Genomic DNA, 42,335 nt, shown 5'->3' on the forward strand with positions numbered 1-42,335 from the left:
AGGACGGGTCGGTCGAAAATCGCGTGCTCGACCTGCCCGAAGGCGTCAGCGCGGTCGCGCTCAACGAAGCCGCCAATTTCATGTCCGTCCGCTTCGGCGGCCTGACCCTGCGCCAGGCGGGGGAACTGCTCGCGCGCGAGATGGAGGCGGAGCGTAGCGCGCTCGATCACACCGCCCGGGATCTGGTGGAGCGCGGCCTTGCCGTCTGGTCGCACGATGCGGATGACCGGCCCGTCCTCATCGTGCGGGGCCAGTCCCATCTGCTGGACGACTCGGCCGCCGCCGACCTTGAACGCGCCCGGCAATTGCTGGAACAGCTGGAGGGCAAGCAGGAAATACTGGACCTGCTGCGCGGCGCATTGGCGGGCAGCGCGACCAAAATCTTCATCGGATCGGAAAACAAGCTCTTTTCCCTGTCCGGTTCTTCGGTCATAGCCGCGCCCTACCGTGGCGCGGACGGCCGGGTCGTCGGCGTGGTCGGCGTGATCGGCCCCACGCGCTTGAACTATGCGCGGGTGATCCCCATGGTGGATTTCACTGCACAGACGCTGTCGAGATTGATGAGATGAGCGAAGACAAGAATCTGGAAAATACCGAAACCGTGGACGTCCTGCCCGAAGATGCTGCGCCTGCCGGAGAGGCGGGCACGGATCGGGTTGCCGCGCTGGAGGCCGAACTCGCCGCTGCGAAGCAGGACATCCTCTACGCCCATGCCGACACGCAGAATGTGCGCCGCCGGCTGGAAAAGGAACTGGCCGACGCCCGCGCCTATGCCGCGACCGCCTTCGCGCGCGACATGCTGTCGGTCGCCGATAATCTTGGGCGGGCGCTCGCAGCCATCCCGGCCGACCTGCGCGAGGACGAAAAGTTCAAGGGCCTGGTCGTCGGTCTGGAAGCCACCGGCCGCGAACTGGAGAATGTGTTCGGCCGCAACGGCATCACGAAGCTGGAATCGGTCGGCCAGCCGCTGGACCCCAACAAGCATCAGGCAATGATGGAAGTCCCCTCGGACGAGGCGGAGCCCGGCACGATCCTGCTGGAAATGCAGGCCGGCTATATGATCAAGGACCGTTTGCTCCGCCCCGCCATGGTCAGCGTGGCGAAGAAGCCGGAATAGCCTTTTCAACCCGTTCGGGCGGAGCCTGTCGAAGCCCATTTCTTCTTCGAGAAGTGAAGCCCTTCGACAGGCTCGGGGCGAACGGGGATATTTTGTGCGCCACGACCTCAACCTCATTACGGACCGGCCGACCTTCGTCACCCATCTCGAATGTTCGCTGACGGGCGAGCGCTACGAGGCGGACCGGCTGCATGGCCTGTCGGCGGCGGGCAAGCCGTTGCTGGTGCGCTACGATCTGGAGGGCGTGCGTGCCGCGCTGACGAAAGGCGCGCTCGCCGCCCGGCCGATGGACCTGTGGCGCTGGCGCGAACTGCTCCCCGTCCGCCAAACCGCCAGCATCGTCAGTCTGGGCGAAAATGCGACGCCGCTGATCCCGTTGCCGCGCACTGCCGCGCGGCTGGGAGCCAGGCATTTGCTCGCCAAGGATGAAGGTCGCCTGCCGACCGCCTCCTTCAAGGCGCGCGGGCTCGTCATGGCTGTGTCGATGGCGAAGGAACTCGGCGTAACCCAGGTTGCCATGCCGACCAACGGCAATGCCGGCGCGGCGCTCGCCGCCTATGCCGCTGTCGCCGGGATGGAAGCCGTCATCTTCTGCCCCGCCGATACGCCCGAAGTGAATGTGCGGGAAATTGCGGCGCAGGGTGCGCGCGTCTATCGCGTCGATGGCCTCATCGACGACTGCGGCGCCATTGTGGGGCAGGGCGCGAAGGAACGCGGCTGGTTCGACTTTTCGACCCTCAAGGAACCCTATCGGATCGAGGGCAAGAAGACGATGGGCCTCGAACTGGCCGAACAGCTCGGCTGGGACTTGCCCGACGCGATCTTCTACCCGACCGGCGGCGGCACTGGCCTTATCGGCATGTGGAAGGCGTTCGACGAGCTGGAAAAGATCGGCTTCATCGGCTCCCGGCGCCCGAAGATGTTTGCCGTCCAGGCCGAAGGCTGCGCGCCGATGGTCCGCGCGTTCGAACAGGGCGTCGAATTCGCGGAGCGCTGGGAGGATGCGCATACCATCGCCATGGGCATTCGCGTGCCCCGCGCGGTTGGCGATTTCCTGATCCTGCGCGCCGTGCGGGAAAGCGGCGGCGCGGCGCTGGCCGTGTCCGACGACGCGATCGCGGCGGCCGTGCGGGATGTGGCGCGCGACGATGGGCTGCTGCTGTGCCCGGAGGGTGGGGCGACGCTCGCCGCCTACCAGCGCGCGCTGGAAGAAGGACTGATCGGGCGCGACGAGCGCGCGCTATTGTTCAACTGTGCGAGCGGCCTCAAATATCCGCTGGAGGACCAGAGCCGAACGTTGGACCGCCACGCCCCGATCGATTTCGGGGCACTCTAGATTCTTTCAAGATCTAATTAAGATACATCTTATCTCTTGACGCCGAACATTTTTAAGATATATCGCAAAGCATCAAGATCGATATGAAAGAAATGATATGAGATTCCCCCATTTTTCCCACGGCCGGTTCGGCGGGGCACGCCACGGCTTTCATGGCCACCGCCACGCCCATGCCGGCGGCTTTGGCGGACGTCCGTTCGGCGACGACCCTCTACAGGATGACGGCTTTCGCGGCGGCGGCCGGGGCGGCCGGGGCGGTCGCCGCCGTCTGTTCGACAACGACATGCTACGCCTGATCCTGCTCAAGCTGATCGCGGACGAGCCGCGTCACGGCTATGAACTGATCCGCGCCATCGAGGCGCTGTCGGGCGAGGCCTATGCCCCAAGCCCAGGCGTCGTCTATCCAACGCTCACCTTGCTGGCGGAGATGGACCTGATCGTCGAGCAGAGTCCAACCGAGTCCGGCTCAGGCAGCCGAAAGCGCTTTGCCATCACCGATGCTGGGCGCGTCCAGCTTGAGGAGCGCAAGGCTGCGCTCGACATCGCGCTGGCCCGCCTGTCCCACCTCGCGCAAAAGGCGCAGCGCATGGACGGTGGTCCAATCCGCCGCGCGATGCACAATCTGCGCTTCGCTCTGCAAAACCGGCTGGAAAAGGAAGGCGCGGACGAGCAGACCCTGCTCGATGTCGCCGCCCTGATCGATGAAGCCGCCCACAAGATCGAAAGGCTCTGATCCGATGACCGTTACAGCTACCGTACCCACCGAACATGCCAGCCGCTATCTGCAGCAACTGTCCAAGCATTGGAGCCACAAGTTCGACGTCAATTTCGACGCGCACAAGAGCGCGATCGCCTTCCCGATGGGCGCGCTCCGCATGGAGGCGCAGGCGGACGCGCTGGTCGTGACGCTGGAGCCGAATGCCGACGTGGATGTGGACCGTTTCAAGCAGGTTGTGGCGGACCATCTCGACCGCTTCGCCTTCAAGGAAGCGCCTCTGCCCTTCGATTGGAAGTAAATCTTCGCAGGCGCCACACGGGTCAGGTTCAGACCTCCGCGATCATCTCCGCCAGCACCGCCAGGCAATCCTTGGCGAGCTGGATGGAGCGGGCGGGGGACCAGCCATAATCCGCGTCGGGCAGGTCGTCATTGTCCTTGAATGGCATTTCCAGCGTCATTGCGACCGCGCCGAACCGTTCCGCCACCTGATTGGTCGACATGGACAAGTTGGCCTTGCCCGCACCCGCCACGGCATAGCCCAGCCGCGTCTGGAAGTCGGGCGTGCGCTTTGCCAGCGTGTCGCGATAATGGGTGTATAGTCGGCTCTGCTTCTCGGTCAGGGACGGAATGCCCTCGAACCCCGCCAGGAATACGGCGGGGATCGCTTCGTCGCCATGCACGTCCATGGCGAAATCGACGCCGCTCGCGTCCATGGCGTCGCGCACCAGCTTTACTTCCGGGCTGCGCTCCATCGTCGGCTCGTGCCATTCGCGGTTGAGGTTCACGCCCGCCGCGTTGGTGCGCAGGTGGCCGCGCCGGCTGCCATCCGGATTCATGTTGGGCACCACGTAAATGGTCGCTTCCCGGCGCAGCAACCGGGCGACGGCGTCCTCTTCGTCGCACAGCCGTTCCAGCGCGCCTTCCATCCACCATTCCGCCATCGTCTCGCCCGGATGCTGGCGGGCATAGAGCCAAATCTTCTTCGGACCATCGCCAATGGTCAGGAGGTCCAGCGGCTGCCCGTCCAGCGTCAGGCCCAGTTCGCGGTGCTCGACGCCGGGTTGGCTCGCCGCCCAGGCGATCAGGTCATGATGCCGCTCCATCGAATAGGGCGCGAAATAGGCGATCCACACCGCATTGCTGTCCGGCATCAGGCGGATGGTGAGCACGCCATCGGCATAGTCGGTGTCGGCCAGGAACCAGTTTTCCCGATCCTCGCTGACGCGCGCCGAATATCCCTTCCACCCGTCCGGATAGGCGGAACTCCCGCAATTGACGATGCGCAATTCGACCTCGCGGCCTGCCGCATTGGCCAGCCGGAAATGGAACCACTGATAGAAGTCGCTCTGGTGATCGGTCACGATCTCCAGGTCGGCGCGGACGCCGTGTGCGCTGTCGGTGACGGAAAGAACGCGAATATTGCCGCTGTCGAAGCCGCTGGAAATGCTGATGGTCATTTGACCGTTATAGTGCGCCCCGATTCGCCCGGATAGCCCCCGATCAGCGCGGTGGCCAGTTTCTGCGCGGCGGCGACCGGCTGCGCAGCCGGACTGCCCTGCTTCGCTTGCGTCGAAGCGCGTCCTTCCCACACCGCTGCCGAATCGGACCGGCGGCGCAACTGCACATGCATCTGCGTCGTCACGATGTCCTTCGGCTTGCCCGACAGGTTGATGCCGACACCGACGCCAAGCCCGCCGAAGCTGCCGCCGCGGCGTCCTCCGCCGCTGCCGAAGCCGCCGCCCACGCCCACGCTGACCGGTCGGTCGCTACCATTGTCGATGCCGCTTGGGCGGAAGCTGCGGTCCAGGCTGACCAGCGCCACATAGTCGCTCGACGCGCCCGCCGGGGCGGGGGTGAAGCCGACCCGTTGCAGCTCCTGCGACACGATCCCCGCATAGGTGCGAAACTCCAGGCTGACATCCGGATTGCCCGGCATTTCCTCGATCGCGACCGTGCCGGTCCGCGCCGGATCGGCGACGTGGAAGCGCGTGACCTCGACCGGAGCGGTCGTCGTGCAGGCGGCGAGCGGCAGGGCGAGCAGGGCGGAGAGCAGGACAGGCTTGGTCATGGCGACAACTCCAACGGGCATGTACCGCATACACGGCGCGGCAACGGATATTCCATCCAACGCGTGAAGCCACGAACTTGCTGCACACGCGATGAACGGCGGGAAAAGACCGGCGGTCACCCTTGACTTTGGCCGGTCGCGCCCATAGGGGCAGCGCTTCCAGTTTTCAGTCACATCAGAATCATCGAAGGCCGATAGCCATGAAGATCCGCAACTCGCTCAAGTCGCTCAAGGGCCGCCACCGGGACAACCGCGTGATCCGTCGCCGCGGCCGCACCTACGTCATCAACAAGACCAACCGCCGCTTCAAGGCCCGCCAGGGCTGATAAGCGCCGCCGCCGCCAGGCGGCGGCCCGGTCTGCAAGCAAGAAGCGCCCGGTCGATGATCGGGCGCTTTTCGCGTTGCGGTTCATCGGTGCAAAGAGGCATCCCGTTCGTCCTGATTAGCCGCCGAGCCGGTCGAAGGGCGGTATCGAAGGGCTTTGCGGAGATAGCCCTTCGATACCGCCCTTCGACTTCGCTCAGTCCCCAGGCAGGGCGAACGGACGGGAATTCCCAGCGATTGTCAAAAGGTCGGCTTCTCGTCCCGGCCCTTCAGTTCGTCGCCGCGAATCGCCGCGACGTGAAGCACGTTGGTCGAACCCGGCGTCCCGAACGGCACGCCCGCCAGCACGACGATCTTTCCGCCCTTGTCCGCCATATGGTGGCGAAGCGCCATGCGCCGCGCCTTGCCGATCATTTCCTCGAAATTGCCGATGTCCTTGGTCTGCACCGCATGGACGCCCCAGGTCAGACCCAGCTTGCGCGCCGTGTCGGCCCGCGGCGTCAGCGCCAATATGGGTGCGGATGGCCGCTCGCGCGCAACGCGGCGCACCGTGCTGCCCGAAGAGGTGAAGCAGGTGATCGCGCTGGCGCCCACGACCGACACGATGCTGCCCGCTGCTTCGGCCAAGGCATCGGCCGTGGTCGGGTCGGGCAGCGTCTCGGTATAATGAAGCCGGCCGAAATAGCCCGGATCGCGCTCCACTCCATCATCGCGACCGCCTCGACCGGCCAGTCGCCCGCCGCCGTCTCGGCCGACAGCATGATCGCGTCCGCGCCATCATAAACGGCCGTCGCCACGTCCGAAACCTCGGCCCGCGTCGGGGAGGGCGACTTGATCATCGATTCGAGCATCTGCGTTGCGACCACGACCGGGCGGCCCAGCTTGCGCGCGGTCGCCACGATCTGCTTCTGAAGCGGCGGCACCGCCTGGGGCGGCAATTCCACGCCCAGGTCGCCGCGCGCCACCATGACGCCGTCCGCCAGCTCCACGATCTCTTCCAGCCGCTGCACGGCTGACGGCTTCTCGATCTTGGCCATCAGCGCCCCATATCCACCCATCAGCTTGCGCGCCTCGGCCAAATCCTCCGGTCGCTGCACGAAGCTCAGGGCGATCCAATCGCAGCCCTGCTGCATGGCGAAGCTCAAGTCGCGCCGGTCCTTGTCGGTCAGTGCCGGGACGGGGACCACCACGTCCGGAACGTTGACGCCCTTGCGGTTGGACAGCGCGCCGCCGACCTCGACGATGGTGTCGATCCGGTCGTCCGCGACCGCCTTCACCCGCAACACCAGCTTGCCATCGTCCAGCAGCAGGCGAGTCTCGGGCACCAAGGCGGCGTAGATTTCGGGGTGGGGCAGGTTCACGCGTCGCGCGTCGCCGGGCGTCTCGTCCCGGTCCAGCACGAAGGCCGCGCCCGTTTCCAGGATCGCCAGCCCTTTCTCGAATGTGCCCACGCGCAGCTTGGGGCCTTGCAGGTCGCCCAATATGGTGGTCGGCCGCGCGAATTCCTTTTCCAGCGCGCGGATGGTGGCGATGCGCTTGGCATGGTCCTCATGCGCGCCGTGGCTCATATTGATGCGGAAGGCATCGGCACCGGCCACGAACAGCGCCCGGATCATCTCCGCGCTGTCGCTCGCAGGGCCAAGGGTCGCAAGGATGCGGACCTTGCGCGTGCGGGGCGGTAACTTCGTCATGGTTTCTCCTGACCGTCTTGATCGTCCCTGGCTGGCCTCACGGCCTTGCCAGTGCGTCGTTATGGGTTATCCGTACTGCACGACAGGATGATGTAGATCAGCGAAAAGGATCGCCGATGGCCGACACCATACTCACAGATGCGGTCGCTGCAACCGCCTTCCGCCGTCTGGTGGCGCATTTGCAGCACCGGACCGACGTCCAGAATATCGATCTCATGGGAACAGCCGGCTTTTGCCGCAATTGCCTGGCCGATTGGATCGCGGAGGCGGACAGCCATCTGACACGGGACGAAGCGCGCGAGATCGTCCACGGCATGCCCTTCGCCGACTGGAAGGCGCGGCATCAGGGCGAAGCGACGCCCGAACAGATCGCCCGGATGAAGGAGAGTGTGGCGAAGAACGCCGACAATCATTAGAGGCGTCCGCCAACCCGATTCACACTGACACGGAGATTCACGAATGAGCGAGGGCAACGTCGCCGCCGACCAGCTACGACTTTTCATCGAGCGCATCGAGCGCCTGGAGGAAGAGAAGAAGGGCATCGGCGACGACATCAAGGATGTCTATCTGGAGGCGAAAGCCAACGGATATGATGGTAAGATCATGCGCCAGATCGTCCGTTTGCGGAAGATGCAGCCCCACGACCGGCAGGAGATGGAGGCCATCCTCCAGACCTACCTTGCCGCACTGGGCATGGAATAAGGCCGCACACCAACCGTTTGAAGGGAGAACGCCCATGTCCGAGATTATCGTGAGCACCACCAGCCGCCTGGAAGGGCGGCCTGCGAAGGAATATCTCGGCATCGTCACCGGAGAGGTGATCGTGGGCGCAAACCTGTTCCGTGACCTGTTCGCCAGCGTGCGGGACATTGTGGGCGGCCGTTCGGGCGCTTATGAGGACGTGCTTCAGCGCGCCCGCGAACAGGCGATCGGCGAAATGCGCATGCGCGCCGCCACCATGGGCGCGAACGCCGTCGTCGGCGTCGATCTCGATTATGAGGTGATCGGGTCCAACGGTTCGATGCTGATGGTGTCGGCATCGGGCACCGCGATCCTTTATTGATGCTGACCGTCCGCCGGGCGGACGCGGCGGATGCCGCGGCCTGCGCGGCGATCTACGCGCCCTTCGTCACCGACAGTTGGGTCAGTTTCGAAACCGATCCGCCCGATCCGGCGGAAATGGCGCGGCGGATCGCCGACCATGGCGCATCGCATGGCTGGCTGGTGGCGCTGGAGCCGGACGGCGCCATTGTCGGCTATGCCTATGGCAGCCCGCATCGCGCCCGCGCTGCCTATGCGACCTCGGCCGATGTCGCCATCTATGTCGATCCCGCCTTTGCCCGGCGCGGCGTGGGGGTGGCGCTCTACGCCGCCTTGCTGCCGATGCTGAAGGCGCGCGGCTGCCATGCCGCCTTCGCAGGGATCGCCCTGCCTAATGCCGCCAGCATCGCGCTGCACGAAGCCATGGGTTTCACGCCGGTCGGCATCTATCGCGAAGTGGGCTGGAAACTGGACGGCTGGCGCGACGTAGGCTGGTGGCAACGACTGCTGTGAGCGCCCTCGCTCTGGCGGTTGCCCTTGGGGCGGCCGCTGGTGTAAGGGCGCCCATCCCTTTCAACCGGCAGACAAGATTTCAGGACCATGGCAGGCCATTCCAAATTCAAGAACATCATGCATCGCAAGGGCGCGCAGGACAAAAAGCGCTCCTCGATGTTCTCCAAGCTCAGCCGCGAAATCACCGTGGCGGCCAAGATGGGCATGCCCGACCCGGACATGAACCCGCGCCTGCGCCTTGCGGTCAACGCCGCCAAGGCCCAGTCCATGCCCAAGGACAACATCCAGCGCGCGATCGACAAGGCGTCGGGCGGCGACATGGAGAATTACGAGGAAGTCCGCTATGAGGGCTATGGCCCCGGCGGCGTCGCCATCATTGTCGAAGCGCTCACCGACAACCGCAACCGCACCGCGACCAACGTCCGCACCGCTTTCTCCAAGAATGGCGGCAATCTGGGTGCCTCGGGCGCGGTGAGCCATGGTTTCGAGCGCCTGGGCCTCATCACCTATCCGGCGAGCGCGGGCGAGGCCGATGCGGTGTTCGAAGCGGCGCTGGAAGCGGGCGCGGACGATGTGTCCTCGAATGAGGATGAGCATGAGATCTGGACCGCGATGGACGCGCTCCACGAAGTCGCCAAGGCGCTGGAAGCCAAGCTCGGCGCAGCTGACAGCGCAAAGCTGGCGTGGAAGCCCACCACCACGGTCGAAGTCGATGAAAGCAATGCAGCGACGCTCCTGAAGCTGGTCGACGTGCTGGAGGATGATGACGACGTCCAGACCGTCTGGGGCAATTATGAAGTCTCCGACGCGGTCATGGAGAAGCTGGGTTGATCTAATACATCCCCCCTTACTGGGGAGGGACAAATTATTGGAAGATCATGATCCTCCTCGGTCTCGATCCTGGCCTTGGCACCACTGGCTGGGGCATCATTGCCGCGGACGGCAACCGGCTGACGCATATCGGCAATGGTCAGATCAAGACCGATGCGGACATGGCGCTGGCCACGCGGCTGCTGGCCATTGATTTGGCGCTCACCGACCTGATCCTGGAACATCGGCCCGATGGCGCGGCGGTCGAAGAGGTGTTCGTCAACGTGAACCCGCAATCCACGCTCAAGCTGGGGCAGGCGCGCGGCGTGGTGCTGCTCGCTGCGTCACGCTCGGGCATGGAGGTGGGCGAATATGCCGCCCGGCTCGTCAAGAAATCGGTGGTGGGCGTCGGCAACGCGTCGAAGGAGCAGGTTCACGCCATGGTGCAGCGCCTGTTGCCGGGCGCGAAGATCGCCGGGCCTGACGCGGCGGATGCGCTCGCGGTCGCCATCACGCACGCCCACCATCTGGCGAGCGCGCGCCGCATCCCGACGCGCTGAGCCTCAGCCGAACAGTTCTTCGAGGAAATTCGTCATCGCGCGGAAGCTGCGCCGGTCTGCGTCTTCATTGTAGGCCAAGCCCTTGTCCGGCATGTTGATCGCGTGATCGGTGAAGGCATGGCCGGCATGGCCATAGGCGTGAATCTGCCAGTCGCATCCTGCGTCCGTCAACTCCCTCGCCAGCGCGACCGTCGCGTCGGGCGGCGCGATCGGATCGTCCCAGCCGTGGCAGATCAGCAGCTTCGCCGCGATCCGGGCATTGGGGAAGGGCGGCGCGTCATAGACGCCGTGGAAGCTCACGCCGCCCGCAATGTCCGCGCCGCTGCGTGCGAGGTCCAGTACGCACTTGCCGCCGAAGCAAAAGCCGATCGCCGCCGTTTGTCCGGCATCGACCTGCGGCAGCGCTTTCAGCGTCGCATGCGCCGCATGGACCCTGTCCCGCATCATTGCCCGATCGGCGTTGAGTTCGCCCATATATCGGCCCATGTCGGGATCGCTCCGGCTGGTGCGCTTGCCCTGCCCGAAGACATCGGCGACCAGCACGGCATGGCCAAGCGCCGCCACCCGTTCGGCATAGGCGAAATCGGCTTCCTTCGTCCCCAGCACATTGGGGAAGAGCAGGATGCCGGGCCTTTCGCCGCCGGCCTCTTCCGCGACGATCATGCTCTCGAACGGCGCGCCATCCTGCGTGTGGACGATCACCTGCCTGACGATGGCCATCACCTGTCTCCTTCGCTGTCTCTATATGCTGCCAAATCCCGGCGCTTCGCCGCGTGCGGCAGGATTGACGCGGCGCGGGCGCTTCCACCCGATGCTCGGCCGCTTGCGCAGGCGCAGCGTCGGCCAGTCGCCCCGGTCGGCGCGCTCGGCCAGCCGCATGCCCTGTGCGCGATACGCGGCGATCACCGCATCGGCCTGCGTATCGAGCAGGCCCGCCAGCACGATCGTTCCGCCATCCTCGATCAAGGCACAGAGCGAGGGCGCCAATTCGATCAGCGGCCCGGCTAGGATGTTGGCGATCAGCAGGTCGTAAGGCGCGCGCCCCGCCAGCGCGGGGTGGTTGCCGCCTGCGGCCGCGACGAGCGCCAGCCGCCCAAGCCCGTCGCCCAGCATGATACCGTTGGCACGCGCATTGTCGGCGCTGATCTCCACCGCCACCGGATCGATGTCCGACGCGATGGCGCGCGCGCGCGGCCACAGGTTGAGCGCGGCGAAAGCGAGCAGTCCGGTGCCGGTGCCGATGTCCGCGATGTTGCGGAAATGCATGCCCACGCGCCGCATCCGGTCCAGCATGGCCAGGCATCCCGCCGTCGTCTCATGCTGCCCTGTGCCGAACGCGCGCCCTGCTTCGATCAACAGGTTCACATGGCCCGGCAGTTCGGGATCGGTGGCGATGTTGCGGACGTGGAAGCGACCGGCAGTCACCGGTGCCAGTCCTTGCTGGCTCATCGTCACCCAATCCTCGTCGGGCAACGCCTCGACCAGCGGCTTGGTCCCGGCGGCGCTTGGAACCAGCGTCTTGAGCAGCTTGATCGCGGCCGGGCTGGGTCGCCCCTCGAAATAGGCGTCCAGCCGCCAGAGCCCCTGATCCTCATCCGCCTCGCTGGTCATCAGCACGGGCGGGCTGTCCATGACCGCGAAGGCGGCGATGTCCCCGTCGATCGCCTCGGCTTCGGCGCGGGTGCAGGGCAGGGTGACTTTCCAGCTCTGTGCAGCTGGCGCGGTGGCGTCCGTCATCCCGCCGCCTTTAGAGCAGGACGACGGCAAGGGGAAGCGGGCGACAGCCCTATGCCGCTCGCTTAAGCGACCTGCCGGCCGAAGTCCGACGATGCGTTGCGCAGGCTGGTGAGCTTGCCTTCGACGCTGACGAAGCCGCGTTCGAGCTGGTCGATCTCGGACGCGACGACTTCGGTATCCTGCCGGATGGCGGAGATGGTGGTCGACATCGAATCGGCCGCCAGCGCGGTTTCGTCAACCGCGGCGGTGATCATGGTCACGGTCTGCGCCTGCGCGTCCATGGCGTGGCGGATGCGCTCGGCGCTGGCCTTCACTTCGCCCACCGTGTCGCGGATGCGTTCGTTATTCTCCACCGACAGACGCGTCGACGCCTGGATGTCGGCGATCTTGCCCGCGATCTCGTCGGTTGCCCGCGCGGTCTGGTTGGCGAGGCTCTTCACCTCCTGCGCGACGACGGCGAAGCCGCGGCCGGCATCGCCCGCGCGCGCCGCCTCGATCGTGGCGTTGAGCGCCAGCAAATTGGTCTGCCCTGCAATGTCGCGGATCAGGCCCAGGATCGATTCGATCGACTTGGCATGTTCCGACAGGGTGGCCGACATGGTCACCGCCTCGCCCGACTGGGTGGAGGCGCGCTGCGCCACTTCGGCGGCGCTTTCGACTTCGCCCCGCGCGTCCTCGATCGCGCGGATCAGGCCGGCGGAGGTGCGCGCCGCCTCGCGCATGGCGATGGCGGACTGCTCGGCGGCGGCAGCGACTTCCGACGCCTTGCCCAGCATGCCGCGCGTCGCGGCCGACGCGTCCTTCGCCTGTTCGCGCAGCGATTCGCCCAGCTTCGACGCGCCGTCGATCTCGCCCACGATCCGCTGTTCGAACAGCGTGCCATAACGCTGGCGCTCCAGCCGGTCGGCTTCGGCCTGGTCGTTGGCCATCACATTGCTCATCAGGCCCGAATCGATCATCGCGATCTGCAGCATCGCGCGCGAAAGCGTCCTGCGTTGCGTTTCGTCGGCGCACCGTTCCCAGATCAGGTCGGCGATATGTTCGTTCGCGGCGGCGACAGCGGTCAACACCGATCCGGCCGCCACGCCATGCTTGCGCGCGTGCCGCACGCAATCCGCCGCCGAGGCGGCCCAACGTGCGGTCTCGAAGCGCAACAGCTTGTCATGCGCATAATTGCGCGCTTCCGATTCGATGCGGGCCAGGACAGCGGCGCCCATCCGATCCTTCAGACCGGTTTCGCGCATATACATGTCGAAGAAGGTCGTCCCGACGCTGTCCAGATCGTCGCCGATCATCTCGCCGATCTCGCGCGCGGCGCGTGCCAGCGCACCATCCGGGTCGACACCGGCCAGCAGGCTGGATGCAGTGGCGGCAGAAAGGATATTGGACGGCATGGAAAACGGTCCCCGTTGACGAGATGATCTGTTTGCACCCGACTCTTAACGCCCCTTGGTTAATCACTTCTTATGCCTGCAACCTTTTCGCGCTTGGGCGGATGTGCTGCCGAGTCGGCTTTTCGACAGCTTGCCCTCCAGCCGCTTCGCTCCTAAGGGGACGGGACTCGAGGAAAAAGCATCAGGGACAAGGGTAGATATGGCGCGTTCCACCAGCCGGCCGCTCTCGCCGCATTTGACCATCTGGAAATGGGGCCCGCACATGGCGGTGTCCATCATGCACCGCGTTACCGGCAACGGGCTGGCGACGGTCGGGGCGCTGGGCCTCGTGTGGTGGCTGATGGCGGCGGCGATGGGGCCGGAAGCCTATGCGACCTTCGTCAAATGCGCGACCTCGCCCATCGGCTATCTGGTGATGATCGGCCTCAGTTGGTTCTTCTTCCAGCATATGGTGTCGGGTCTGCGTCACTTCGTCCTGGATATGGGCGCGGGCTATGAACTGCGCACCAACAAGACATGGGCGCTGGCGACCTTCGTCATATCGGCGCTGCTGACGATCCTCTTCTGGCTCTTCATCTTCGGAAAGGCGCTCTGATGGGCACGGGTACTGGTATCGGCCGCGTTCGCGGCCTCGGCTCCGCCAGGCATGGCGCGCATCACTGGCTGGCGCAGCGCTATACGGCCGTCGGCAACCTGTTGCTTGTCCTGTGGCTGCTCATCAGCCTCGCGACCCTGCCGGGCCTGGACTATGAAAGCGTCGTCAGCTGGATTTCCAACCCGCTGGTCGCGGTGCCGCTGATGCTGATGCTGGTCAGCATCTTCTATCACCTGCGCCTGGGGATGCAGGTGATGCTGGAGGACTATGTCCACGACAAGGGCCTCAATTTCTTCTGCATCCTGCTGCTGAATTTCTACGCCATTGGCGGCGCCGCCGCCGGCATCTTCGCGATCGCCAAGATCGCCTTCACGGGGATCGTCAAATAATGAGCGACGCCTACAAGATCATCGACCACACATATGACACCGTGGTCGTGGGCGCGGGCGGATCGGGCCTGCGCGCCACCATGGGTAGCGCCGAAGCGGGCCTCAAGACCGCCTGCATTACCAAGCTGTTCCCGACGCGCAGCCATACCGTCGCGGCGCAGGGCGGCATCGCCGCTTCGCTCGGCAACAATTCGCCCGATCACTGGACCTGGCACATGTACGACACCGTCAAGGGGTCGGACTGGCTGGGCGATCAGGACGCGATTGAATATATGGTGCGCGAAGCGCCCGCCGCCGTCATCGAGCTGGAACATGCCGGCGTGCCGTTCAGCCGTAACGAGAATGGGACGATCTACCAGCGTCCCTTCGGCGGCCATATGCAGAATATGGGCGCCGGTCCGCCGGTGCAGCGCACCTGCGCCGCTGCCGACCGCACCGGCCACGCGATGCTCCACGCGCTCTATCAGCAGTCGCTGAAATATGACGCGGACTTCTACATCGAATATTTCGCCATCGACCTCATCATGGAAAATGGCGAGTGCCGCGGCGTCATCGCCATCTGCATGGAGGATGGCTCGATCCACCGCTTCCGCAGCCATGCGGTCGTGCTGGCGACGGGCGGCTATGGCCGCGCCTATTTCTCCGCCACCTCGGCCCATAGCTGCACCGGCGACGGCGGCGGCATGGTGCTGCGCGCGGGGCTACCGCTCCAGGATCTGGAATTCGTGCAGTTCCACCCCACCGGCATCTACGGCGCGGGCGTGCTCATTACCGAAGGCGCGCGCGGCGAGGGCGGCTACCTCACCAATTCCGAAGGCGAACGCTTCATGGAGCGCTATGCCCCGTCCGCCAAGGATCTGGCCTCGCGCGACGTGGTGTCGCGGTCGATGGCGATGGAAATGCGCGAAGGACGCGGCGTTGGTCCCAACAAGGACCATATCTTCCTGCACCTCGACCATATCGATCCCAAGGTGCTGGCCGAACGCCTGCCCGGCATCACCGAAAGCGGCAAGATTTTCGCGGGCGTCGATTTGACCCGCCAGCCGCTGCCGGTGACGCCCACCGTCCACTATAATATGGGCGGCATCCCCTGTAACTATCACGGGCAGGTGGTGACGAAGGTCGGCGACGATCCGGAAGTCGTGGTGCCCGGTCTCTATGCCGTGGGCGAAGCGGCGTGCGTGTCGGTCCATGGCGCGAACCGCCTGGGTTCCAACAGCCTCATCGACCTCGTCGTGTTCGGCCGCGCGACCGGCCTTCACCTCAAGGAGACGTTGAAGCCCAACGCCGCGCACAAGCCGCTGCCTCAGGATTCGGCCGATCTGGCGCTCAGCCGCCTCGATAAATATCGCAACGCTAAGGGCGGTTCGCCCACGGCGGCGATTCGCCTCGAAATGCAGCACACCATGCAGAAGCATGCCGCTGTGTTCCGCGACAGCGCATTGCTGGCCGAGGGCGTCACCAAGATGGAGCAGGTCAACAAGCGGCTGGAGGACGTTGCCGTTACCGACCGCTCGCTGATCTGGAACACCGATCTCATCGAAACGCTGGAACTGGACAACCTCATGTCCCAGGCGGTCTGCACCATGGTCAGCGCGGAAAACCGCAAGGAAAGCCGCGGCGCCCATGCGCACGAGGACTTCCCGAACCGCGACGACGAAAACTGGATGAAGCACACCGTCAGCTGGTTCGACGGCTGGGGCGGTTCGGGCGGCAAGGTGAGCCTCGATTACCGCCCGGTCCACGACTACACGCTCACGGACGAGGCGGAATATATCAAGCCCAAGGCGCGCGTTTACTAAGCCGCTTGGCGTCACCAAAAATGAAGGGGCGGGCCGAAAGGCCGGCCCCTTCTTGCGTTGGGCCGAAACCATGTCCTACCCTGGGGGCGATCGATACAATGGCCGTGTCCCATCGGATAGGAACAGGCCGACGCAACTTTATGTCAATTTCTGCGGGAAATATGCGAAGTTAAGCGGGCGAAATCCTATTTCGCCGCCGGCGTCGATGATGTCGCATTGGCGGCCGGGGCGGGTGCCGCGCCTGCCTCCGCCTCGCCCTTCGGAGCCAGGACGCGCAAGCTCGACAACACCGTTTCCGCCATGCCCTGATATTGCTCGCTCAGCATTTCGGGATAGACGAAGGTCGCGCTGACGACCGATCCGTCCGCACGGCGGACCAGCCGAACCGCGACATTATTGCCTTCGCCGTCATTGGCGGTGCCGCGATATTCATTCTCGCCGACAAAGTCGCCGTCCACGCCTTCCGCCCCGTTGCTGATCGTTTCGACGATCTGCCGCAGCGTCTGATCCTTGTCGTTCCTGTCCCAGAAGACGCGCACGTCCGCGCCCGCCCCGGGATCTTCATACACCACGCCGTCCGGCGTGCTCGCGCCCTTGTCGATCGTCCAGCCTTCCGGGAAGGTGATGGAAAATCCGCGCTCGACATTCACATAGTTGCGGTTCTCGGCCTCGCTCATTGCTTGCTGGCTTTCCAGCGCGTTGGCAGCCGCGGCGTTGGCGGCGGCGGCCAGTTGCTCCTGGCTGGGCGCGTCGCCCACCGGTTCGGTGCGGCCACAGGCAGCAAGCAGCAGGATGGAAAGGCAGGCGGCGGCGGAGGCGGCAGTCTTCATGACCGTTCCAAAGCATAGCCGGCGCATGAATTCAACGCCCCTGCGGAGCGAAGAGCCGGATCGTGCGGCTACCGGTTCAGGCGGCGCTGTCGATGCCGAGTTCGGCCAGCTTGCGGTAGAGCGTCGAGCGGCCGATCCCCAATCGCCGCGCAACCTCCGTCATGCGGCCGCGATAATGGCCTATGGCCAGGCGGATGACGTCGGCTTCGATGTCGGCCAGTTGCCGCACATGCCCGTCGCCTTCGAACAGGGTGATGCCAGCCCCGTCGCGATGCGGCAGCGGCGTGGTGCGCGGACGCAGCATATGGACGTCGCCCGTCGATTGCGTGCGGATTTGCTGGGCGATCTGCGGAAAATCCTGCGGCGTGAGCGCGTCGCCCTCGCACAATACGGCGGCGCGGAAGAGGGCATTCTGCAACTGGCGCACATTGCCGGGCCAGCCATGCTGCATCAGCAGTGCGAGCGCGTCGTCGGTCAGGCCCAGGCCGCGCATGCCCGGCTGGGCGGCGATGCGGGTGAGCAGGTGTCGGCAGAGGGCGGGTATGTCGCCCATTCGCTCGCGCAGCGGCGGCACGGTCAGCTGCACGACGTTCAGCCGGTAATAAAGATCCTCGCGGAACCGTCCGGCTTCAATCTCTTCCAGCAGCCGCTTGTTGGTCGCGGCGATCACGCGCACATCGACATGGATCGGCCGCCGAGCGCCGATGGGCTGCACTTCTCCGTCCTGCAGCACCCGCAACAGCTTGACCTGCGCGTCGAGCGGCATCTCGCTCACTTCATCCAGGAATATGGTGCCCAGGTCCGCGCTGGCGAACTTGCCCACATGCCGGTCGAACGCGCCGGTGAAGGCGCCGCGTTCATGGCCGAACAGCTCCGATTCCACCAGGTTGGCGGGGATCGCGCCGCAATTGACCGTCACCATCGCATGGCGATGACGGGGCGAGGCGGCATGGATGGCGCGTGCGATGACATCCTTGCCAACGCCGCTCTCCCCCTCGATCAGCACCGGCACCCGCGCCCGCGCGGCCTTGGCAGCGATGGCGAGTGCCGCGCGGAATTGCGGGGCTGAGCCGACCACGTCCTCGAAGGAAAGGGGGGCAGTGATCTTTTCCGTCAGCGGGCGCAGCTCGCCGGCATGCGCGCCCTCGGCTCGCGTGGCGTTGAGCGCGGCCAGCAACCGCTCCGGCGCGATCGGCTTCGACAGATAGTCCGTCGCTCCCGCGCGCATGGCTTCGACCGCGACGGCGACGTTGTTGTGCGCGGTCAGCACCAGGATAGGCAGCGCAGGCCGCCGCGCGCGGATGTCGCGGATCAATCCTGCAGGTTCGTAATCGGGGCTATACTGGTCCAGCAGGACCGCATCGAGCTGCATCCCGTCCTGGGTGCCGAGCGTTGCGATCGCGCTTTCGCCATCGCCTGCGAAAATGGTGCGCCACCCCGCGCGTGAGGCCAGCGCCGACACTAGCCTGCGCTGCGCCGGCTCGTCGTCGATCAGCATCAGCATCGGTACGCCGTCGCGCGTCATTGCCACCCCTTCAAAATACCAGGCGGCCGACCGTAGCGTTGGCAGGTAAAAGCCGGCTTAACCGCGAAAGATTTTCTTGTGCCGCGGCGGGTTGAGAGGCGTGCCCGTTGACTATAAGGGGAGTGGGCAAAAGCAACGTCAGGGGAAGGGATATGGCTTCTAACGACATGAAAAGCGCCAACGAGACTTACACTGGCTTCGTCGGATTGGTGAAATGGGGCACGATCGCCAGCGTTATCGTGGCCGCCATTGTGGTGCTGTTGATCTCAAGCTGACCCGCTTGCAAAAATGGGGAGGGGATAAACGAACATGAAAATAGCGGTGGTGAAAGAGCAGGCGTCAGGCGAAAAGCGAGTCGCTGCCACGCCGGAAACGGTAAAGAAATTCAAGGCACTCGGCGCTGAAATGGCGGTCGAGGCCGGGGCCGGGCTGACGGCGTCGATCGCTGATGCCGATTATGCCAATGCTGGCGCGACGGTGGCGGACCGGGCGGCAACGATTGCCGGAGCCGACATCATATTGGGCGTTCAGGGGCCTTCGCCAGACAGCCTTGCCGGTGCGAAACCGGGCGTTTGGATCGTGGCAGGGCTCAATCCGTTCGGGGACCGCGCGCGCGTCGATGCCTACGCGGCTGCGGGCCATGAAGCGCTGGCGATGGAATTCATGCCGCGTATCACCCGCGCGCAGTCGATGGACATCCTTTCCTCGCAATCGAATCTCTCGGGCTACAAGGCGGTGCTGGACGCGGCTGCCGAATATGGTCGGGCCTTTCCGATGATGATGACGGCGGCGGGCACGGTTTCGGCCGCAAAGGCGTTCATCATGGGCGTGGGCGTTGCTGGGCTTCAGGCGATCGCCACCGCGCGTCGCCTTGGCGCGCAGGTCAGCGCGACCGACGTCCGCTCGGCCACGAAGGAACAGATCGAATCGCTTGGCGCCAAGGCGATCTTCGTTGAGAAGGTCGCAGGGATCGAAGGTGAGGGGTCGGGCGGCTACGCCACGGAGATGTCGGACGAATATAAGGCCGCGCAGGCCGAACTCGTCTCGGCCCACATCGCCAAGCAGGACATCGTCATCACCACGGCGCTCATTCCGGGGCGGCCCGCGCCGCGCCTCATCACCGACGCGCAGATCGCGACGATGAAGCCTGGCAGCGTCATTGTCGACCTGGCGGTCGAGCAGGGCGGCAACGTCGAGGGCGCGGTGGCGGGCGAAGTCGTCGAGCGCCACGGCGTCAAGATCGTGGGCCACCGGGTCAACGAACGGCTGCTGGGTTGAGCCAGCCTTAATGAAGGGGCGCGCGCCTGCCAAGGGGGCGGGGGCGCGCGGAACCGTCCCGTGCGGACACGCCGGGACGAACAGGGAGTAGGAACGATGGACTTCATCTCCATCCTGTCGATTTTCGTGCTGGCATGTTTCGTCGGCTATTATGTGGTGTGGTCGGTGACCCCGGCGCTCCACACGCCGCTGATGGCGGTCACCAACGCCATTTCGTCCGTCATCATCGTCGGCGCGCTGGTCGCGTCGGCCGAAGCCGGTAGCGCGGCGGCGAAATATCTCGGCCTGCTGGCCGTGGTGTTCGCCAGTGTCAACATTTTCGGCGGCTTCGCCGTCACCGAACGCATGCTCGCCATGTACAAGAAGAAGGAGCGCAAGTGATGCACGAACTCGCGCCCGTCTCGCCCTTCATCGCGCTCGCCTATCTGGTAGCGGGCGTCCTCTTCATCCTCGCCCTGCGCGGCCTGTCCAGTCCGGCGACCAGCCGACGGGGCAACCGCATGGGCATGGTCGGCATGGCCATCGCCGTCGTCACCACGCTCTACACCCATGACGTGGTCAGCCTGCCCGAAATCATCGGCGCGATCGTCGTTGGCGGTGGTATCGGCTTCATCATCGCCCGCCGCATCGCCATGACGGCCATGCCGCAACTGGTGGCGGCCTTCCACAGCCTCGTCGGTCTCGCCGCCGTGCTGGTGGGCGCCGCCGCCTATCTCAATCCCGGCGCGTTCGGCATTCTCGATCCGCTGACGGACGAGATCCACAATGCGAGCCGGATCGAGATGGGGCTGGGCGTCGCCATCGGCGCGATCACCTTTTCGGGATCGGTCATCGCCTTCCTTAAGTTGAACGGCAACATGTCGGGCAAGCCCATCATGCTGCCCGGTCGCCACCTCATCAATCTGGGTACGCTCGCCGCGATCCTGGGCCTCATCGCCTATTTCGTGACCGACCAGAGCCCGTGGATCTTCTGGACCGTCACGGCGCTCAGCTTCGTGATCGGCTTCCTGCTCATCATCCCGATCGGCGGCGCGGACATGCCGGTCGTCGTATCGATGCTGAACAGCTATTCGGGCTGGGCCGCCGCCGCCATGGGCTTCACGCTGGGCAACAGCGCGATGATCATCACCGGCGCGCTCGTGGGCTCGTCCGGCGCGATCCTGAGCTACATCATGTGCAAGGCGATGAACCGCAGCTTCATCAGCGTCATCGCCGGCGGCTTCGGCGCGGAGACCGGCGGCGGCGCGTCCGGCGCAGCGGCGGTCGACCGTCCCTACAAGCGCGGCAGCGCGGAGGACGCGGCGTTCCTGATGAAACAGGCCGACAGCGTCATCATCGTGCCGGGCTATGGCATGGCGGTGAGCCAGGCGCAGCATGCACTGCGCGAAATGGGCGACCTGCTCAAGAAGGAAGGCGTCAGCGTCAAATATGCGATCCACCCGGTCGCTGGGCGTATGCCTGGCCATATGAACGTGCTGCTGGCCGAAGCCAACGTCCCCTATGACGAGGTGTTCGAGCTGGAGGACATCAACGGCGAGTTCGGCCAAGCGGACGTCGCCTTCGTCATCGGCGCGAACGACGTCACCAACCCGGCGGCCAAGACCGACAAGACGTCACCCATCTACGGCATGCCGATCCTGGACGTCGCCAACGCGAAATCGGTGCTCTTCGTGAAGCGCTCCATGGGCGGCGCTGGCTATGCCGGCGTCGACAACGAAGTCTTCTACATGGACAACACCATGATGTTGCTGGCCGACGCCAAGAAGATGGTCGAGGAAATCGTCAAGGGGCTTGCCCACTAGAGCATTTTCGAAGCGGACGGCATCGTCCGCTGCCTGGGAAAATGCGGAAAACAAAAGATAACTGGAGCATGATGCGATTCAGTATGAACGGATCATGCTCTAGCACTTGCCTCATCGGCTGCTGATACCCTACGCCGTTCGGGTCGGGGGAAGTCGAGATACGCCGCGCCGCGTGCCGGTTCTCGACTTCGCTCGACCCGAACGGATTATTCATCAGGGAACATCATGCGCAAACTTGGCCTCATCGGCGGTCTCAGCTGGACGTCCACCGCCCGCTATTATGAGATCATCAATCAGGCCGTGCATCGGGCGCTGGGCGGCCAGCACAGCGCGCCGCTTCTGATCGAGAGCCTGGACTTCGCCGAGGTTGCGCGCTGCGCCACGCAGGAGGATTGGGATTGTGCCGCCGGCCAGCTGATCGCATCTGCCGGGCGGCTGCAACAGGCTGGCGCGCAAAGCCTGCTGATCTGCGCCAACAGCATGCACCGCGTCTATGATCAGGTGCAGGCGCAGGTCGATATCCCCATCATCCATATCGCAGATGTCGTGGGCGGCAGGCTGAAGGCGGATGGCGTCGAGAAAGCGGCGCTGATCGGCACCCGCAACGTCATGACGGAAAAATTCTACCGCCAGCGCCTGGTGAGCCACGGTGTGTCGCTATTGCCCGCCGACATGGAACTGGCGGAGCGGATCGACCGGATCGTCTATGACGAACTGACCGTGGGCAAGGTCACCAAGCAGTCCGAACGCTTCATGAAGTCGGAACTGACCGACATCGCCAAGCAGGATGTGCAGGCGGCGGTGCTGGCCTGCACCGAGCTGGAACTGATCGTGGACGTGAAGGCCAACGTCCTGCCGATCTACGATTGCACCCATATCCATGCCAGGGCGGGCGTCGATTTCATCCTGGGTTAGGATGACTCGTCATTGCCGGGGCGGTGCGTCACCGGCGGCGATCACCCCGGCTCGGTGATCGCGGGGTCCATGTCCCCAAGCGCCAGCCGCAGAAGCTCAACCATGGCGTTGCGTGCCGCTGCCGTGTCCCGCGCCGCGATCGCCTGGAACACGGCGCGATGGTCCGGCAGGGGATCGCGCGGCATCATCTGCTTGCGATGCTTGAAGGTGGTGGTCCAGCTCACCGCCGCCCCCACCGAACTCGCCAGCGCGGCGAGCGCGTCGTTGCGGGTGGCCGCCAATATGGCGTGGTGAAAGCGTTGATCCGCCGCGCGACCTTCTGGCGTGGACAGGCCATGGCGCGCCATGTCGGCCAGCGCTGTCTCCATGATCGCCACCTGATCGTCGCTGCGCCGCCGGGCCGCGAATTCGGCAGCCGCCGGTTCGATCACGCCGCGCAGTTCGAACAGGTCGCGGATGAAAGCTGCGTCGGGTTCACCGGCGAACATCCAGGCCAGCATTTCGGGGTCCAGCACATTCCATCGATTGCGCGGCAGCACCCTTGTCCCGGCCTTGGGCCGGCTTTCCAGCATCCCCTTGGCGATCAGGATGCGGACCGCCTCGCGGTATGCGGTGCGAGATACGTGCAACCGCTCCGATGCCTCGATCTCGCCTTCGAACAGGTCGCCGGGTTTGTGCCGTCCGGTCAAAATGGCGGTGCCCAGATCGCGCGCGATCGCCTGGTGGATGCGGAGCGCGCTTTCGTCCGATCCGAACGGTCCGTCCCTGTGCGCGCTCCCCATGCCTTTTCCCCTTCTGATTAGTCCTCAAACAATGCGGTAGGACAATGACGGCCGCAAAGAAAGGCATCCGCCACTAACCGCAAGGGCGCCAGATCGACATCGGTCGCCCCGTTGGCCACCAGATCGACGAAACGGCGATACATGGCGGGATATTCCTCGTCCGGCGCCTTCATCTGCATGTCGCCATCCAGCCGCAGCGTATTGCCGCCCTCCGACAGGAGCAGGCTGCCCCGATCCGTCTCCACCGCGATATCCCATGTCTGCGGACCGGTCTGCCGCCAGTCGAACACAGCGTCGATGGCCGCGCCCGACGCCGTCGCCATGCGGAGCGCCGCGCCGATTGGTGCCTGCTTGTTTTCCGGCACCTCCAACTCGGCGGAGAGCAGGGTGACGGGTTCGGGCACGATCTCGGTCAGGATCGACAGGGCGTTGATGCCAGGGTCGAACACGCCGAAACCGCCCGGTTCCCAGATCCAGGGTTGGCCGGGGTGCCAATGGCGCACATCCTCCCGCCACTGGATATCGATGTTTCGGATGGTGCGCTCGGCGATCCAGGCCTTTGCCTGGGCGACGGCGGCGGCGTAACGGCTGTGCCAGCTGGCGTAGAGCGTCACGCCCTGCGTCCCCGCCAGCGTCACCAGCGCATCCACTTCCGATACGGTCGCGCCGGGCGGCTTTTCAAGAAAGACGTGCTTTCCCGCCAGCAATGCCTGCCGTGCCGCCGCATAACGGACTTGCGGCGGCTGGCAGAGGATGATGGCATCGAGATCGCCTTCGCCAGCGAGCATCGCGTCGAGGTCGGGATAGTTATTCACCCCTTCTCCTTGCGCGTTGCGGCTGGCGACGGCGACCAGTTCGATGCCAGCGGTCTTTTCGATCGCGGGCAGATGCTGGTCGCGCGCGATCTTGCCGAGGCCGACGAGACCTGCCCGGATCGTCATGCCGCGATGCTCAGCTTGCCTTCGATCCGGCGCGTCAGGCCCCACGGGTTCGCTTCCTGCAGCGCCGGCGGCAGCAACGCGTCGGGCACGTCCTGATAGCAGACGGGGCGCAGGAAGCGCATCATCGCCAGTGTGCCGACCGAGGTCGATCGGCCATCGGCGGTGGAGGGGAAGGGGCCGCCATGCACCATCGCGTGGGTGACTTCCACGCCGGTCGGCCAGCCGTTGGTCAGGATGCGGCCAACCTTGCGCGACAGGGTCGGCAGCAGCTTTGCGGCATTCTCCTCGTCACCGGTGCCAAGCTGGAGCGTGGCGGTCAGCTGGCCTTCCAGACCTGCAATGGTCGCGATCACTTCCTCGATGCTGGAGCAGCGGATAAGCACGGACGACGAACCGAACACTTCCTCTGCCAGCACCGGGTTCGACTGGAAGGTCGCGCTGTCGGTCGCGAAGAAGGCAGGCTGTCCGCGGTTCACGCCTTCCGGCTCCGTGCCGCGCGCGACGGTGGTGACGCCGTCCGCGCCCACCAGGGCGGCGACACCCTTTTCATAGGCTTCGTGGATGCCCGGCGTCAGCATGACCTGCGGCGCCGCGCCGGAAAGCGCCTGTGCCGCCGACGCGACGAACCTGTCGAGGTCCGGGCCGTCCAGCGCGATGACCAGGCCGGGATTGGTGCAGAACTGGCCCGAACCCATTGTCAGCGATCCGACGAAAGCGGTGCCAAGGGCTTCGGCGCGATCTGCGAGCGCGCCCGGCAACAGAACCACCGGGTTGATCGAGGACATTTCGGCATAGACGGGGATCGGTTCGGGGCGCGACGCCGCGATCTGCATCAGCGCCGTGCCGCCGCCGCGCGACCCGGTGAAACCCACCGCCTTGACGCGCGGATCCGCGACCAGCGCGCCGCCCAGCGCACGGTTCGCGCCCGGCAGGTACGAAAATACGCCTTCATGCAGGCCGCTGCTCTTCACCGCTGCCTGGATGGCGCGGGCGACCAGTTCGCCGGTACCGGGATGCGCGCCATGGCCCTTGACGATCACCGGCGAACCGGCGGCAAAGGCAGCGGCGGTGTCGCCACCCGCAACCGAGAAGGCCAGCGGGAAGTTGGACGCGCCGAACACGGCCACGGGCCCTACCGAATGGTTGACGCGGCGCAGGTCCGCCCGTGGCAGGGGTGCACGATCGGGAATCGCACGATCGATGGTCGCGTCGAGCCAGTCACCGAGCCGCACATAGGAGGCGAACAGGCGTAGCTGCCCCACGGTACGGCCACGCTCGCCTTCCAGACGGGCGCGGGGAAGACCGGTTTCCGCCATCGCTGTTTCGATCAGCAGATCGCCGATACCCATGATGTTGTCGGCGACCGTTTCCAGGAACGTCGCGCGCGCGTCAGGCGACAGGGTGGAGAAGCTCTCGAACGCGGCTTCGGCCAGCGCTGCAGCTTCATCGACCTCGGACTCCATGGCGCTGGAGAAGGCAACCGTGCCCTTCTCGCCCGTCGCGGGGTTGATGGCGTAAAATGGTTCGCCGCCGGTGCGCTCGCTCGCGCCGATCAGCATGGCTCCGTTGAACATGGCTATCTCCTTGGGGGACAGAGGGCTTGTCATGTGCCGGCAGAACGCTGAGCGGCCGGCCGGCTTGAAGAGGGTGGAAGGAGGGGGCTACCGTCAGATGGTCCGTCGCCCCGTCGCTTTCAACGTTATAATGGGAGCGCTATCAATGATTGTCGCGGGGCAGGCCCTTGGTCTGCGCGATACGCTGATATTTCTCCGCACCCTCCAGAATCGCGCCGGTGTTGAGCTGGCCCACGACCGAGCGCTGGATTTCCTGCCACGGGGTCTGCGAAGCAGGATATTTGAACCCGCCCTCAGCCACCAGAGCTGCACGGCGTGCTTCCAGTTCCTCGTTCGAAATAAGGACGTTCACTGTTCCGGCCTTCAGGTCCATGCGTACCCGGTCGCCATCCTTCAGCAGGGCGAGGCCGCCCATCGCCGCAGCTTCGGGCGACGCGTTGAGGATGGACGGGCTGCCGCTCGTGCCCGACTGGCGGCCGTCGCCGATGCAGGGCAGGGCGGACACGCCTTCGGTGATCAGATAGGCGGGCGGCCGCATGTTCACGACCTCGGCCGCGCCGGGATAGCCGACAGGGCCGGCGCCGCGCATGAACAGCAACGTGTCGGGCGTGATGCCGGTCGCCGGATCATCGATGCGGTGATGATAATCCTCCGGCCCGTCGAACACGATCGCGGGGCCTTCGAACGCATCCGGGTCGTTCGGGTTGGACAGGTAACGGTCGCGAAATTCCTCGCTGATGACGCTGGTCTTCATGACCGCCGCGTCGAACAGGTTGCCCGACAGTACCAGGAAGCCGGCTTCCTCCTTCAGCGGCTGGACGAACGGACGGATGACCTTCTCGTCCTCGATCGCGACGCCGCGGCAATTCTCGCCCATGGTCTTGCCGTTGACGGTCATCGCGCCTTCGCGGATCAGGCCCTGTTCGATCAGTTGGCTGACAACCGCAGGCACGCCGCCGGCGCGATAATAATCCTCCGCCAGATACTCGCCCGCAGGTTGCAGATTGACGAGCAGCGGAATCTTGTGACCCACAGTCTCCCAGTCCTTGAGCGGCACATCGACGCCCATATGGCGGGCGATCGCGGTCAGGTGGATGGGAGCGTTGGTCGATCCGCCGATGGCGCTGTTGACCGCGATGGCGTTGTGAAACGCGTCCACGGTCATGATGTCGGAAGGCTTCAAATCCTCATGCACCATCTCCACGATCCGCTTGCCGGTCAGGTAGGCCGCTTCCTGCCGGTCGCGATAGGGCGCGGGGATCGCGGCGGAGCCCGGCAGCATCATGCCCAGCGCTTCGGCCAGGCTGTTCATGGTGCTGGCCGTGCCCATGGTGTTGCAATATCCTGTCGACGGCGCGGAGGAGGCGACGAGCTTGATGAAGCCTTCATCGTCGATCTTGCCGGCGGCCAGCAACTGGCGGGCATGCCAGACGATGGTGCCCGAGCCAGTGCGCTCGCCCTTGAACCAGCCGTTCAGCATCGGGCCGACCGACAGGGCGATGGCCGGAATATTGACGGTGGCGGCGGCCATCAGCAGCGCCGGCGTGGTCTTGTCACAGCCGGTTGTCAGGATCACGCCGTCGAGGGGATAGCCGTATATCGCTTCCACCAGGCCGAGATAGGCGAGGTTGCGGTCAAGGCCGGCGGTTGGGCGCTTGCCGGTTTCCTGGATCGGATGGACCGGGAATTCCAGGGCGATGCCGCCCATTTCGCGGATACCGTCGCGCATCCGCTCGGCCAGCACCAGATGATGGCGGTTGCAAGGCGACAGGTCGCTGCCGGTCTGGGCGATGCCGATGATGGGCTTGCCGCTGCGCAATTCGTCGAGGCTGAGGCCGAAGTTCAGATAACGCTCCAGATAGAGCGCGGTCATGTCGATATTTTCGGGATTATCGAACCAGGCGCGGCTGCGCAGTTTCGAGGTAGAACTGGACGAATCGCTCATAGGGCATCCTGACGCAAAGGGAGGCGGCGCGCGTTGACGCGCTTGTGATGCTGATATACTCATACATATTCTATTTCAAGCTGGCGAAGAGGATTGTTGTGAACGCTATCGCGTTACCGGTCGCGAGGGTGGCCCTTTGACCTACCGCATAGTCGGCGATTGGGGCACCACCCGCCTGCGACTGTTCAAATTGGAAGGCGAAGCGATCGTCGCTCGCGCTCACGGACCGGGCATCGGCGGCATCGGCGATGGCGCGGAGGCAGCGTTCGTCGCCACGGTCGGGACCTGGCTGGCGGATGGCTTGCCGCAGTCGGTTACGCTGTGCGGCATGGCGGGCGCGCGGGACGGATGGATGGAAGCGCCTTATGCCGAATGCCCGTCGGACGGGCAGGCTTGGCGCAGCGTCGCGCGTTGCTTCGACTGGGAAAAGACGTCGGTCGCGATCCTTGCAGGACTGGCGTGTCAGCACGACGACGGCATGCCGGACGTGATGCGCGGAGAGGAGACGCAGATTTTCGGCGCATGCCAGCTCGACCCCGCTCTGGCTCAGGGGCGGCATCTGATCGCGTTGCCCGGCACGCATAATAAATGGGCGCTGTTGGAGGAGGGCCGGGTCATCACGTTCCGGACTGTTCCGACCGGCGAACTATTCGCGCTACTCAAGGACCGGTCCACCTTGGGAGGCGGAGGGCGTATCGGAGACCCGGCGGAGGAGGCTGCAGGCTTTGCCGAAGGGCTGGATCAGGCCGATGGAGGGCGGTTGCTGACATCTCTTTTCGCCACGCGCACGATGCGTCTGCGTTCGGGGCGTTCGGTCAGTTGGACCATGGGTTATCTGTCCGGCCTGCTGATCGGCTGCGAGATCGGCGAAGTGCGGGCGAGCCTGGGTGACGGGCAGGACATCGTCCTGATCGGCGACCCACAGCTTTGCGCGCGCTATGCGCAGGGACTTGGCCTGCAAGGGCTGCAAAGCCGGACGATGGACGGAGAGGCATGCGTGGTTGCAGGCCTCACGATGGCGGAAGGAAGGGTGGTATGACGGTTGACGAACTGCTGGCTGATGGCGCGCCTCCCGTATGTGCGATCCTGCGTGGCGTGCGGCCCGATGAAGCGGTCGATATCAGTGCGGCGCTGATCGAGGCGGGCATCCGCATTTTGGAAGTGCCGTTCAATTCGCCGGAACCGCTGCGCAGCATTGCCGCCATGCACAATGCATTCGGGTCAGAAGCGCTGATCGGTGGGGGTACGGTGCTGAGCGTCGGGGCTGTGGAGGATCTGCACGGAGCGGGCGGGCGCATCATGGTGACCCCCAACACCAACGTGGAGGTGATCGCCAGGGGTGCGGAACTGGGGCTGGAAATGCTGCCCGGCTTTATGACGCCTAGCGAAGCCTTCGCGGCGATCGGTGCCGGTGCCAGCCGGATCAAGCTGTTTCCCGCCGGACGGCTGGGGCCGGCCTATGTGAAGGCGGTGAAGGACGTGCTGCCACGCAATGTGGGAGTGTGGGCCGTTGGCGGCACCGACGCTGATACGATCGGGGAATGGCTTGCGGCCGGGTGCGAGGGCGTGGGCGTGGGCGGCGCACTCTATCGACCTGGCGATGGAGCCGCTGTCGTGGGTGAACGCGGCCGCGCGCTGGTCGCGGCCTGGGGAAGGGCGCGCGGTTGACGCGGTGCGTTGCGGCTGAGACATCACGCCGCTTGAAAAGCCCAACGCCTGGGCGCATGCACCGGCCATGACTGTATATCGCTCTGACGGCACCATGCGGCCTGCCGCATTGGCCCGGTGGCTCCTCTTGGTCGCTTGCCTGGTCTTCTGCATGGTGGTGGTGGGGGGCATTACCCGCCTCACCGAATCCGGCCTGTCCATCACCCAATGGAAGCCGATTACGGGAGCCATCCCGCCGCTGTCGCACGATCAGTGGGTGGAAGCCTTCCGCCTTTATCAGCAGATTCCGGAATATCGTCAGATCAACCGGGGGATGAGCCTTTCGGATTTCCAGTTCATCTTCTTCTGGGAATGGCTGCACCGGTTGCTTGGTCGGCTGATCGGCCTTGCCTTCGCACTGCCGTTTGCCTGGTTCGCGGTGAAGCGGGCGATCCCGCGCGGCTATGGACTGCGTCTGGTGGCGTTGTTGGCGCTTGGCGGACTTCAGGGTGCGATCGGATGGTGGATGGTGAAGTCGGGCCTGTCCGTTCGCACCGACGTCAGCCATTATCGCCTGGCTGTGCATCTGCTCACTGCCCTCTTCATCATGGGTGGGCTTATCTGGACGGCGCTCGATCTGCGGGCGTTGGCGCGTGACCCGCGGTCGCGTCCTGCGACGCTGCGTCCGTTCGCGCTCGTGGTGCTGCTCCTTCTTGCCGTGCAACTGATGCTGGGCGCGTTCACGGCGGGGCTCGATGCGGGCTATGTTTCCAGCACATGGCCGCTGATGAACGATCATCTGGTGCCGGAAGGGATCAGCTGGATGGGATCGGCCTGGGCGACGGTGTCGAGCGACCCCTATCTCGTCCACTTTCTCCATCGCTGGTGGGCATGGATCGCGGCCGCAGCCTTGTTCGTGCTGGCGGCTCGGGCGAAACGAGCGGGTTGTCGCCCCGCAGCCATTGCCATCCATGCGGCGGTCGGCGCGCAGATCGTTCTGGGCATCGCAACCGTCATGAGCGGGATTGCCCTGCCGCTGGCCGTGCTTCATCAGGCGGTGGGCGCTCTGGTGGTGGCTGCGGCGGCATGGGGGGCGCATGCGGTGGGAGCGTATCGACGGTGAGGCCCGCGTCCTTCCTGCCCGCGTCCTTCCTGCTCGCGGCGGCGATCTCTCAGCCCGCGGCAGCCGAAGCCATCGCCATTCCCTTCGCGCCGCCGACCGGGATGGCGCTGACGTACCGGATCGACCAGCATCGTCCCGTTGCCGGGCAGGACAGCCTCTTTCGCGCAGTGCGCCGGTTGCGGTTCGAACGGGCAGGCAGCGGATATATGCTCTATGCCACCTTGCAATCGATCGACACGGATGCACCCGCATCCGGGGCCGAGCCCTATCGCGCGGCGCTTGGACCGCTGGTGGGCGTCGAGATGCGCTTCCGGTTGGACGGCAAGGGTCGTATCGTGGCGCTCGAAGACATGGACGCCGTCTGGACCAGTGTGCAGACGGGTCTTGCCGCGATGCTCACCACTTTTCCGTCTGACAGCAGCCGTTACAAGGCCGCCGCGCGCGTGCAGGCGTTGTTCGCTGGGCTTTTGGCCGAGGGGAGGCTGGCATTGCTGGCCGGGGAATTACAGCCCTTGTTCCTCTTCTCCGGCAGCGATGTCGCCGACGGTCCGGGCCGAGGGCTCCGCACCATGGCAGGCTCTCCGCTGGGCAAGCCGGTCGAGGTGGAGGGAACCCTGAAGATAACCGCGCAGACGCCGGCCAGGCTCGCCCTGGAGGAGAAGCTGGCGGGAGAGGGGGTTCAGGTGGCGGTTCGCTACGGCCTTTCCCGCCAGACCGGCATCGTTGAAGAACAGGAGCGTACCCTGGTCGCCGGCGCGCTGGCGATGAAGGAGAACAGGAGCCTGACGGCGGCCAAATAGTGCAAGGTATTATTTTACCCGTCAGCAAAGCCGCCGAATCTCTTGACTTCACCGTGGGCAATCGTCATTAGCGCCCCACTTCCGGGTGTCGGCAACGGCGCCCGGTTCCTTTTTTCATTCGGAGCATAAGCACCATGAAGGCGCTGATGAAGACCACCAAGCCGGCGACCCCGGCAACGGTCGAAAAGAAGTGGATCCTGATCGACGCGGAAGGTCTCGTCGTCGGCCGCCTCGCTTCGACCGTGGCGAATATCCTGCGCGGCAAGCACAAGCCGAGCTTCACCCCCCATGTCGATTGTGGTGACAATGTCATCATCATCAACGCGGCGAAGGTGAAGTTCACCGGCCGTAAGCTGACCGACAAGGTTTACTACAAGCACACCGGCTACGCCGGCGGCATCAAGGAAACCACGCCCGCCAAGATCCTGGAAGGCCGTTTCCCCGAACGCGTCCTGGAAAAGGCCGTGGAGCGCATGATTCCCCGTGGCCCGCTGGGTCGTCAGCAGATGCGCAATCTGCGCATCTTCGCCGGTGCCGAGCATGCTCATGAAGCCCAGAACCCCGAAGTGCTCGACTTCGCGTCGCGCAACCGCAAGAACAAGGTGGGTGCATAATGTCCGATAACCGCCAGTCCCTGTCCGACCTCGCGTCGCTGACCGCCAATGCCCCTGCTGTTCCGGCCGCTGTCGAAGGCGGCGAAGCGCCTGCCGCTCCGGTCCAGCCCTCCGCTCCGCTGCGCGCGCAGGAAATCGACGGCCTCGGCCGCGCCTATGCCACCGGCCGCCGCAAGGACGCCGTCGCCCGCGTGTGGGTGAAGCCCGGCACCGGCAAGATCACGGTCAACGGCCGCGATCAGGAAATCTATTTCGCCCGTCCGACCCTGCGCCTCGTCATCAACCAGCCCTTCGGCGTGACCGATCGCGTGGGTCAGTATGACGTCGTGTGCACCGTCAAGGGGGGTGGCCTTTCGGGCCAGGCCGGCGCGGTCAAGCATGGCATCGCTCAGGCACTCAGCAAGTATGAGCCCGCGCTGCGCAGCGCGGTCAAGGCCGAAGGCTTCCTGACCCGCGATCCCCGCGTCGTTGAACGTAAGAAGTACGGCAAGGCGAAGGCTCGCCGCAGCTTCCAGTTCTCGAAGCGCTGATCGTTTCCAGAGACAAGGGAAAGGGGCCGGTTTTCCGGCCCCTTTTTTCATGCCCGGCTGGCGTCAATTGTCGCGAGGCACGGCCACATCGATCGCCCCGGCGGCGATCTTCACCATTGCCGGAGTCTTTGCCAGCACCTCCCCGTCGATCGAGATGCGCTGTCGTGGCCGCGTGTCGATGCGGAAGGACGCGCCATGAAATTCCTGCGTCAACGCGTTGCGGTCCCGCAGCTTGACGAATTTGGCGTACCAGTCCCAGGCCAGATGCGGTTTCGACCGGCCCACAACGGCCTGGATCACGATCTCGCCGGTATCGACGGCGGCCGTGTCGGACAGTTCCACGCCACCATGATAAGGGCCGTTGAGGATGCGCACCTCCGTCGACCAGAGACGATGTTCCTTGACGCCATCGTCGATGATCAGGCGGAAAGGACGGAAGCCGACCGAACATTTGACCGCCCAGATCAGATAGCCGATGCGGCCCAGATAGCGCTTGAGCTTGTGCGGCACCGTTTGCCCGATCATGGGCGACAGGCCTATCGACGCCGCATTCACGAAATAATCCCGGTCGATCATGCCGAGATCGACGCGACGCCGGCGTCCGGTGGCAATCGCCTGCACCGCGCCGTCAAGGTCGAGCGGCAGCCCCAATGTCCGCGCGAAGCTGTTGGCCGTGCCGAGCGGCAATACGCCGAACACGCAGTCCCGGCCCACCAGTTCGTCGACCGTGCCCGACATGGAGCCGTCGCCTCCGCCGACGATCACCATCGGCGCTCCTCCCTCGACCGCCTGCCGCACGGTGGGCGCGAGTTGATCCGGGTCTTCCACGCCATGCGCCGCGATCAGGCGGATGCCGGCCGCTTCCAGCTTCTGCCGGGCCTGCATGAACAGATCCTGGCCCCGGCGACTATGCGCATTGACGAGAAGGGCGGCTTCCTTGGGGAGCGGTTTCGTTTCCATGCTGCAACCAATTCCCGGCGAGGCATTTGGGTCCGCAGGAAACAGGAGCGGCATATATTCGTTAGCCTGCCATGGCCCGCATCGCCCATCTTTCCGACATCCATTTCGGCGCGAACGATCAGAAGATCGTCGATGCCGCAACCGCCTGGCTGCAGGAGCGCCGCCCGGACCTGACGATCATCAGCGGCGATTTCACGCAACGGGCGCGGGTCGAGCAGTTCCGGGCCGCGTCGGCATGGCTCAACCGGCTGCATGCCGCGGGCCTGAAGACACTGGTCGTGCCGGGCAATCACGACATCCCCTTCTACGACCTATTCCGCCGTTTCGTCCGGCCGCTGCACCGCTATGAACGCTATATCAGCAATGTGCTGTGCCCCTGGTATGAGGATCGCGAGGTGGCAATCCTCGGCCTCAACACCGCCCGTTCGTTGACGATCAAGGACGGTCGCATCAACCATGCCCAGATAGACCTGTTGCGCGACCACTTCGCCGCCGTCCCGCCTGACAAGACCCGTATCCTCGTCACCCATCATCCGCTCTTCGCCATGCCCATAGGCAAGGGCGGCGAGTTGAGCGAAGCCGTCGGGCGGCACGACGACGCGGTAAAGGCCGTGTGCGAGGCCGGGGTCCACCTGACGCTGGCCGGCCATTTCCACCGCACCTATGCGGAGGCCGCGCAAAAGATGGCCGAGCATAGCGGCGGCGCACTGGTGATCCAGGCGGGCACCGCGACGTCCACCCGGTTGCGCAACGATGAGCCGCAGAGTTTCAACTGGCTGCATGTTCGCCGCAACAATGAGATGGAATTGCAGGTCATCGTCTGGGATGGCGCGGCGTTCCGCAGGGCCAGTCATGTCGAATATTGCCGGCAGGAGGAGGTCTGGACCGCGCGGGAGGTGGTGGAGCAACCGACGGTAGGCACCGTGGAACCGGGCCGCATGACCGGTGGAAGAATGTAGGATTTCTTCCGCTTAACTTCGCATATTTCCCGTAGAATGCGACATAGAATGGCGCCGGTAGGAAATTTCCTGACAACAGCGCGCGCAGCCGGCCTCCTTTCCCGACCGATCCAATGTGGCAGGTCGGAATGGTGGTAGGACAGGCTTCATCCGCCCAGGCTTCGGCGCAGCATGTCCGCGTCCTTCTTGAGCCGAAGGATCTGTTCCATCCGTAGCGCCATCCGTTCCATCAGCGCCTCGCCCAGGCAGCCGCACCGTTCGCGCATGGCCGCGCCCTGATCGGTCAGGAACACGTTGACCTGCCGTTCGTCCGCCGGGTTGCGGCGGCGCTCGACATGGCCCGCCGCTTCCAGTCGCTTCACGAGGGGCGTCACCGTACTCGATTCCAGCGCCAGCCGGTCAGCGATGGCGCCGATGGTGCGCCCGTCCTCCTCCCATAAAGTGTGGAGCACCAGATATTGCGGGTAGGTGATGCCGAGCATGTCCAGCGTAGGCTTATAGGCGCGGGTTATGGCCATGCTGGCCGCATAGAGCGAATAGCAAAGCTGGTCTTCCAGGGGCAAGGCGGCGGCCATGGGAGGCTCCTCGACAGTGTTTCTCACAAAATTGCATATCGGGATAAATAATATCTGGACAAGCCGGCAATTGAATTTATATATCGCGATAACAGTTACCACGAAAGGAGATTGAGCATGTCCGTAAACGCCCTCTATACCACCCGGGCCACTTCCACTGGAGGCCGCGACGGCGAATCCCGTACCGAAGACGGCCGTTTCGCCGTAAAGCTGTCCACGCCCAAGGAACTGGGCGGCGCCGGCGGCGAAGGCACCAATCCCGAGCAGCTGTTCGCGGCCGGCTATTCCGCCTGCTTCATCGGCGCGCTGAAGGTTGCCGGCGGCCAGTTGAAGATTCGCGTCCCCGCAGAAACGAGCGTCACCGCCACCGTGGGCATCGGCCCCCGCTCGGAAGGCGGCTTCGGCATCACGGCGGACTTGACGATCAGCCTGCCCGGTCTGGATCGCGCCGACGCAGAGAAGCTGGTCGAAGCAGCGCACCAGATCTGCCCTTATTCCAACGCGACCCGCAACAATGTGGATGTCGGCCTGACCGTCGCCTGACAGCCAGCCTTCCATCGTGACGGCGGATGAAGGGGAGGGGCGTCAGCCCTTCCCCTTCAGCGCGTCTGCCAGCGAGACGGTCGCGCTGCCGCGTCGGGCGGGTTTTGCCTGGCTGGGATCGGGCTTCCAGCCCGAAAGATAGAGGATCGCCATCTGCTCGCCGGTGCGGCCGTCCGCATCGGCCGCCTGCGCGAAATGCGCTGCCGCGCGCATGAGGATGCCGCGGGAGAGCGTAGGCGGCCGCGTCGCCAGCACGTTTCCCGCCCCCATGCCGCGCAGGTCGTGCATCAGGCGGACGATGTCGCCATAGCGTATGGTCAGCGTCTCGCCGTCCGCTACCGGCATGGCGAAGCCCGCGCGGCTGAGCAGGTCGCCCGCCGCGCGGACGTCGACCTGCGGGTGGACATGCTGCGCCGGGCGGTCGCCTTCGGCCGCCAGCAAGGCGCCCTTGAGCCGCGGCAGGCTGCCCGCGCCGGTGAAAGCAGCCAGCAACAGCCCGTCCGGGCGCAGGATGCGCCGCATCAGGATCAGCGCGCCGGGCAGGTCGTTGACGCTGTCCAACGTGCCGCAGGCCAGGATCAGGTCGAAACTGTCGTCGGCAAAGGGCAGGGCGTCCTCTTCCGCCTGGACGCCCAGCGCGGCTCGCGCCGCCAGAAAGCCGGGATCGACGCAGGCGACACGCTTGCCCATGGCCTCCAGCGCGGCCTTTGCGCTGCCGTCGGGACAGCCGATGACCAGAGCCTCCGGCAGATCGCGCTGAACGTCCCGCAGCCGGTCGATCAATTCGTCCAGCATGGCGCGATAGAGGAAGTCATGAGCGGCGAAGCCCGGCAGCATGCGATCGCGTTGACGCGCGCGGCGGGAGCGATCGAAAATATCGGGGCGGGAATCCATGGGGGCCTTGTGCATGGGCGGGGAAGCGGGAACAAGGCAGATGATGCCTCTGGCCCCGCTTCTCAAGGCTGCCCTTCGCCCCGCGCTCGATTATGCGCTGCCGCCGCGCTGCCCTGGCTGCGGCGCGATCGTCCAGGAGGATTTCGCCTTTTGCCTGCGTTGCTGGAGCGGGATGGCCTTTCTGGGTGAGCCATGTTGCGCGCGATGCGGTGCGCCGTTCGATCATGATATGGGCGAAGGCGCTGAATGTGGCGCCTGTATCGGCGATCCACCGCCCTGGGACAGCGCCCGCGCGGTGCTGGCCTATGGCGATGTCGCGCGCACGGTTGCGCTGCGCCTGAAATATGGGCGACGGATCGGCCTCGCCCGGCTGATCGCGCGACAGATGGTGCGCCACACCGGAAGCGGGCCGGCGCTGATCGTGCCGGTGCCGTTGCACCGATGGCGGCTGTGGCAGCGTGGTTTCAACCAGTCGGCTTTGATCGCGGACCATCTGGGGCGGCTCACCGGCTGGCCGGTAGAGAAGATGGCGCTGCGGCGCGTCAAGCGGACCGCGCCTTTGCGAGGCATGAACCCGAAGCAGCGGGCGCGCACGGTCCGCGGCGCCTTCGCGCTGGAGCCGGGCCATCCGTTCGGCGGACAGCGGTTGCTCCTGATCGACGATGTCCACACCAGCGGGGCGACCGCGGCGGCCTGCGCGCGCGTTTTGAAGCAGGGCGGGGCGGCCGAGGTTCGCCTGCTTTGCTGGGCGCGGGTCTTGCCGGACGGGGTGGAGCCCGATTGACAAAGCGGTGCGTTCACCCAATTTGCCGGAAAAGGAGCATTTTTGATGGCGCATGTCGAAATCTACACGAAAGGCTGGTGCGGTTACTGCGCGCGGGCGAAGGCGCTGTTGCAGGACAAGGGCGTGGCGTTCGATGAATATGACATCTCCATGGGCGGACCCAAGCGGGACGAAATGTTGAGCCGGTCCAATGGCGGAAGCACCGTGCCGCAAATCTTCATCGACGGGCAGCATGTCGGCGGCAGTGACGCGCTGGCTGCGCTGAACCGCGAGGGCAGGCTGGACGCCATGCTGGGACTGTGAAGCCGATGCGCGCCGCCCTTTTCCAGATGACCAGCGGCGTCGATCCCGCCGCCAACGCCGCCGCCATCGTCGAGATGGCGAAGCGCGCGAAGGGGGAGGGCGCGGACATGCTGTTCACGCCGGAAATGGCGGGATGCCTGGACCGGGACAGGGCGCGCGCCGCGCAGACGCTGCGATCGCAAGCGGAGGATGTGGTGCTGGCAACCGTGCGCGAGGCGGCGGCGCGGGAGGGCCTTTGGGTGCACATCGGCTCGCTGCCGCTCAAGGATGAGAGGGCGGACGGGCGCTGGGCCAACCGCAGTTTCCTGATCGACGATAGCGGCGCGATCCGGGCGCGCTATGACAAGATCCACCTGTTCGACGTCGATCTCGCCACCGGCGAAAGCTGGCGGGAGTCCGCCGTCTACGGGCCGGGCGAACAGGTGGTGGTGGCCGATACGCCATGGGGGCGGATGGGCTTTTCCATCTGCTACGACATGCGCTTTCCCGATCTGTATCGCGCGATGACCAATGCGGGCGCGACGATCCTGCTGGCTCCCGCCGCCTTCACCGTGCCAACGGGGCGGGCGCACTGGCATATCCTGCTGCGCGCCCGTGCGATCGAGGCGGGCTGCTTCGTCATCGCGACGGCGCAGACCGGGCATCATGAAGACGGACGCACCACCTACGGCCACAGCATCGTCATCGATCCGTGGGGCGAGGTTCTGCTCGACATGGGCGAAGAGGCGGGCCTGGGGCTTGCGGACATCGACCTGTCGCGCATAGGGGACGTGCGCGGGCGCGTGCCCGCACTCGCCAACCGACGTCCGATACCGGAGGATGTGACCGTTTCGTGATCGTGTTCGACCTGAAATGCGCCGGCCACGGCCATGTGTTCGAGGCCTGGTTCGGATCGTCCGCCGACTATGAGGATCAGCAGGCGCGCGGGCTGATCGTTTGCCCGGTCTGTGGCGATGCTGATGTGACAAAGGCTGTCATGGCACCCGCCGTTGCGACGAAGGGCAATATGCGGCCGGAGCCTTCGCCCGCCCCCGACGGCGCACCCGTGGCGATGGCGCAGGATCCCGCGAAGATGCGCGCGATGATCGAGGCGCTTGCGCAGGCGCAGAAAAAGGCGCTGGAGGATTCGACCTGGGTCGGGCGCGATTTCGCGGCGCAGGCGCGCGCGATGCACTATGGCGAACAGGATCGCGCGAGCATCCATGGCGAGGTCGCTCCGGCGGAAGCGCAGGCCTTGGTCAGCGAGGGGGTGGAGGTCGCGCCGCTGCTGTTTCCGGTCGTCCCCCCGCACGCGAAGAATTGACCGGCCGGCCCCGGCGCAATAGAGCGCTGTCCTGCGTGCGCCCATAGCTCAGCAGGATAGAGCGTCGGATTCCTAATCCGAAGGCCACAGGTTCGAATCCTGTTGGGCGCACCACCCATTCCCACAATGTCGATGATTCTGAGGTTGGCTTTGGCCAAGCCGCAAAACCGGCGCAGTTCCGCGCCGTCTGTCGGTAGTGCTGACAAAGCGGTGGCCACTGAAACAGGTTCTACCGGCTCAGAAATGAAAAAGAGGCCGCCCGTCTCAGGCGGCCGCTTCAGGTGGCACCGGATTCCGGATCAGTCGAAGCCGAGCGCCTGGCGCTGCGCTTTCCAGTCCATCGGGATGGCCGCCATCTTCATGAGCTTGCGGCACGTCAGTGCCGATGGCTGGTGGCCGTCCAGAATGGCAGCGACGATGTCCGGCGCGAGGAATGCCAGTCGAGCGAGGCGTTCAGCAGAGCGGTCCTTCGCCGCACTTGTTTCAGTGAAGAACTGCTGGCATCAGACGGTGCGGATCGTCCCACCGTCGATGACGAACTCAGCGCCGTGAATGGCGGCCGCCCGGTCGGCGGACAGGTAAGCGATAAGGTCGGCGACCTCTTCGGGTTCGGCGCCACGGCCGATTGATATTCCGCCAAGTGCATCGAGCACGGACTGACGCGCGTCCTCGATTGTGCCGCCATTGGCGGCTTGAAGCATGGCGAGAAAATCTCCCGTGGCTTCCGTCATGATCCACCCTGGCGAGACAGCGTTGACCCGCACTCCTTTGGGCCCGAGCTCCTTCGAGATCGACTTGCTGTAAGTCCGAAGCGCAGCCTTGGCGGCGGCATAGCCGGTCGTGGATTCCGGCAGCGGCAGAACGGACTGGATCGAGGTGACGTGCACGACGACGCCCTTGCCTCGCTCGAGCATCTGCGGGATCAGCAGGCGGTCGAGCCGGACGGTCGCCAGCAGGTTGAGGTTCAACTCGGCAAGCCAGTGCTCGTCCGTCAGCGCGACAAAGCCACCAGCGGGCGATGCCGACCCCCCTACGACGTGAGCCAGGATATCGATCCCGCCCAACTGCTTCATCGCCGCCTTGGCAAGCGCCTCGCCGCCTTCGGGCGTGGTCAGGTCCGCCTGCACATATTCGACGCCTCCGATCGCGTCCTTTATTTTTCGGGCCGCGGTTATGACCCGCGCGCCACCCGCCAGGAAGCGCTCAACGGTCGCGCGGCCCAATCCCTTGGTGCCACCACTCACGAGCACGCGCTTGCCGGCGAACTCGGTGGGATCCGCTTTGATGCTCATAGCGTCACCTTCAGCGTCTTGATGCCGCCGCTTTCCAGCGTGAAGCGATAGGTGAAGCGCAGCGGGCTGCCCGGAAAGTCGCCATAGGCCGGACCTTCGACGACGACATCGCCCGCGTCTTTATGGACGCTGTCGGGCGTGAAGATAGCCTTCACCGGAATGACTTCCGCTTCGAGCAGATGGCGGATCGCCGCCTGTCCTTCGAATGACTTGCCGTTGTCGATGAAGACGGCGTCATCCAGGAAGGGCTTCAACATGCCATCAAGGTCAAGACGGGCATTCGCCTCGACGTAGTCGGCAATTGGCTTGGGCAGTTCCAACGACATGATCGTCTCCTCAGCAGTGACGAGGAGGATTTAGCGATGGACATTCCGCCTGATAATCGAGACAAATCGCCATAGCGTGTCACGGAAAACGGGATAATGAGTCGCCATTCGCTGATCGAGCTGGAGGCGGTGCTTGCCATCGTGCGGTGCGGTTCGTTCCGCGCGGCGGCGCTCGACCTTGGTCTATCGACAACCGCCATCAGCAACGCGGTGGGCAAGCTCGAACGCGAGCTGGCGGTGCGGCTGTTCAATCGCACCACCCGCAGCGTCTCACTCACTCACGCCGGGCGGATCTTTGTCGCGCAGATCAAGCCAGCGCTCGAAGATATTCAAAAGGCGATGAACACGGCTCGCGCGCAGCAGGAGGTGCCATCGGGCACGTTACGCATCAACGCCTTCGCGACGGCGGCGCGCGAGATCATGGCGCCGCTCGTGCTGGCCTATCTGCAGCGCTATCCGCAGGTACACATTGACCTCGTCACAGAGGGGCGGCTCGTCGACGTCATAGCGGCAGGGTTCGATCTTGGGGTGCGCAGCGCGGACTTTGTGCCGAGCGATGCGATCGCCATCCCGCTCGGCCAAGTACGGCGCATGGCGGTTGCGGCGTCACCCGCCTTCTTCGATAGCCGGCCGATCCCCCAGGTGCCGCAGGAATTGCTCGGCCACCCCTGTCTGCGGATCCGGCTCCCAAATGGCGCCTTGTTCCGATGGCGCTTCGAGAAGGACGGCGAGGAACTGCAGGTAGATGTCGAGGGGCCGATCACGCTCGACGAGGCCTCTCTGTCGCGGATTGCAGCAACGAATGGCGTCGGGATCGGCTATTTCATGGAAGCCGACGTTCGCGAGGATATTGCGGCGGGCCGCCTCGTGCGCATCCTCGAGGACTGGACGCCGCCGCTCGCACCGCTGTGCCTTTATTATGCCAATCGGCGCAATTCCTCGGCCGCTTTCAAGGCTTTCATTGCACTTGCGCGCGACACGGCCGCCGGAAGCTAGCAGACCAGCGGCGGCTCTTGGCTTTCAAGAATACCACCCGAATGACCGCTAATGGGGCGCAGGCCGGTTGGTCGACTTTGCGCGGCGCGAGTGACGGGTTCCGGTGGAAGCTGCCATCCAAAGCCCAATTCGTGAACGACGCATTCTGGTCGACACCTGCCGGATTAGCAGACGGTCTGCATGTGGGGAGCGAGATTTGGGCGCTGAGCGTCTTGCAAGGGTCGACAACGGTAGGCGTCTGTTGAGACTTGGCGACCATTCCGGCGTTGGTCGTTTGGCGGCAGATCCCATCAAGAGCGGACATTCGCCCACTATGTCGGTGAGCGGGGCACCACCGACGAACTGGAATAGCCCAGCCTCTCAATCGGTGAAACCAGCTACGCTCCCCCTGTCATCAGGGACATCGCGCAAAGGTTGTTCTGGTTTCGATCGGAATCCGCCAAACTAAACCAGATTTCGGGGCGCCGCCTGCGGGCGCTCTATTGACAAGTGGTCGCCATCGCTGCCCGATGCAGGTGTTCGTCACACAGCTTACAGCTATGCTTGCGATTAAATGTGCTTTGGGGGGAAGTCGCGTGCGACACTGGGCACTGACAGCGCTTGGCAGATTGGCCTCATGGGTCAGACCCTCGCGAAGATTGGCAACTCATTCAATTTCGGCGGATTACCGCAGTGCGGATTTGCACGCTCCCACCAGATTGGAGGATGTACAGCCGGATTCAGCCCTTCAAGAGGAGCATCCTGGAACAGCGCTTGATCTGCCAACGCTTTCGGCAGTTTCCGCTATCAAACGAGCCATTTGCGCGGTGCCTATTAGCGAGATCGATGGCGAGCGATTTGACTTGCTTGTCGGGCCTTCGTCCATGCCCTTGCCCTATGAGGCCTTCAAGCGCGGCGAAATGGTCACGCCCGGAATGTGGGCACTGTATCTAGCGCTCCTTGCCTGAGGATCAGCGTGCAATAGGCACCCCCTTCGTGGGGTGATCGGCGTGCAAAAA

Annotated in this window: 48 protein-coding genes, 1 tRNA gene and 2 pseudogenes (1 of these 51 running past the window's edge); 34 read left to right on the top strand and 17 right to left on the bottom strand. The window is 64.9% G+C overall.

Annotation, left to right across the window (positions count from 1 at the left end):
• The 5 genes from hrcA to AX724_RS03075 all read left to right on the top strand — a co-directional run.
• Nucleotides 1-569, top strand: the 3' portion of a protein-coding gene (gene hrcA / locus AX724_RS03055; protein ID WP_066763432.1) for a heat-inducible transcriptional repressor HrcA. 475 nt of this gene lie to the left of the window's left edge; the window shows 569 of its 1,044 coding nt (coding positions 476-1,044); its start codon lies off the left edge, out of view; the stop codon is at nucleotides 567-569.
• Nucleotides 566-1,117 carry a nucleotide exchange factor GrpE gene (gene grpE / locus AX724_RS03060; protein ID WP_066763438.1) on the top strand — a complete coding sequence of 184 codons (552 nt, stop codon included), beginning with the start codon at nucleotides 566-568 and terminating at the stop codon, nucleotides 1,115-1,117. Before hrcA ends, grpE begins: the two co-directional genes overlap by 4 nt.
• Before the next feature lie 94 nt (nucleotides 1,118-1,211).
• Nucleotides 1,212-2,453: a threonine synthase gene (locus AX724_RS03065; RefSeq protein ID WP_066763441.1), complete on the top strand. Its 1,242-nt coding sequence runs from the start codon at nucleotides 1,212-1,214 to the stop codon at nucleotides 2,451-2,453.
• Nucleotides 2,454-2,550: 97 nt separating this feature from the next.
• On the top strand, nucleotides 2,551-3,186 hold the full coding sequence (locus AX724_RS03070; protein ID WP_066763443.1) for a PadR family transcriptional regulator: 636 nt from the start codon (nucleotides 2,551-2,553) through the stop codon (nucleotides 3,184-3,186).
• Nucleotides 3,187-3,190: 4 nt separating this feature from the next.
• On the top strand, nucleotides 3,191-3,469 hold the full coding sequence (locus AX724_RS03075; protein WP_066763445.1) for a DUF2218 domain-containing protein: 279 nt from the start codon (nucleotides 3,191-3,193) through the stop codon (nucleotides 3,467-3,469).
• A 28-nt stretch (nucleotides 3,470-3,497) separates the two neighbouring features.
• Here the strand turns inward: AX724_RS03075 and AX724_RS03080 are convergent, their stop codons facing one another.
• Nucleotides 3,498-4,628, bottom strand: a complete 1,131-nt coding sequence (locus tag AX724_RS03080; protein WP_066763447.1) for a M14 family metallopeptidase — start codon at nucleotides 4,626-4,628, stop codon at nucleotides 3,498-3,500.
• On the bottom strand, nucleotides 4,625-5,239 hold the full coding sequence (locus AX724_RS03085; RefSeq protein ID WP_066763524.1) for a hypothetical protein: 615 nt from the start codon (nucleotides 5,237-5,239) through the stop codon (nucleotides 4,625-4,627). The genes AX724_RS03080 and AX724_RS03085 overlap by 4 nt, the downstream gene beginning before the upstream one ends.
• Nucleotides 5,240-5,439: 200 nt before the next feature.
• On the opposite strand from AX724_RS03085, the gene ykgO reads away from it, so the two are divergent.
• Nucleotides 5,440-5,565 (top strand): type B 50S ribosomal protein L36, encoded by a 126-nt coding sequence (gene ykgO / locus AX724_RS03090; protein WP_004210176.1) that lies wholly within the window; start codon nucleotides 5,440-5,442, stop codon nucleotides 5,563-5,565.
• A gap of 239 nt (nucleotides 5,566-5,804) precedes the next feature.
• On the opposite strand, the pseudogene pyk reads toward ykgO, so the two are convergent.
• Nucleotides 5,805-7,255: pseudogene (pyk, locus tag AX724_RS03095) on the bottom strand (pyruvate kinase).
• A 116-nt stretch (nucleotides 7,256-7,371) separates the two neighbouring features.
• On the opposite strand from pyk, the gene AX724_RS03100 reads away from it, so the two are divergent.
• The 6 genes from AX724_RS03100 to ruvC all read left to right on the top strand — a co-directional run bounded on the left by AX724_RS03100 (nucleotide 7,372) and on the right by ruvC (nucleotide 10,179).
• Nucleotides 7,372-7,671: a DUF1244 domain-containing protein gene (locus AX724_RS03100; protein ID WP_066763448.1), complete on the top strand. Its 300-nt coding sequence runs from the start codon at nucleotides 7,372-7,374 to the stop codon at nucleotides 7,669-7,671.
• A 43-nt stretch (nucleotides 7,672-7,714) separates the two neighbouring features.
• Nucleotides 7,715-7,957, top strand: coding sequence for a DUF2312 domain-containing protein (locus AX724_RS03105; protein WP_009822273.1), 243 nt, complete (start codon nucleotides 7,715-7,717; stop codon nucleotides 7,955-7,957).
• A gap of 34 nt (nucleotides 7,958-7,991) precedes the next feature.
• The gene (locus tag AX724_RS03110) at nucleotides 7,992-8,318 is read left to right on the top strand and encodes a heavy metal-binding domain-containing protein (RefSeq protein ID WP_197421457.1); all 327 of its coding nucleotides are present in this window, start codon (nucleotides 7,992-7,994) and stop codon (nucleotides 8,316-8,318) included.
• Nucleotides 8,318-8,809 carry an arsinothricin resistance N-acetyltransferase ArsN1 family B gene (locus tag AX724_RS03115; RefSeq protein ID WP_066763449.1) on the top strand — a complete coding sequence of 164 codons (492 nt, stop codon included), beginning with the start codon at nucleotides 8,318-8,320 and terminating at the stop codon, nucleotides 8,807-8,809. Before AX724_RS03110 ends, AX724_RS03115 begins: the two co-directional genes overlap by 1 nt.
• Before the next feature lie 87 nt (nucleotides 8,810-8,896).
• Entirely contained in the window at nucleotides 8,897-9,640 is a 744-nt protein-coding gene (locus AX724_RS03120; protein WP_066763450.1) for a YebC/PmpR family DNA-binding transcriptional regulator, read from the top strand.
• A gap of 47 nt (nucleotides 9,641-9,687) precedes the next feature.
• Nucleotides 9,688-10,179, top strand: a complete 492-nt coding sequence (gene ruvC, locus AX724_RS03125; RefSeq protein WP_066763451.1) for a crossover junction endodeoxyribonuclease RuvC — start codon at nucleotides 9,688-9,690, stop codon at nucleotides 10,177-10,179.
• Between the two features lie 3 nt (nucleotides 10,180-10,182).
• On the opposite strand, the gene AX724_RS03130 is transcribed toward ruvC, so the two are convergent.
• From AX724_RS03130 to AX724_RS03140, 3 genes are all read right to left on the bottom strand, one after another.
• A complete protein-coding gene (locus AX724_RS03130; RefSeq protein ID WP_066763452.1) occupies nucleotides 10,183-10,899 on the bottom strand; it encodes a dienelactone hydrolase family protein in 717 nt (238 codons plus the stop codon).
• 21 nt (nucleotides 10,900-10,920) lie between these two features.
• On the bottom strand, nucleotides 10,921-11,916 hold the full coding sequence (locus AX724_RS03135) for a 50S ribosomal protein L11 methyltransferase (RefSeq protein WP_066763454.1): 996 nt from the start codon (nucleotides 11,914-11,916) through the stop codon (nucleotides 10,921-10,923).
• Nucleotides 11,917-11,978: 62 nt separating this feature from the next.
• A complete protein-coding gene (locus AX724_RS03140) occupies nucleotides 11,979-13,310 on the bottom strand; it encodes a methyl-accepting chemotaxis protein (protein WP_197421458.1) in 1,332 nt (443 codons plus the stop codon).
• A gap of 199 nt (nucleotides 13,311-13,509) precedes the next feature.
• On the opposite strand from AX724_RS03140, the gene sdhC reads away from it, so the two are divergent.
• The 3 genes from sdhC to sdhA are packed head-to-tail and all read left to right on the top strand — an operon-like array spanning nucleotide 13,510 to nucleotide 16,096.
• The gene (gene sdhC, locus AX724_RS03145; protein ID WP_066763457.1) at nucleotides 13,510-13,905 is read left to right on the top strand and encodes a succinate dehydrogenase, cytochrome b556 subunit; all 396 of its coding nucleotides are present in this window, start codon (nucleotides 13,510-13,512) and stop codon (nucleotides 13,903-13,905) included.
• A complete protein-coding gene (gene sdhD, locus AX724_RS03150) occupies nucleotides 13,905-14,294 on the top strand; it encodes a succinate dehydrogenase, hydrophobic membrane anchor protein (protein ID WP_066763458.1) in 390 nt (129 codons plus the stop codon). The genes sdhC and sdhD overlap by 1 nt, the downstream gene beginning before the upstream one ends.
• Nucleotides 14,294-16,096: a succinate dehydrogenase flavoprotein subunit gene (sdhA, locus tag AX724_RS03155; RefSeq protein WP_066763459.1), complete on the top strand. Its 1,803-nt coding sequence runs from the start codon at nucleotides 14,294-14,296 to the stop codon at nucleotides 16,094-16,096. Before sdhD ends, sdhA begins: the two co-directional genes overlap by 1 nt.
• Before the next feature lie 185 nt (nucleotides 16,097-16,281).
• Here sdhA and AX724_RS03160 read toward each other — a convergent pair whose 3' ends face one another.
• Nucleotides 16,282-16,926 (bottom strand): hypothetical protein, encoded by a 645-nt coding sequence (locus AX724_RS03160; RefSeq protein WP_066763461.1) that lies wholly within the window; start codon nucleotides 16,924-16,926, stop codon nucleotides 16,282-16,284.
• A 76-nt stretch (nucleotides 16,927-17,002) separates the two neighbouring features.
• The gene (locus tag AX724_RS03165; protein ID WP_066763463.1) at nucleotides 17,003-18,451 is read right to left on the bottom strand and encodes a sigma-54-dependent transcriptional regulator; all 1,449 of its coding nucleotides are present in this window, start codon (nucleotides 18,449-18,451) and stop codon (nucleotides 17,003-17,005) included.
• Nucleotides 18,452-18,603: 152 nt separating this feature from the next.
• Between AX724_RS03165 and AX724_RS03170 the strand changes: the two genes are divergently transcribed.
• The 5 genes and pseudogenes from AX724_RS03170 (at nucleotide 18,604) to AX724_RS03190 (ending at nucleotide 22,446) form a co-directional block, all read left to right on the top strand.
• Nucleotides 18,604-18,726 (top strand): aa3-type cytochrome c oxidase subunit IV, encoded by a 123-nt coding sequence (locus tag AX724_RS03170; protein WP_066763465.1) that lies wholly within the window; start codon nucleotides 18,604-18,606, stop codon nucleotides 18,724-18,726.
• 34 nt (nucleotides 18,727-18,760) lie between these two features.
• Nucleotides 18,761-19,705, top strand: a pseudogene (locus tag AX724_RS03175) (NAD(P) transhydrogenase subunit alpha); the annotation flags it as partial.
• Between the two features lie 120 nt (nucleotides 19,706-19,825).
• On the top strand, nucleotides 19,826-20,110 hold the full coding sequence (locus AX724_RS03180) for an NAD(P) transhydrogenase subunit alpha (RefSeq protein ID WP_009823552.1): 285 nt from the start codon (nucleotides 19,826-19,828) through the stop codon (nucleotides 20,108-20,110).
• On the top strand, nucleotides 20,110-21,531 hold the full coding sequence (locus AX724_RS03185; protein ID WP_066763470.1) for an NAD(P)(+) transhydrogenase (Re/Si-specific) subunit beta: 1,422 nt from the start codon (nucleotides 20,110-20,112) through the stop codon (nucleotides 21,529-21,531). Before AX724_RS03180 ends, AX724_RS03185 begins: the two co-directional genes overlap by 1 nt.
• 225 nt (nucleotides 21,532-21,756) lie before the next feature.
• Nucleotides 21,757-22,446, top strand: a complete 690-nt coding sequence (locus AX724_RS03190) for an aspartate/glutamate racemase family protein (protein WP_066763473.1) — start codon at nucleotides 21,757-21,759, stop codon at nucleotides 22,444-22,446.
• 41 nt (nucleotides 22,447-22,487) lie between these two features.
• Here the strand turns inward: AX724_RS03190 and AX724_RS03195 are convergent, their stop codons facing one another.
• The 4 genes from AX724_RS03195 to AX724_RS03210 form a co-directional block, all read right to left on the bottom strand.
• On the bottom strand, nucleotides 22,488-23,228 hold the full coding sequence (locus AX724_RS03195; RefSeq protein WP_066763475.1) for a FadR/GntR family transcriptional regulator: 741 nt from the start codon (nucleotides 23,226-23,228) through the stop codon (nucleotides 22,488-22,490).
• A gap of 17 nt (nucleotides 23,229-23,245) precedes the next feature.
• Nucleotides 23,246-24,169 (bottom strand): Gfo/Idh/MocA family protein, encoded by a 924-nt coding sequence (locus AX724_RS03200; protein ID WP_066763477.1) that lies wholly within the window; start codon nucleotides 24,167-24,169, stop codon nucleotides 23,246-23,248.
• Nucleotides 24,166-25,743, bottom strand: a complete 1,578-nt coding sequence (locus tag AX724_RS03205) for an aldehyde dehydrogenase (NADP(+)) (protein WP_066763479.1) — start codon at nucleotides 25,741-25,743, stop codon at nucleotides 24,166-24,168. The genes AX724_RS03200 and AX724_RS03205 overlap by 4 nt, the downstream gene beginning before the upstream one ends.
• Nucleotides 25,744-25,885: 142 nt before the next feature.
• Nucleotides 25,886-27,688 carry an IlvD/Edd family dehydratase gene (locus AX724_RS03210; RefSeq protein ID WP_066763481.1) on the bottom strand — a complete coding sequence of 601 codons (1,803 nt, stop codon included), beginning with the start codon at nucleotides 27,686-27,688 and terminating at the stop codon, nucleotides 25,886-25,888.
• 136 nt (nucleotides 27,689-27,824) lie between these two features.
• Here AX724_RS03210 and AX724_RS03215 point away from each other — a divergent pair, with 136 nt between their 5' ends.
• The 6 genes from AX724_RS03215 to rpsI all read left to right on the top strand — a co-directional run bounded on the left by AX724_RS03215 (nucleotide 27,825) and on the right by rpsI (nucleotide 32,402).
• Entirely contained in the window at nucleotides 27,825-28,727 is a 903-nt protein-coding gene (locus tag AX724_RS03215; protein ID WP_066763483.1) for a 2-dehydro-3-deoxygalactonokinase, read from the top strand.
• Entirely contained in the window at nucleotides 28,724-29,356 is a 633-nt protein-coding gene (locus tag AX724_RS03220; RefSeq protein ID WP_066763485.1) for a 2-dehydro-3-deoxy-6-phosphogalactonate aldolase, read from the top strand. The genes AX724_RS03215 and AX724_RS03220 overlap by 4 nt, the downstream gene beginning before the upstream one ends.
• 67 nt (nucleotides 29,357-29,423) lie before the next feature.
• Nucleotides 29,424-30,458 carry a COX15/CtaA family protein gene (locus AX724_RS03225; RefSeq protein ID WP_066763490.1) on the top strand — a complete coding sequence of 345 codons (1,035 nt, stop codon included), beginning with the start codon at nucleotides 29,424-29,426 and terminating at the stop codon, nucleotides 30,456-30,458.
• Nucleotides 30,455-31,258: a hypothetical protein gene (locus tag AX724_RS03230; RefSeq protein ID WP_231736455.1), complete on the top strand. Its 804-nt coding sequence runs from the start codon at nucleotides 30,455-30,457 to the stop codon at nucleotides 31,256-31,258. Before AX724_RS03225 ends, AX724_RS03230 begins: the two co-directional genes overlap by 4 nt.
• Before the next feature lie 134 nt (nucleotides 31,259-31,392).
• Nucleotides 31,393-31,872, top strand: a complete 480-nt coding sequence (rplM, locus tag AX724_RS03235) for a 50S ribosomal protein L13 (protein ID WP_082733383.1) — start codon at nucleotides 31,393-31,395, stop codon at nucleotides 31,870-31,872.
• Nucleotides 31,872-32,402, top strand: coding sequence for a 30S ribosomal protein S9 (gene rpsI, locus AX724_RS03240; protein ID WP_082733384.1), 531 nt, complete (start codon nucleotides 31,872-31,874; stop codon nucleotides 32,400-32,402). The genes rplM and rpsI overlap by 1 nt, the downstream gene beginning before the upstream one ends.
• 63 nt (nucleotides 32,403-32,465) lie before the next feature.
• Here the strand turns inward: rpsI and AX724_RS03245 are convergent, their stop codons facing one another.
• On the bottom strand, nucleotides 32,466-33,362 hold the full coding sequence (locus AX724_RS03245) for a diacylglycerol/lipid kinase family protein (RefSeq protein ID WP_066763533.1): 897 nt from the start codon (nucleotides 33,360-33,362) through the stop codon (nucleotides 32,466-32,468).
• A 71-nt stretch (nucleotides 33,363-33,433) separates the two neighbouring features.
• Here AX724_RS03245 and AX724_RS03250 point away from each other — a divergent pair, with 71 nt between their 5' ends.
• On the top strand, nucleotides 33,434-34,321 hold the full coding sequence (locus AX724_RS03250) for a metallophosphoesterase family protein (RefSeq protein WP_066763494.1): 888 nt from the start codon (nucleotides 33,434-33,436) through the stop codon (nucleotides 34,319-34,321).
• Nucleotides 34,322-34,467: 146 nt separating this feature from the next.
• On the opposite strand, the gene AX724_RS03255 is transcribed toward AX724_RS03250, so the two are convergent.
• Nucleotides 34,468-34,896 carry a MarR family winged helix-turn-helix transcriptional regulator gene (locus tag AX724_RS03255; RefSeq protein ID WP_066763496.1) on the bottom strand — a complete coding sequence of 143 codons (429 nt, stop codon included), beginning with the start codon at nucleotides 34,894-34,896 and terminating at the stop codon, nucleotides 34,468-34,470.
• A gap of 117 nt (nucleotides 34,897-35,013) precedes the next feature.
• On the opposite strand from AX724_RS03255, the gene AX724_RS03260 reads away from it, so the two are divergent.
• The gene (locus tag AX724_RS03260; protein WP_066763498.1) at nucleotides 35,014-35,439 is read left to right on the top strand and encodes an organic hydroperoxide resistance protein; all 426 of its coding nucleotides are present in this window, start codon (nucleotides 35,014-35,016) and stop codon (nucleotides 35,437-35,439) included.
• A 42-nt stretch (nucleotides 35,440-35,481) separates the two neighbouring features.
• Here the strand turns inward: AX724_RS03260 and AX724_RS03265 are convergent, their stop codons facing one another.
• Nucleotides 35,482-36,333, bottom strand: coding sequence for a class I SAM-dependent methyltransferase (locus AX724_RS03265; RefSeq protein WP_443018640.1), 852 nt, complete (start codon nucleotides 36,331-36,333; stop codon nucleotides 35,482-35,484).
• Nucleotides 36,334-36,373: 40 nt separating this feature from the next.
• Between AX724_RS03265 and AX724_RS03270 the strand changes: the two genes are divergently transcribed.
• The 5 genes from AX724_RS03270 to AX724_RS03290 all read left to right on the top strand — a co-directional run bounded on the left by AX724_RS03270 (nucleotide 36,374) and on the right by AX724_RS03290 (nucleotide 38,837).
• The gene (locus AX724_RS03270) at nucleotides 36,374-37,117 is read left to right on the top strand and encodes a ComF family protein (RefSeq protein ID WP_066763501.1); all 744 of its coding nucleotides are present in this window, start codon (nucleotides 36,374-36,376) and stop codon (nucleotides 37,115-37,117) included.
• Nucleotides 37,118-37,162: 45 nt separating this feature from the next.
• Nucleotides 37,163-37,420 (top strand): glutaredoxin 3, encoded by a 258-nt coding sequence (grxC, locus tag AX724_RS03275; RefSeq protein ID WP_066763503.1) that lies wholly within the window; start codon nucleotides 37,163-37,165, stop codon nucleotides 37,418-37,420.
• A gap of 5 nt (nucleotides 37,421-37,425) precedes the next feature.
• Nucleotides 37,426-38,256: a carbon-nitrogen hydrolase family protein gene (locus AX724_RS03280; protein ID WP_066763535.1), complete on the top strand. Its 831-nt coding sequence runs from the start codon at nucleotides 37,426-37,428 to the stop codon at nucleotides 38,254-38,256.
• A complete protein-coding gene (locus AX724_RS03285; RefSeq protein ID WP_066763505.1) occupies nucleotides 38,253-38,723 on the top strand; it encodes a DUF1178 family protein in 471 nt (156 codons plus the stop codon). Before AX724_RS03280 ends, AX724_RS03285 begins: the two co-directional genes overlap by 4 nt.
• Nucleotides 38,724-38,760: 37 nt before the next feature.
• Nucleotides 38,761-38,837, top strand: a tRNA-Arg gene (locus AX724_RS03290).
• A gap of 389 nt (nucleotides 38,838-39,226) precedes the next feature.
• Here the strand turns inward: AX724_RS03290 and AX724_RS03295 are convergent.
• Complete coding sequence (locus AX724_RS03295) at nucleotides 39,227-40,015, bottom strand: SDR family oxidoreductase (RefSeq protein ID WP_066763506.1); 789 nt, start codon at nucleotides 40,013-40,015, stop codon at nucleotides 39,227-39,229.
• Entirely contained in the window at nucleotides 40,012-40,341 is a 330-nt protein-coding gene (locus AX724_RS03300; protein WP_066763508.1) for a nuclear transport factor 2 family protein, read from the bottom strand. The genes AX724_RS03295 and AX724_RS03300 overlap by 4 nt, the downstream gene beginning before the upstream one ends.
• Before the next feature lie 96 nt (nucleotides 40,342-40,437).
• Between AX724_RS03300 and AX724_RS03305 the strand changes: the two genes are divergently transcribed.
• On the top strand, nucleotides 40,438-41,337 hold the full coding sequence (locus AX724_RS03305; RefSeq protein ID WP_066763509.1) for a LysR family transcriptional regulator: 900 nt from the start codon (nucleotides 40,438-40,440) through the stop codon (nucleotides 41,335-41,337).
• Nucleotides 41,338-42,335: the final 998 nt, after the last annotated feature.

Source organism: Sphingobium sp. CCH11-B1 (assembly GCF_001556865.1).
Taxonomy (GTDB): Bacteria; Pseudomonadota; Alphaproteobacteria; order Sphingomonadales; family Sphingomonadaceae; genus Sphingobium.

Coding starts and splice junctions, on each gene's coding strand:
- AX724_RS03160 (WP_066763461.1), bottom strand. CDS start 16,926: ATGAAGACTGCCGCCTCCGCCGCCGCCTGCCTTTCCATCCTGCTGCTT.
- AX724_RS03110 (WP_197421457.1), top strand. CDS start 7,992: ATGTCCGAGATTATCGTGAGCACCACCAGCCGCCTGGAAGGGCGGCCT.
- ykgO (WP_004210176.1), top strand. CDS start 5,440: ATGAAGATCCGCAACTCGCTCAAGTCGCTCAAGGGCCGCCACCGGGAC.
- AX724_RS03300 (WP_066763508.1), bottom strand. CDS start 40,341: ATGTCGTTGGAACTGCCCAAGCCAATTGCCGACTACGTCGAGGCGAAT.
- AX724_RS03130 (WP_066763452.1), bottom strand. CDS start 10,899: ATGGCCATCGTCAGGCAGGTGATCGTCCACACGCAGGATGGCGCGCCG.
- AX724_RS03280 (WP_066763535.1), top strand. CDS start 37,426: ATGCGCGCCGCCCTTTTCCAGATGACCAGCGGCGTCGATCCCGCCGCC.
- AX724_RS03105 (WP_009822273.1), top strand. CDS start 7,715: ATGAGCGAGGGCAACGTCGCCGCCGACCAGCTACGACTTTTCATCGAG.
- AX724_RS03220 (WP_066763485.1), top strand. CDS start 28,724: ATGACGGTTGACGAACTGCTGGCTGATGGCGCGCCTCCCGTATGTGCG.
- AX724_RS03100 (WP_066763448.1), top strand. CDS start 7,372: ATGGCCGACACCATACTCACAGATGCGGTCGCTGCAACCGCCTTCCGC.
- AX724_RS03295 (WP_066763506.1), bottom strand. CDS start 40,015: ATGAGCATCAAAGCGGATCCCACCGAGTTCGCCGGCAAGCGCGTGCTC.
- AX724_RS03225 (WP_066763490.1), top strand. CDS start 29,424: ATGACTGTATATCGCTCTGACGGCACCATGCGGCCTGCCGCATTGGCC.
- rpsI (WP_082733384.1), top strand. CDS start 31,872: ATGTCCGATAACCGCCAGTCCCTGTCCGACCTCGCGTCGCTGACCGCC.
- AX724_RS03250 (WP_066763494.1), top strand. CDS start 33,434: ATGGCCCGCATCGCCCATCTTTCCGACATCCATTTCGGCGCGAACGAT.
- grxC (WP_066763503.1), top strand. CDS start 37,163: ATGGCGCATGTCGAAATCTACACGAAAGGCTGGTGCGGTTACTGCGCG.
- AX724_RS03080 (WP_066763447.1), bottom strand. CDS start 4,628: ATGACCATCAGCATTTCCAGCGGCTTCGACAGCGGCAATATTCGCGTT.
- AX724_RS03245 (WP_066763533.1), bottom strand. CDS start 33,362: ATGGAAACGAAACCGCTCCCCAAGGAAGCCGCCCTTCTCGTCAATGCG.
- rplM (WP_082733383.1), top strand. CDS start 31,393: ATGAAGGCGCTGATGAAGACCACCAAGCCGGCGACCCCGGCAACGGTC.
- sdhD (WP_066763458.1), top strand. CDS start 13,905: ATGGGCACGGGTACTGGTATCGGCCGCGTTCGCGGCCTCGGCTCCGCC.
- AX724_RS03185 (WP_066763470.1), top strand. CDS start 20,110: ATGCACGAACTCGCGCCCGTCTCGCCCTTCATCGCGCTCGCCTATCTG.
- sdhA (WP_066763459.1), top strand. CDS start 14,294: ATGAGCGACGCCTACAAGATCATCGACCACACATATGACACCGTGGTC.
- AX724_RS03305 (WP_066763509.1), top strand. CDS start 40,438: ATGAGTCGCCATTCGCTGATCGAGCTGGAGGCGGTGCTTGCCATCGTG.
- AX724_RS03170 (WP_066763465.1), top strand. CDS start 18,604: ATGGCTTCTAACGACATGAAAAGCGCCAACGAGACTTACACTGGCTTC.
- AX724_RS03265 (WP_443018640.1), bottom strand. CDS start 36,333: ATGGATTCCCGCCCCGATATTTTCGATCGCTCCCGCCGCGCGCGTCAA.
- grpE (WP_066763438.1), top strand. CDS start 566: ATGAGCGAAGACAAGAATCTGGAAAATACCGAAACCGTGGACGTCCTG.
- AX724_RS03115 (WP_066763449.1), top strand. CDS start 8,318: ATGCTGACCGTCCGCCGGGCGGACGCGGCGGATGCCGCGGCCTGCGCG.
- AX724_RS03180 (WP_009823552.1), top strand. CDS start 19,826: ATGGACTTCATCTCCATCCTGTCGATTTTCGTGCTGGCATGTTTCGTC.
- AX724_RS03070 (WP_066763443.1), top strand. CDS start 2,551: ATGAGATTCCCCCATTTTTCCCACGGCCGGTTCGGCGGGGCACGCCAC.
- AX724_RS03135 (WP_066763454.1), bottom strand. CDS start 11,916: ATGACGGACGCCACCGCGCCAGCTGCACAGAGCTGGAAAGTCACCCTG.
- AX724_RS03140 (WP_197421458.1), bottom strand. CDS start 13,310: ATGCCGTCCAATATCCTTTCTGCCGCCACTGCATCCAGCCTGCTGGCC.
- AX724_RS03200 (WP_066763477.1), bottom strand. CDS start 24,169: ATGACGATCCGGGCAGGTCTCGTCGGCCTCGGCAAGATCGCGCGCGAC.
- AX724_RS03075 (WP_066763445.1), top strand. CDS start 3,191: ATGACCGTTACAGCTACCGTACCCACCGAACATGCCAGCCGCTATCTG.
- AX724_RS03205 (WP_066763479.1), bottom strand. CDS start 25,743: ATGTTCAACGGAGCCATGCTGATCGGCGCGAGCGAGCGCACCGGCGGC.
- AX724_RS03190 (WP_066763473.1), top strand. CDS start 21,757: ATGCGCAAACTTGGCCTCATCGGCGGTCTCAGCTGGACGTCCACCGCC.
- AX724_RS03120 (WP_066763450.1), top strand. CDS start 8,897: ATGGCAGGCCATTCCAAATTCAAGAACATCATGCATCGCAAGGGCGCG.
- sdhC (WP_066763457.1), top strand. CDS start 13,510: ATGGCGCGTTCCACCAGCCGGCCGCTCTCGCCGCATTTGACCATCTGG.
- AX724_RS03085 (WP_066763524.1), bottom strand. CDS start 5,239: ATGACCAAGCCTGTCCTGCTCTCCGCCCTGCTCGCCCTGCCGCTCGCC.
- AX724_RS03165 (WP_066763463.1), bottom strand. CDS start 18,451: ATGACGCGCGACGGCGTACCGATGCTGATGCTGATCGACGACGAGCCG.
- AX724_RS03260 (WP_066763498.1), top strand. CDS start 35,014: ATGTCCGTAAACGCCCTCTATACCACCCGGGCCACTTCCACTGGAGGC.
- ruvC (WP_066763451.1), top strand. CDS start 9,688: ATGATCCTCCTCGGTCTCGATCCTGGCCTTGGCACCACTGGCTGGGGC.
- AX724_RS03255 (WP_066763496.1), bottom strand. CDS start 34,896: ATGGCCGCCGCCTTGCCCCTGGAAGACCAGCTTTGCTATTCGCTCTAT.
- AX724_RS03210 (WP_066763481.1), bottom strand. CDS start 27,688: ATGAGCGATTCGTCCAGTTCTACCTCGAAACTGCGCAGCCGCGCCTGG.
- AX724_RS03270 (WP_066763501.1), top strand. CDS start 36,374: ATGATGCCTCTGGCCCCGCTTCTCAAGGCTGCCCTTCGCCCCGCGCTC.
- AX724_RS03195 (WP_066763475.1), bottom strand. CDS start 23,228: ATGGGGAGCGCGCACAGGGACGGACCGTTCGGATCGGACGAAAGCGCG.